This is a genomic window from Paranoxybacillus vitaminiphilus, from assembly GCF_003259935.1.
Lineage (GTDB): Bacteria > Bacillota > Bacilli > Bacillales > Anoxybacillaceae > Paranoxybacillus > Paranoxybacillus vitaminiphilus.
This window is the reverse complement of sequence record NZ_QLMH01000011.1, coordinates 1-57,671: the sequence shown is the minus strand read 5'-3', so window position 1 is coordinate 57,671 and position 57,671 is coordinate 1. Positions and strand designations below refer to the sequence as shown.

Below are 57,671 nucleotides of genomic sequence, written 5' to 3'. Positions count from 1 at the left end.
TGTCATGATTACGACGATTGTCATTTTAATCTGCCTTGTGCAAATGATTCAGTTTGCAGGTGACCGTATCGCTCGTCTTGTTGATAAGCGATAAGGTCCTTTAAAAATATAAATATCATAGGGGGATTTTTTATGAAGAAATTATCCATCTTTCTCGTTTTACTGTTATCCTTTGGGCTTCTCGCAGCCTGCGGAAGCAAAGAAACCACTTCTAATTCTACTAATTCTACAGAGAAAAAAGAACTTACGATCGGGGCCACTTCCGGTCCTTACAGCGACATGGTGAATAAAGCGATTAAACCGATTCTCGAAAAGAAAGGCTATCAAGTAAAAGTCGTAGAATTCAGCGACTACATTCAACCAAACTTGGCTCTTGCTAACGGTGATTTGGATGCCAATCTATTCCAGCACAAAATTTATATGGAGAACTTTGCGAAAGAAAATAACCTTGACCTTTCAGAAGTGATCGCCGTTCCAACTGCACCAATGGGCATTTACTCAAAAAAATTTAAATCGCTGGACGAAGTGAAAGAAGGCAGTCAGATTGCGATTCCTAACGATCCGACAAACGCAGCAAGAGCGTTCTTAATCTTACAAGATGCAGGCTTCATTAAGCTCGACCCAGCAGCAAACCCGCTAACGGTCTCTGAGAAAGATATAAAAGAAAATGTCAAGAACCTTCAGTTTAAGCCAATTGAAGCCGGTCAGTTACCTCGTGCGGTAGAAAGCGTTGATTTGGCTGCTGTGCCTGGAAATTTTGCATTAGCAGCAAAAATGAACTTGCTTGACGCACTTGTATTAGAAAAGATGCCTGATCAATACCGTAACCGTGTTGTCGTAAATACAAAAGATTTAAACAAGCAATTTGTGAAAGATATTAAAGAAGCCGTTGAATCCGAAGAGTTTGAAAAAGTAATTGATGAACAATTTAAAGGTTTCGGCAAACCAGAGTGGATGTTAAAACGAAAACAGTAAATCCGTATAACAAGAGGGTGTTCCAAAAACCCAGGGTCAGACCCCAACACAATATATAGGACATCAAACTAGGCGTGAGGTCAGACCCTTATAAGACACCCTCTTTCTCCTATTCTAGTCTTTCGAAAAGGGGGAATAAAAAGATGGACATCATCGAAGTTCGTGGCGCTCCTAATTATTATGTATGTGAAAGCGGAGTGTTAATGCATCTCGAAGCTTTGCTGCAAAGACATGGTTTTAAAAATGTTTTTGTCATTTGCGGAGAACGGTCATGGAAAGCCGCTGAGCCGTACTTCCCTAAAAACGGCGAATTCACTTATTCCTTTTTCCGATATAACGGAGAGTGTTCATTGTCTGAAATTGAACGGTTATCGTCCCTTTGTGTGCATTTTGATGTCATCATTGGAATTGGCGGCGGAAAAGTGCTAGATTTAGCTAAAGCCGTTGCCAATCAAACGCATCTTGATGTAGTATTAATTCCTACTCTTGCTTCTACTTGCGCAGCTTGGACACCTCTTAGCGTGATTTATGATGAAAACGGAACATTTATTCGCTATGATATTTTTCCAAAATCAACGTTAATCGTTTTAGTTGATACAAAAATATTGCTACATTCACCAGCCGCTTATCTTCGAGCCGGAATTGCGGATACACTTGCCAAATGGTATGAAGCCGATTGTATCATTCGCCAAGTAAACAACCCTCCTCTTTCCGTAAAAATCGCTCATCAAACGGCCTATCTTTGCAAAACGGAGCTGCTCGAACATAGCCGAGCGGCCATAAACGACTTAGTAGAAAAACGCGATACCTTATCATTCCGCAAAGTAATTGAAACGATTATTATGGCAGGCGGCATGGTTGGAGGGTTTGGTGATCAATATGGACGAATAGCAGCGGCCCATTCCGTTCATAACGGATTAACGAAGGTACCCGAAACACATCATTTATTGCATGGAGAAAAAGTGGCATATGGAATTCTCGTGCAGCTAGCCCTTGAAAAAAATTGGGATGAAATTCATCATTTGCTTCCATTTTATCGCGATTTAAAGCTTCCTTATACGTTAAAACAACTCGGTCTTGATGCAACAGAAAAAGAAAAACTAACTTATATTGCCGAAGAAATCGTCCAACCGCATGAATCTATTCATCTTATGAATATCCCTGTTGATAGCGAGAAAATCGTCCAAGCATTTTATCAACTTGAGAAGTTAGCAGTTTAAATTCGCTCTTTGTTTTTCATAGTGACATCATACAAAACATTTCATTTACCATTTGCTAAACAACTGCCCTGTTACGTCCTTTTTCCTCAGGTGATTTTTATTGTTAACAGTATACATTCCGCATTCTTTCGGATCATGTTGATACCGAAATTGAAGTTCATGTCTAAACTGTCAAAATAAAAGAGGTTGACCCAAAAGTGTCTCACCTCACGCGAAGTCTATAATCTATAATCTATAATCTATAATATATAGTGTTTCTACTCTATATGTACTATAGACTTTGCTTTAGTTAGGGTCAACCTTTTAACATTAAAATTCTTTAAAGCATTTATGGTTGTTTTAACATATGAAATACTTGCTCGACATCTTTATCGCCGCGTCCGGAAAGATTGACGATAATGATTTGTTCCTTGCTTAATGCCGGCGCCAGCTTCATGGCATATGCCACCGCGTGAGTGCTCTCAAGCGCCGGAATGATTCCTTCTGTTCTCGATAACACTTGAAACGCTTCAAGCACTTCTTCGTTTGTCACCGTATAATACTCGGCACGTCCGGAAACTTTTAAATAGCTGTGCTCAGGCCCGATTCCCGGGTAGTCAAGACCAGCGGCAATCGAATAAGTCGGCTGCGGATTTCCTTCTTCATCCAGCAGCACTAAACATTTAAACCCATGAAGCACGGCTGGAACACCTTTTGTCAGCGTCGCCGCTTTTTCCGGCTCGACGCCGATCAGACGTACGCCTGGCTCGTCAATATAATGAGCAAACGCGCCAATCGCGTTGCTTCCGCCGCCGACGCAAGCAATCACGGCATCCGGAAGACGCCCTTCTTTTTCCAAAATTTGCATCTTGCTCTCTTCACTGATTATAGACTGAAAATGCTTGACGATGCTTGGATATGGATGGGGTCCAACCGCTGAGCCAAGCAAGTAGAATGTGTCCTTATAGTTTTGGACAAGGTCATTTAATGCTTCATCGACCGCATCCTTTAATCTTCCCTGCCCTTTTGACACAGGGACGACTTTGGCTCCCAACAATTCCATACGAAACACGTTTAAAGCCTGGCGTCTTGTATCTTCCTCCCCCATATAAATCGTGCAATCCATGCCAAACATTGCACAAGCTGTCGCTGTGGCGACACCGTGCTGTCCCGCACCTGTTTCAGCGATTACGCGCTTCGCACCCATTCGTTTCGCAAGCAAAATTTGTCCGATGACATTATTAATCTTATGTGAACCGGTATGGTTTAAATCTTCGCGTTTCAGATAGATTTTTGCTCCGCCTAACCGCTCGGTAAGCCGAGCCGCAAAAGTAAGCGGATTTGCGCGGCCGACATACTCCTTTAAGTAAAATTTAAATTCTTCGTTAAACTCGTGATCATCTTTATACTGCAAAAACTGCTCTTCTAAATAATCAAGCACTTCCTGTAACTCCGGCGGCACAAAACTTCCGCCAAATTCTCCGAAATACCCTCTTCTCTCCTGAACTAAACTCATTGCTCATCTCTCCTCTGCTTTCCAAACTTTTATAATTAGAATATTCCCTTTGCCCATGAAAGTCAATAAATTTTCTGTATTTTCTTACAACAAATTCTATTTGCGCTTTCTCCAAGCAAACAGAACGAACGTGAAAAGAAAAGCGAGAATTCCAATCCATACAGTGACACTGGAATGTCTTAGCCAAACGTTACGAATGTTTCGTTTCATAGAATGCCAAATTGGTTCTGGAATCGGTTCTTTGCGATTCTCTACGTACTTGATATGTTTCACTGTATTTCCTGATAATGCAGGCTCCCAGCCGTACGCCCCTTTTTTCAGCCAAATTTCAATGACATCGCCAACGGCAATATCCATTCGTTTTGCCCCTGAATATACCTGCCAAGAAGGAATATATGTGTAGAAGACATCAACTGTAGCGAGTGGCTCATAAGTTGGAGCTTTGAAAATCTGTTTAACATCGAGGTTCATTTTTCTTAATTCCCGAAATATTCATAAAAGTAATGTGGAAATTTAGTATAAAAATTAAAAACCCCCACGCCAAACCGCAGGGGATAAATGCTACTCCTTCAATATATTTTTCGCAAATCGATGCAGCATCAAAAACATTTGAGCGCGTGTCACCGGTTCATTCCGGCGGTCTTGCGTCACAACCCCGTGTTGCTTCAAAAATTCAAACGCTGCATCTACTTCTTGATCATACTGTGTTTTCGTTGGTTTTGTCACCTTCGTTTTCTCCTTTTCCTTCTTCAAACCGAATGCTTTCACCATTCCTTCAACATGACCATGCGCGATTTGTAGAAGAAATTGCTCTGATTTCAATTTGGCAGCATCATTGACGTTGTCGATAAACAAGTTTTCTGTTAGAAGAGCCGGCATCCTGGTTTCGCGAAGCACGGCATAGTTCGCGCGTTTTTTGCCACGATCCGTGATGTTGCCAACCGCCTTTACGATCTCCGCATGAATCACGTTTTGATATGTGATTGTTGTTGCGCTGACATTGCCATTGAAAATATAGCTTTCAAATCCTGTCCCGCCGCCGGCGTTGATGTGAACAGAAAGGAAAAAATCAGCTTTCAATTTATTCGCAATCACCGCACGTTCCTCTAATTCAAGAAAACGGTCATCTACACGTGTATAGTGTACTTCTATACCCTCATATTCGCCAAGAATACGCCCGATATGTTTGACGATAGCTAATGTAATGTCTTTCTCTTGCAAACCATTTGCAACAGCTCCTGGATCTTTTCCTCCATGTCCGGCATCTAAAACAATACGTACCATTATTGATCCTCTCCTCCTTTTTCAAGAGCATATTGAATTGACACAACTGAACCGATTACTTAACTCCCCCGCTAAGCAGCACAGATGAGTCGAATGTTGTCGCTTCAAATGTAGCGTATGCAATGCCTAGAGCAAGCGCAACGGCAGAAATGTAGCGATTTGATAAATTGGTTGCTTGTCTAATACAGCAAGTGCGCCCATACGAGTAAATTCGGATCAAAGAATATCGTCCATTTGAATCTCTCCTTTATTTCAGATAGTTTATGACCTGTACAGCTACGCCGAGCATCCCAAAAAACAAACAACCAATACATTGTCATCATTGTTCCTGCAGCAACACCGCCAATTTATACCGGCTCGGGAAATTGTCCCGCTACTGCTGTATCGACAGCTCCTAATAACGGAGTGTCCATCGTTGAAATCATCGTATGCCTATTATGTTTTTTATTCTCCGTTGATCAGCTTTCAGGATAGGAGATATTGGATTCTACTCTAAAAATCTGCTTCGAATATCCGGAGTTGGAATCATGCAGCTCTCCCTTTTCCCAAACCACTTATATCTATTTTCCGCAATAAAATGATAACAACGATCACGAAGCGGACGCGGAACTAGAATGAAAACATAAAACAACTTCCAAAATCCTTTTAAATGCTTGCACACTCTTAACGCCGCACTGGATTTCGTGTAGCACCTTTCTCCATCAATGAATATAAAGCTGTTGATATTCCCAGGAATTTTATACTTTATTAGCATCTTCTGCCCGACTTCGCTTTGTAAGGATGCAAAACGAAAACGAGATTGCGGGTCTCGTTTGATAATAAACCGAACGCTTGCGTTACAGAAGTTGCATATCCCATCAAACAAAATGGTTTTCTCCATATAAAAACACCTCTTACTTCTAACAGACATGAGTTCAAACAATTAGGATGATTTTCTCATCGCATTTTTTACAAAATTCGATAAGATTATCTTATATAATTATTTTAATGTTAACGTAGATAAAAGAGGAGATGACAACAATGAATTTCACATTTTTTAGAAAAAAAAGAGAAAATTCAAATGCTGACATCGCTGAAGTTCTGAGCAGTCCGGCTTCTCCGGTTCATCTTCAAGATGCAGTAATGGATAAGCAGCTAGAAATGATTGAATTAACAAAACGAGATTTAGCGCTGTTAACAGAATTAAAGCCATTTATTGAGGAAAAAATCGATTTTATCGTGACACGCTTTTACGATACGCTACAAACAGAGCAGTCCCTTGTTGAAATTATTAATCGGCACAGCTCTATTGACCGGTTGAAACAGACACTCAGAATTCATGTCATCGAAATGTTTAGCGGGAAAATCGATGAGGAATTTATTTCAAAACGGACGCGCATTGCTGTTACTCATTTACGCATCGGCTTATTGCCAAAATGGTATATGTGCGCGTTTCAACAGCTGCTTTTATCCATTTTGGAAGTGATTTCACCGCACATTCGCGATCCGTATATGTTATTGGAAGCAGTGAAATCGGTTACGAAAATATTAAGCTTCGAGCAGCAGCTTGTCTTAGAACAATATGAGAAGGCAAACGAAGAAGCCCGTCTTCAAATAGAGCAGTTGAAAAATGAATTAAAAAAGCAGCTAAAAGCAATGGTGCAAGAGCTTTCTAGCGTATCAAGCGAAGTGAGCTCCTCCGTTTCTGAGCTGACTAATCAGGCAAAAGAAATTTTAAATTTTGCTGAAGAAGCATCAGCGATTGCGGATTTGAGCAAACAGCAATCTATTGAAGGACAGCAGAAATTGCAAAATCAACTGTCAACAATCAACCGTATTGAAGCGATGATGACGAAAATCCAGACAGAAATGCAAAGTTTACAGCAGTCCGCTAATAAAATTGAAAACATCAATAGCCTTGTCACTGCCATTGCCGATCAGACGAACATGTTATCGTTAAATGCTTCCATTGAAGCGGCACGAGCGGGGGAACACGGAAAAGGATTTGCTGTCGTAGCCAATGAGGTCCGCAATTTAGCATCACAAACAAAACAATCCGTCTCCGGTGTGACGGACATATTAAATGAAATCAACAAAAAAATGGACATCATTTCCGAATCACTGCAATCGATGGTAACGTTAGTTGCAGAAGGCACAGATGACATGGAAAAAATCAATCAATTTTTTGATACATTTGCGGCATCTCTCAAACAAATTCGCGAGCAAAACCGTCGCATTGGCCATGAAATGAGACAATATGTTCACGTTGTAACAGAAATTAACGAAGCCGTCTCTAATGTCGCTACTTCAGCCGAACAATTGGAGAAAATGACTTACCAATTATAAAAAAACGCCTGTCACTTTCCAAAAGAAAACCTTGATGAAACGGAGAGAGTGGCAGGCATAAGTTTTAAAACTATATTTTATGAGTATTCATTAAAGATACGTAGTGTACATTGAACTACTCCCACTTAACATCCTTACAAAAACCTTCTCGGCTGAAAAAGATAAAGTTTCTGATAAAAAAGCACCTGTCACCTCGAACAGTGACAAGTCCCTGTTTTTATAATTAAAACTGTCACATTTTTATTCTTCAAGTCCGAGAAGCTGCATAATTTCTTGTCTTAGTTCACCAAAGCGTTGGCTATGCCGACTGCGGGGTCTCGGAAGATCTAGATCGATTGTTTGAACTACTTTTCCCGGACGAGCGCTCATGACAAAAATCTGATCGGCTAAATATAAAGCTTCATCAATATCATGAGTAATTAATAACATCGTTTTACCAGATCCTTCCCAAAGTTTCAGCAGCTCATTTTGCATCGTCAGACGAGTCATAGCATCAAGTGCTCCGTACGGTTCATCAAGAAGCAATACGTCCGGATCCATAACAAGTGCTCTGGCAATTGAAACGCGCTGGCGCATCCCACCTGATAACTGACTCGGATAATAATTGTAAAAACCGTCAAGTCCCACTGTTTTTAAAACCTCTTGCGCCCGTTTTCGTCGCTCTTCTTTTGAAACACCGGCCAACTCTAACCCCATTTCGACATTTTCTCCTACGGTTAACCATGGATACAGGGCATGTTCCTGGAAAATCATCATCCGTTCAGGAGAAGGCTGTTTTATCACTTTTCCATCTGCTTGAACCGTTCCTTCATCTGGCGTTTCTAATCCAGCCACCATCCGTAAAAGTGTGCTTTTGCCGCACCCTGAAGGGCCAACGATGGCGGCAAACTTTCCTTTTTCAATCGTTAGATTAATATTTTCCAATACTTTTAGAGAGCCGAACGATTTATGAACCCTTTGTATCTCTAATGTCTGCATGCTCACTTCGCCCCCTCAATATAGCGCCACTTTAACACTCGTCGTTTTAACCATTCAAGCACGACATGATCAAAGAAAGCGGCGATCATACCAATAATGACGATATACAATAATACATCTGTCATTTGCGCAACCTCTCCGGCAAACTTGATTGAAAATCCGAGACCGCTCGATGCTCCGCCAACCATCTCACTGGCAATAAGAGAGCGCCACGCGTTTCCAAACGCTACTTGAGCTCCCGTGATAAAGGAAGGCAGCGTTTCAGGCAGGTATACTTTTCGTAAAAGCTGCCCTTTCGTAGCGCCTAACACTTTCGCGACTTCGAGGTGTGTGCGGTTAATCCCTTCGGTTGCATTCATGACCGATAAAGCCATCGGGAAAAAGCTGGCGATAATAATGACCGTAATAATCGGAACATTGCCGAAACCAAACAAAATAATTAAAAACGGAATCCAAGTAATCGGTGGAATCGATTGCAAGATGGCAATCAAGCTTCTTAAATAAACGGCAAATCCTCGTGACAGGCCTGCTAACAGCCCTAATAGCCCACCGAGTAAGCAGGCACTTGGATAACCGATAATAAGACGAAACAAACTCTCTTTTAAAGATGTAAGAAACTCAGGTTCTGTTATTCCGGCAGCTAATCGTTCCAACACAGTTGGAACCCCGGGCAGCAAATAAGGTGGTAAGAAAAAAGCGGCGACTTGCCATATTAGCAGCAAGGTACCAACAGCCGCCGCATAAGGCCAAACTTTTTTCCATGTTTGCGATTTCATCTTCGGCACCGCCATCCCCATCCCTGCTATTCTTTAATTTGTTCCTGCCAGCTTAAATCAAGCGCTTTTTTTACATCAATTTCTTTCTTTAAAATTCCCTGTTCAACCATCATTTTGGCGATTTCCTGCATTTTTTCCACCTGTTCAGGAGTAATCTCCCAATTGAAAGTTTGTGATTTAATCGATTCTTCGATCACTTTCGTTGCTGCGATTTTTTTGCCGTCAGAAGTTTCAAGTTCGGCTTCCTTAATGAAGTATTTCGTAATTAACTTAGCTGCTTCCGCCGGTTTTTCTTCTAGCATTTCAATGGCTTCTTTTTGGGCATCAAGCAAAGCATAAACAGCTTCTTTGTTTTCTTTTATCATTTTCCCTGATGTAATGACAACCATACAAGGAAAAGGCCATTCTTTACCAATTTCATAAATTTGTTCAACAGGGGTTGTTAAACGGGCTATCGAATCATAAGGTTCGAATACAAAAGCTGCATCTACTTTTCCAGCCGCAAGAGATTGGATTGCGACAGATGGAGAAACATACTGCATTTGCACATCGTTCTTCGTGATGCCAGCCTTTTTCCAGACCACTCCGTTCAGCACGATGTCAGCCGTGCTGCCTTGTTGTTGAGAAGCAACAGACTTCCCTTTCAAATCAGCCAATGATTGAATTCCGCTATCTTTGCGTACTAACATGCTGTGATAGCCCATTTGAGCTCCACCAACAATTTTAATGTCTGCTCCTTTATCTAACCAAGTTAACGCATTCGTAAATCCAAGCACACCGGCATCCAATTGTCCGCCAACAATTGCCTTAATAAGATCCGTACCGCTGTTGAACATTTGCATCGTTACATCTAAACCATGCTTCTTATAAAATCCGCCTTCGTTCGCCAACATCGCTTGTGCATCGTCCATTACATTTAAATAACCGACACGTACTTTACGAAGCTGCTCATTGCTATCATTTTGCTGTTGTGATTCGCTTGAATGCTGAGCAGCATTTTCATTGTTTCCGCATGCAGCTGTGCTGAAAAGCAACCCAAAAGCCGCAACTGCTACTATTAATCTTTTTTTCCATTTACTACTTCTAAAAAATTTCATTTTGTTCATTCCCCCCTATTTTTTATCCTTATATTTCCTACCTATTTAATAGGTTTATTGTATTTAAGAAACTTGTTTTTTGTCAAGAAGCTGTTTGTAATATTAAGAGCTTCTTCATAAAACGTTACTTTAAATTTTAGCTGTATCCCTCAAAATTTAAACAATTATTTTTTACATGACTTTTATACAAAAAATATCCGAGATCAAATCGAGTTATTCTTTCCGTGGCGGGGAAATAAAGAGGAATCCAGATTAGAATGATGTACTAAGGCTGAAAACAGAATTCTCCAATAAACAAGCGCAAAATTATATTTTGCGATAAAAAGCATAAAGATGAGACCCGAGCATCGTTACGGCGGGACCTCCTTTGCGCTGTTATTTTATGATATGTATACATCTTTCAAAAAGCTTGATGCACAGCTAATGTTTATGTTGTATTTTTATATGTGTCCAAATTTTAGTTACGTCCTCCATCATAAATAAAAACAACTCTTCTTTACAAACATGCTATAAAAAAGAAAGTGCGCTTTTGTAAGCGACCTTTGCAGATGAAAATTTTTACTTCATCTTCTCTAATTCTTTTTAATATATGAGAGCACGCACTTCTCGAAGCAATTTGCATATATTTATGTCTTTTTCTCAAGATTGGTTGACGTATACCGTTCCGCCACGAACGGCATATCACCTTACAAATAAGAGATAACGACATGAATCCAGCAAGCGAGGCAACTTGCTCATCAAAAAAACGATTAACACCCATCAATTCCACACGCCATGCCTTCCGTAAAAGTGTCAGGTGTTTGCTTTTTTAATTCATCCACAATGATTTGTTCCAATGTTTCTTTTGAACGAACGCCTGTGAGAACAGTCTCTCCTATAACAAAGGTAGGTACCGCGGTGATATTGGCTTCATGGTACGCATGATGAAGCGCTCTTTCATGCACCTCTTTGTATTTACGGGTTTCGAGCGCCTCACGGAATTCCTTTGTATCTAATCCGATTTCACCGGCTAATTAAGCTGGGGATGTTCATTATCCAAAAATGATCGGCAACAGTCATTTGACGAGAAGGATTACGGCAACCGACAAACTCCGTTTTTTAATCAGTCGTTATATAGCACAGTGCTGTTTCCTATAAAATTACATCAGATCACATGTCACATGGCATAAAATATATAAAGACACCTCTTCTTGTAGTTAAATAGAAAACGTTTTCATTCTACAAGAAGGGTGTCTTTTTATATGTTTATGCAAAAATCGCTTCCATTTGTTCTCGCTTACTTCACTCGAAAGTTGAACATCTACCGCTTTCACATTTTCTTTGATTTGTTCTTGTTTGCTTGAACTTTTGACACTTACCTATGCTACAAAACAAATTGAAAGCGATTACTATTTTGGTGAGTTGTCAGAAAAGAGTTATTTACAAAGAACGAAAATGATAACTTGCATTATATTTTAAGAAAATTCCGAAGCAAATGGTTCTGTTTTTTCTGACAGCTGAGACCGTTTGTCATTTTTGCTTTTAAAATTAAAATGATTGTGTTCGATGATCAAAGAAACGATTACTCCGCCAACAAGGGCCCAAAACGGTGAACTGATATTAAAAAAACTAACACCGGACATCCCAATCACTAAAGCGAAAAACGCGCCAATTTGAAATTTAGTATCTGAAAAAGCCGTTTGAAGGGAATTAACTAAAACACTGATCATCGCAAGACCTGCGACGGTACTGACAAGTGCTGATGGAAGCGCAGTAACAAACGGTACAACAATACCAGCAAGCAATCCAAACGAACTAAACAAGATACCGTTTACCACAACAGCGGCATAGCGTCCATCCTTATTTTCCCCCGCTTCATCTGATGCACAGATTGCTGTCATCGGTCCGGCAATATTTGCGTTATGTCCACCAAAGAAAGAGGTCACCATTCCGCCGATGCCGCTTAATATAGTCATAACGTTGACCGGCGGCTTATAACTTTGAGCCATTAGTACTCCGGTTGCTTGTGCATTTTCAGCGCCAATGACTAGCAGAGCGAGAGGAAGCGAAACAGATATAATCGCATCAAGGTTGAATGAAGGTATAAGAATCTGTGGAATAACGAAACTACTTTCTGTATTTTGAAATTGGAATTGATTTGTAACAGCCACTAGTATGACAGAAACAAAGAAAGAGGTTAAAATCGGTGGAAGGATTTTAATAAACCGCACCGAAAGTAAGTAAATGAGCACCGCTGCACCCGCAATAAATGGGAGCTGTTCAATGGATGTAATAATCCCGGTTCCGAACCTGATCATGGCACCGACAATCATGCCCATTACAATTGGAACAGGTATCCAGTCCATAATTTTTCCTATTGTGCGGGTAATTCCCAGTATTAAAACAATGACACCAGCCACAAAATAGGCACCTGCAATTTCATTGAGCGAAAATTGCGGCAATGCACTAGCAACAAGTACAGCACCTGGAATGGAGTAAGCTCCTGCAATTGGCTGACGGTATTTTAAAGCCAAATAAATCCCTATCAATCCTCCGAAGAAATAAACTGCGAAAAGCCACGAGATCGTTTGCTCATGGGTTAACCCACCATCTGCTGCTCCGCCGATAATGATAAGAGCAGGACCGGTACATCCAAAAATGGCAGCAATTGTACCTGCACTTATCGTACTGATGTTTAAATGTTTTGGAAAATCCTTTAGTCCATTGGTGATTTTATTCATGCACATATTTTCCCCTTGTTATTAATAGAATTTTCTGATAATTATAATATTTTATATGCTCCCGCGACAGTCGTCGGGGGAGCATTGCTGTAAACAATATGATTATTTTATTTTCCTGTGAAGTTTGGTTTTCTTTTTTCCACGAATGCTGCTACACCTTCTTTGAAGTCCTCTGTTGTACGGAGTAAACCATATGCTTTTCCTTCAATTTCAAGACCTGCGCTAAGAGGTGTTTCATAGGCGGCATTCAGTACTTGTTTACATACTTTTAGCGCAAGTGGTGAAAACTTCATAAGTTCATCTGCAAGCGCATTGACTTCATTTTCAAGTTCTGCTTTCGGAACCACTTTTGTGATAAGCCCCCATTGATATGCTTCATCAGCTGGTATTCTTCTTGCTCTCATAATCATGTCTTTCGCGCGGGTTAATCCGGCTATTTTTGCTACCCTCTGTGTTCCGCCGCTTCCTGGAATCATGCCGAGATTCATCTCTGGCAGCGCCAGGAGTGTATCATCGGCGGCGATACGGAAATCACAAGCCATCGCAATTTCAAGACCAACACCAAATGTATAACCTTGCAATTGGGCGATCACCGGCTTTGGAGAGCGTTCCGGCGCCGCAACATTTACAGCAAGATGTGACAGTTCTTCTTGGTGTACTTCCATAAATTCTGGAATATTTCCTCCCGCGCTGAATGCCTGATTACCTTCTCCTTTAATAATGATGACTCGAACGTCATCGTCTTTGTTTAACTCGTCAAAAATTTCCGAAAATTGAGATCGTGCGAGCATACTGATATAGTTCATTTTTTCTGGACGGTCAAAAACAATAGTAGCCGTCTTTTTCTCCTGATTTTTTTCCACGCGAATGTGATCATATTGTTTTACTGCTTCCATCATTGGTTCCCCTTTCTTCATCTTAGAGTTATTTATTTTAATTAATTAATAAACTGCTTCCTCATTTTCGTTTATATGATAAAGTTCAAATTCTCCATTTCTTATATTGCGGCGGAGAATTTTTCCAACCGGGCTTTTTGGTACTTCTTTAATAAATACGTATTTTCTCGGACGTTTAAAGTTGGAAAGCGTTGTATTGTTCTTACAATAATCGTCTAGCTCCTGGATGGTGAGTGACGGATCTTTCGGCACAACATAAGCGGCTACAATTTGCCCCCAGCGTTCATCTTCTTCGCCGATGACAGCCACTTCATCTACTTTCGGATGTTTTGACAAAACATCTTCCACTTCAACAGGATGAATATTTTCTCCGCCGGAAATGATCATATCGTCTACTCGCCCAACAACATATAAATCTCCATCCTCATCTAACATGCCGAGGTCTCCTGTAAAATACCAGCCATCCCTAATCGCTTTTTTTGTAGCATCTGGCCGATTCCAATAACCTTTGAAACTTTCAGGAGATTCAATACTAACAATGATTTCACCGATTTCCCCGTTTTCAACAATATCTTCCGGTGTTGACTGACCATTAGGATCGGCTTTAACGATGCGGATGTTTTGATGTATTCCTGGTTTGCCTGCACATCCTGGTTTTTCTGCAACATTAGGATTGATCGTAAATGTGTAAATTTCTGTGCTCCCATAATGGTTAACAAAAACTTCCGGTTTCAGCATCTTCACACACTTCTCTGTTAAAGCGGTTGTCATTGGCGCACCGGCATAGCCGATTTTCTTCAACTTGGACAAATCATAGTTATAAAATTCTTCATGATTTAAAATGTCATGATATAATGTAGGCACTAAATAAAGCGATGTGATTTCTTCGCGTTCCAATAATTCAAGCGCTTCTTTAGCGTCGAAATCAGGCAAAATAACGTATTTGCCGTTTAAAAACATGATGGATAAAAGCGAACGCATCCCCATCGTATGATAGAGCGGCATCGTGCCCAATGTACTTTCTCCGTCCTGATATTGGTTTTGAATAATATGGGCAAGAGCTGCACTGTATTCGTTTTTCTGGGTACGCGGAACCCCCTTCGGTTTCCCGGTTGTGCCAGATGTATAAAGCATGATAGCCACATCATTGTCATCGATCACCGGTTTTTCAAAACTTCCAGGGCTCCGGTCGACGAGCTCATTATAATAAATATCAGCCCCTTCCACTTCTCCAACACCAATCAGAATCGGCTTTTGCTGAAAGTTCGCTTTCAAAACGGATTCCTGGCTGGCATTTTCGTATACAACAGCCGTCGCCTCCGCATCGTTTACACAGTACTCGACCTCTTTCACGGCCAAGCGGAAATTGATCGGCGTGTACACGGCTCCAATTTTTTGAAGCGCCCAATAAATGACGATGTTTTCAAGGCGATTTTTCAAAAGGATCATTACGCGGTCATGCTGCTTAATACCGATTCTTTGAAGCGAAGCTGCTACTTTCGTTACTTCCTTATGAAACTGTCTGTACGTATACCTTTTGTCGCCTTCTACAACAGCGACTCGATTTGGAAAACGTTCGACAGCGAAATCGAACATCGTAACAACATTCATTCAATCATCTCCTTTCAGCTTCATAATGGTGATTATTTTCATCGACTGTTTTTTGAATCGCTTTTATAATCCCTTCATAGCCTGTGCAGCGGCATAAATGTCCCGATAGCATTTCTTTAATTTCCTGAAGTGTTGGCTGCGGATTTTTTTGCAGATAGTCGGTTGTTGACATTAAGATACCCGGTGTACAGAAACCGCACTGAAGACCGTGACATTCAATGAAATTTCTTTGCAGCGGCGTCAATTCACCATCTTTCGCCAACCCTTCTACCGTTGTTATTTCCTGCCCATCTACCTGTACCGCAAAGATAAGACAGCTCCTGACAGCCGAACCATTTAAGTGGATCGTGCAGGCACCGCACACACCATGCTCACAGCCTACATGTGTGCCAGTGAGACCGCACGTTTCTCGCAAAAAATCGCTGAGCAACATTCTGGATTCGACTTGTTCCTGATACTTTTTTCCGTTTATTGTAACTTCAATTTTATGAACGCTCATTGTTTTCACCCCTTGCTCGTTCATAGGCTGTTTTTACTGTACGCACTGCCAATTGTTTCGCAAGGTGTCTTCTGTAATCAGCGGTTGCGTGCAGATCTGATTCAGGATTTACGGCTTCATCAACCATATCGGCAATTTTATTTAGAAGCGGGGCAGACAAATGCTCCCCTTCCATCACGCTTGCGTCTGTAATCAACAACGGAACCGCATCAACGCCTCCCAAAACCAAACGAACTTTTGAAATACGGTCCTGATCATCAATTGACAATTGACAGGCAGCGGCAACGAGAGCAAAGTCACCGTGGCGTCGTGAAATTTCATGAAATGAATATCCCGTTCTTCCTTCAGGCACTGGAACGTGGATTTCCGTCAGCAACTCATTCGGCATAATATCAGTTGTTAAATAAGTGACAAAAAACTCCTCCACGTTTACTTCCCGTACTTCTTCTTTAGAAGCAATATGAAGTGTTCCACCGAGCGCCATTAATGATAGTGGAATTTCAGCCGATGGATCAGCATGAACAAGACTTCCGCCAAATGTTCCGCGATTTCTCGTCTGAACGTGACCTATATAAGGAACGGCTTCACTCAAAAGCCCCAGATGTTTACGAACTGCATCGGACATTTCAATTTCAGTTTGTCTCGTTAACGCGCCGATTTTCATTTTGCTACCATCAAGCTCAATGAATTGTAAATCTTTCAACTGGTTAATATCAATTAAGTATTCCGGTGTTGACAGTCTCATATTCATAATCGGTACAAGACTTTGACCTCCGGCAATTATTTTGCCGTCAAATCCTATTTCTTCTAAAAGCGCCAGTGCTTCATCTACTGTTTTCGGGCAATAATAGTCAAATTTTGCCGGTTTCATGAACCTCCCTCCTTTCTGTCTCAATTTACTTAGACGGATTGTTCACTTTTAGCTAGTTCTTTATTAAATTTTTTAAAGAAATCCTGGATGATCAGCTTAGCAACGCCGTTTAACATTCTTTGACCGACCATCGCCACTTTACCGCCGACTTCAGCGTCGTACGTATAATTGAGCTCCGTTGTATTTTCATCAATTGGAACGAGATCCACCGCCCCAGTGGCTTCAACACTGCCGGGACCTCCTTCCCCTTTTACAATGAGCTTGTAATGGTTCGGTTTTTGAATATCGGCAATTTCAATGGTTGATTCATATTTTCCTTTAACAGCCGCAATGCCGATGGACAATACCGCTTCATATTTATTCTCTTCAACAGGCTCCAGCTTCGTACAACCCATAATACAGTTCTTTAACGCCTGTGGATTAAGCAACACATCCCATGCTTTTTCAATTCCTGCATTCAATATTACTTTTCCGCTTCCGTTCATGATGATACCCCCTGTTTTGTTGACTGATTAATCATACTCCATACTTTATTAGGTGTTATAGGTAGCGAATCAATGATCACTCCGTAAGGCTTCAATGCATCGTTTACTGCGTTAGCAATGACAACAGGTGCGCTCATTGTGTTTCCTTCTCCAAGACCTTTCGCACCAAGCGGTGTAAGCGGTGAAGGTGTTTCAATATGTTTGATCGTCACTCTTGGTATTTCTGTTGCTGTAGGACATAAGTAATCCATAAATGATCCGGTTAAAAGCTGACCCTTGTCGTCGTATACGAGCTCTTCATACATGGCACCGCCAAGCCCATGAACAAGACCACCTAAAATTTGTCCATCGACAATAAGCGGATTTAGCAATTTACCAGCATCATGGACAGTGTAATAATCAAGAATATGGATTTCACCTGTTTCTGGATCAATTTCCACTGTGACCAAATCAGCTACAAAACCATACGTAATTGACGAATTAATAAGGTCATTATCATCCGGTGGCTCTGCCTGAGCTGTGTAATAGGCTGTTTCATAAATACCCGGCTCCATTCCTTCCGGTAAAGAAAGCGGATTCCAATGTGCCGATCCAGCCACCCGCTTAATGGATATGGATTTGGACGGATCTGTTTTTGAAATAATTTGACCGTTTTCAATCGTTAAACTATCTTCGTCAATCTGTAATAAGTGAGCGGCAATTTTAATGAGCTTGCGCTTTACTTTTTGCGCTGCATAGTAAACAGCACTCGATCCCATTGATGCAAAGCGGCTTGAATAACTTCCTGATGCGATGGACCATGCACTTGTAGCCGTATCGAGTTCAGCTACAACGTTAATTTTGTCATGCGGAATACCCAGTATCTCTGAAACAATTTGGCTTGCGACAGTTTCATGTCCTTGACCGGTAGGAGTTGTACTGATACGGACATTTACATTTCCCATCGGATCGATCGAAATCGTCGCCGCTTCTGTACAACCTGATTTTGGCAATCCTGCCTTTCTTTCTTCTGGAGTCAGGGCAATTGTAATGTAGCCCATATTGGAACCAGATGGTTCAACGATGACTGCTAATCCAACGCCAAGCAGTTTTCCTTTCTTTCGCGCTTCTATTTGTTTTTTGCGAAACTCTTCATATTTACCAGTTTTCAACAATAGATCAAACGCTTTTTCATAATCGCCGCTATCATACACTCCACCAGATGCAGTTTTGTAAGGAAACTGCTCTTTTTTAATTAAATTCCGTCTAATTACATCGGCTGGATCCATTTCTAGTTCATCAGCAATCATTTGCATGATCCGTTCAAGAGGAAAATACGTTTCCTGTCCGCCGTATCCCCGAATGAGACCCGTTGGCAATTTATTCGTCATTACTGCATAGGCATCGAGCATTAAGTTTGGAATGTCGTAGGCACCTGTTGTATTTGCATGGTTCCGATACAAACAAGCAGGTTCTGGCGCCCGGATATACGCACCGACATTGTCCATGATTTTCATTTTTAAACCGAGCACTTTTCCGTCATTTCTCACTGCTGCTTCAATGTACGTCACACGATCTGTGCAACTTGAGCTGGCTGCCAAATGTTCCTGACGGTCTTCGATCCATTTCACCGGACATCCCACGAGACGACTGACTACAGAGCAAAGTACGATGTAAGGGAATATACCTGCTTTAATTCCATAGCTACCGCCGATATCTTTCGGAATGATGATCCGCAACCGGTTACTTGGTACTTTTAACGCACCGGCCATAATCGAATGGAGAACAAACGGACCGTGGAAATTCGCATGAATCGTGTAACTATCCGTACTTTCCTCATATTGCGCAATAATACCGTATGTTTCAACTGGTGTCGCCGAATATTTCGGAAAATGAAAGCGGTGTTTTACGATTCTGTCTGCTTGCTGAAATGCCTTATCGACATCTCCGTAGTGAAATGTTCGGTGATTGGCGATGTTCGAACCGACATTTTCATGCAAAATAGGTGCTCCTTCTTCGAGTGCACGCTCAATGTCTACAATCGGTTCGAGCGTTTCATATTTCACTTTGATTTTTTCTAAAGCATCTTCCGCAATATAACGGTTTTTTGCCACCACAACCGCTACCGGCTCCCCAACATAACGGACTTTATCAATAGCAATTGGATAGTATTTAACAGGCGCACTTACGCCAACACTGAAAGGGTTTAACAATGGCTGAACATCCTTGCCTGTCACTACCCCTTTTACTCCCGGAATTTTCAATGCTTCAGAATAATCAATGGAGATGATTTTTGCATGCGGATAAGGACTTCTTAAAATAGCTGCATGAGCTGTATTAGGCGGTGTTCCGATATCATCGATGTATTTTCCCTGACCTGTCAGCAGTCTTTTATCTTCCACACGTGTTACTCTTTTACCAATCACTTTACTCATTTAACTTACCTCCTTCCGAAGAAGCTGTTCATAGTCTTCCGGTGTATCAATATCACCTGGGAATGGTTTATCGATGCTAGCAAAACAGATTTTATGAGAGAACATTTTTAAAACAGATCTTGCACCTTCATCGCCTGTTACGTTGAAAAGATGCGGAAACATCGAGCGGTCAAATAGAACTGGATGCCCTCTTTTCGAGCGATATCTTGCTTGGACAATAGGTGAACTCCCATTCGATTCGTAGCATCGAATGACTGCATCTATATCATCCGATGTGACAAGCGGCTGGTCACCAAGTAATACAACGGCAGCGTCAGCCGTTAAAGGCAAAGTCGTCAATCCTGCTTTTAACGATATTGACATTCCTTGTCCTGCCTTTTCATTCAAAACTAGTTTGCTCACGCACGACCTGGAAACTTCATTTTTAAGCTCGGCAATCTCGGGATTGACTACGACAACCACACCGCTTAAACATGACTCCATACTTTCATCAATCACATGGCGGATAATCGGTTTACCTTTGTATGGAAGAAGCAGCTTCGGTTTTCCCATGCGCTTTGAAAAACCTGATGCTAAAATAATTCCCCATATGCTTTTTCTCGACTGTATAATAGATGTCACCTCCTTCATACAGAATGCGCCATGCACGCCAATTGCGACAACTTCTTTCCCGTTCCCCCTCTATATACCATCATGATTTCGGCCAAAATACTGAATGCGATTTCTTCTGGCGTTTTGGCTCCAATATCCAGGCCAATCGGACTGTGGATGCGATGGATCTTTTCATTGGACAAAAGTGTATTGCTCATCGCAATTAATCTATCGGTTCTTCTCCATGGCCCTAGTAGTCCAATATAGGCAGCCTCTGAATCCAAAATCGATTCTAAAATCTCCTTATCATGCAGGAAATTATGAGTCATAATGACCACATATGAGTTTTTATGAATGGAAACGTTTGGTACGCTTCCAGCAGGATATACATGAATGAAATCTGCTTCTGGAAAATTCTCTTCATTACAATAAGATGGACGATGATCGAGTACAGTAACGAGCCACTTCAAATTTTTCGCCATCTTGACGAGTGGAATCGCGTCCGGACCTGCACCGAAAACGATAAGATGTGGGGGCGGGCTTGTTGATTCATAGTACACATACAAATCTTGTTCGCCGCCTAGATAAACGATTTCATTTTTCAAATTCTTTTTTCTCTTCAAATAATCGACAGCAATCTCATGAACAGAGATAGGCAGGTCGTTATTGTCAAAAGCACCATCAATAACCCACATTTTTCCTTGCAGCGATTCATCTTTCGCTTTCACAATAGTGGCAGCGTGCAACGGTTTTTGGAGGGACTCCGAAAAGTACTGTTCAATAACCGCTGCCTTTTCAGGGTGTTTGGCAGGAAAATATGGCTGTAAAAAAATATTCATTTTTCCATTGCAACCAACCCCAAGTCCCCAAGCGATATCATCATCTCCGTAAAAATCGTAATGAATGACTGTCGGCTTTTCACTCTCAAGAACCTTCATGGCGTGTTCAATAATGTCTGATTCAACACATCCGCCGCTTAAAAGTCCAGTTAGCTTTCCATCTTCTGAAATGAAACATTTCGCCCCTGCTTTTTGATAAGTGGAGCCTTCTGTTGAAATGATCGTCCCAAGCACACCTGAAAGCCCTTTCTTTTTACAACGTTCTAATTCTTTTTTTATCGTGATCATGACCTCCCCCCTGTTCCTGAAAATAGAATTGCTCACGATATTCACTCGGCGTTTTTCCGACAATTTTTTTGAAAGCGGTCGCAAAGTAGCCAGGATTAGAAAATCCCGTATTATGAGCTATAATTTCAATTGGCAAACTGGAGAATCGAAGTAAACTTTTCGCTTTTTGCACTCTAACAAATGACAAATATTCCACAAACGTCATACCAACTTCTTCTTTAAACAATCGGCTGAAATAGGATGGACTTAAGTACACCTGATCTGCTACTTCCTTTAGTGTCAGAGAATATCCATAGTTCATCTGAATAAACTGAATAGCACTTTCAATCGGGTTTTTTAAATCTGAAGAAAATTTATTATTCCCATTGATAGTTTGATTGATCTCTCGATTAAGTCCCACAGGTAAAAGCCGCTCAAGCGTTTCATACAATTCATTTTTAGAAAGCGGTTTCAATAAATACGCTGAAAAACCTGAATTGATCGCTTCCTGTACAAATTTGAACATTTTCAACTGCGTCACTACAATAACCGGCAAATCCGGATACAATTGTAACGCTGACCTTCCGAATTTAATTCCGTCCATATCCGGCAATGAGATATCCAAAATTAGTATACTCGGCCGATTTTGCTTCAAAAGGATCATGCCTCTTTGAGCTGTATTGGCCTCGTAAATGGTAAGAAAACGATATTTGCTTCCCTCGATGAACGCTCTAATTTCCTTTCTTGCATACTTGTCATTATCAACAATTAATATTTCAGCCAATTGTTACCCTCCTTGCTTATATGATAGATAATAACATCCTTTCATTGTTTTAAAATTTTGCTTTTTTATTTTTAATTTTTTATTTTTATAATTTTCATAATATTGATAAAAAACCGGCATTTGAGTGCAAACAACAAATGCCGGTCAGTCATTCTACTATAATATTATGACATTTTGTTTTTATTTTTCAGCATACGATACATATAAGTTCAAGTTGAAAAACCGACATAAATAAAGCGTTTAGGTTCAGACAAAAAAAGTGGTTAAGACTTTTATATATGCCGGAAAATCAATCTATATTTATACATTCTGTCCGTTCCATAGTCCAATATGATTCTTTACGAAATGATAAGTTGTCGTACAGGGGCTGAAAAAACATTTCTTAATTTTATTTAAATACGTATTCGGTTCTATGTGTCTTTTCGAATGGATAAATCGACACCGATGACTCCGACAACCTGATTGTTATGGCAGATTGGGGCTGAAATAGTAATACAAGGGTTTTTTGTCAAGGCGGATGTATAAATGTCTGATACATAAATTCGTCCCTTGACCGCTTCGATAAACCAAGGACGCGCTTTAGCATTGACAAGTCCAGCGGGAGGGTTAGAATAAATAAACGTTCCATCCAATTTGTTTGACCAAACAGCCTCAATTTCTGTATTAGATTGTAAAAATTCATTTAAGCATTTTTTATGCTGCTCTCCATTCATTTCATAGAACGGATTGGATTGAAGAAGAGTAGAAATTTTCTTTTTCATGCTTTCAATGACCGTTTCGTCGATTTGGACAACAGTAAGCGACTCATCTTTTTTTATGATACTTTGAAGTTCATTGGAGGTTTTTTCCAAAGCATCATTTATGGACATCATTTGTTCGATACTTTGATGTTGTTCATCCATATCCAATGTGACCCTGTATGCATGTTCTTTATTTTTGAGCGCCATGCCCGAAATTCGGTCAAGCAACGAAGCAATTTCTTGAACGCTGTCAGATTGCGCCCCGGCCGCTTGTACAGAATCAGATACCATTGCCGTTATATTGCTTAGCTTTTCTTTAAAAGAATCAAGGATACGAAGCACATTCAGCATCTCCTCTGATCCATTTTCTATTTGTTCTGTTTCTGCCTTTACCATGTTTGTAGTCAAAGCAATTTCATCTTGAACAAACGAAAGAATTTCACGCGTTTGCTCAACAGCTTTAGATGTCTGACTAGCCAAGTGACCAACTTCATTTGCTACAACCGAAAAACCTCTTCCATGCTTCCCGGCCCTTGCTGATTCAATGTTTGCATTTAACGCGAGAATGCTCGTTTTTTGTGAGATGGACCCGATAGTTGAAAGAATTTGATTAATTTCTTGTGAACGGTTCACTAAGTTATCCATTTGTTTTAGTAAAATATGGTGGCTTCTCCGTAATTGATCCATTTCGTCTTGCAGCTTTTTTAATGAGTTCCATGAATGAATCAACTCTTCATAGAATGATTGACTGCTGGAATAGATTTCTTGTGAAGCAGCTGAGATTTTCAGAGCGGATGATTCGATCATTCGCATCTTTTCTGATACCCGCAAAGTATAATCCACTGTCTTTTCGATCTGTCCCATTAACTCCATCGTACTCTTTTTACTCGATGTGGATGTTTGATTAAGTGAGAGCGCGGCAAGCTTCATTTGTTCAATAACCCCTTTTAGTTGATCCGCTGCTACTTGAACTTGGCCGGCAAAATGTTGCTTGTCACTTTGAGCTGCTCTATTTTGCTTCTCGTTCTCATTTATTTTTGAACGTCGTTTTAATAAAAACATAAAAATCTCACCTTTCATGTTATATTTTATAACATGATTATAACATTCGATGAAAATAAATTAAATATTTATTAGAATTTTCTCACTTTTTCTTTATATTTATTCATTAAGATGGTAAATATCTTAACAAAAACAGATCGACTACTAAACAACTAAGGAATGAAAAACACAGCCAATATTGACATATAGTTATAAAGCTCTTGAGATTCAAGGAATAAGAGTACACACAGGCGTTTTGCGAAATCTTTTCTAGAACGCTTCACAAAATGAAGGGGAATTGATAAAACTGAAGTAGAATGGCAGATTTCCCGGAAATTTTATTCATTATATTTACAAAAACGCCTGCGAGACAAGGGGACAAGTATCTGAATGCATTTTATAACACATAATACTTAGTTATTTGGTAAAATAGGAAATATAATCAAATTAAGACAGATAGGAGATTTCGCAGTGAAGGAAAGAATATTTTTAATTTTAGCAAATTTATTTTGGGCGGGAAACTATGTATTTGGAAAGTACGTCGTTACCGAGATGAGCCCATTATGGATTACTTTTACCAGATGGTTTTTATCCTTAACTTTTCTCATTCCGATTTCTTATTTTATTGAACGGCCTAATTACCGCGAAGTGTTGAAAAGTTCTTGGCTGCCATTAAGCTGTATGGGGCTTCTTGGTGTGATCGGGTATAATCTCCTGCTTTATGGAGCATTAGAATACACATCACCGATCAATGCTTCATTGGTCAATGCTCTGAATCCAGCTATGATGGTTGTTTTTTCTTTCATGATATTGAAAGAGCGAATGACTTGGATGAATGTCGTAGGATTTGCACTTTCCCTTATTGGAGTGCTTTTCATATTAACAAAGGGGCATTTGGAATGGATTTTTCAAACAACATATAACCGCGGGGATTTAATGATGCTCGCGGCGAATTTATGCTGGGTCTTTTACTCGATTATCGGAAAAAGGTTAGCTGTTCCGCCTATTACAGCAACAGCTTGTTCCGTTTTTCTCAGTGTCATTTTTTTATTTCCATTTCTTTTTCTGCAACCGTTTGATATAACCCAATTAAGCGTCAGAGGAATTACGGGAATCATTTATATGTGGCTGTTCCCATCGGTCTGTTCCTTCGTTTTTTGGAATATGGCTGTAAAAAAAGTCGGGCCTAGCCATGCGGGTGTGTATTTAAATTTAATTACAGTATTTACTGCGATCATTACATTAATTTTAGGAGAAAAAATTCTCGCATCACAAATCATTGGCGGTGCCCTAGTGCTCAGCGGAGTTTATTTTGCTACAAAAATATCTAAACCGAAAGAGAAGGTCATGCAAAGTACGCAGGTGTAGAATAAAAATCATTAAGAAGGTGAAAAAATGTTAGCGCAATGGTTACAGACGTCCAAGTATACGGTTGTGCTTACAGGGGCTGGCATGTCGACAGAAAGCGGATTGCCTGATTTCCGTTCGGCACAAACAGGATTATGGAATCAAAAAAACCCGCAACAGCTAGCAAGTACATACGCACTTAAGCACAATCGAGATGAGTTTATTGCATTTTATCAATACCGTATTCGCACACTTCAACAATGTGAGCCGCATACAGGACATATCCTTTTAGCCGAGTGGGAAAAACGGGGAATGGTCCAAAACATTGTTACCCAAAATGTGGACGGATTTCACCAGCAAGCCGGCAGCAAAAATGTGATCGAACTTCACGGCTCATTGCGAACCGTTCATTGCCAACGATGTCATAAGGCGTACGCCAGCGATATGTATATAAATGAAGAATTTTACTGCACTTGTGGCGGTTTTCTGCGCCCGTCCGTCGTCTTATTTGGCGAGGCTCTGCCATCAGATGCGATTGAGAAAGCATGGTTGGCTGCGCAAAAAGCAGAATTATTGATCGTATTAGGTTCTTCTTTACAAGTATCGCCAGCCAACCAATTGCCTCTCATCGCCAAACGAAACGGCGCCAAGCTGGTTATTGTGAATATGGAACCGACGGAATTGGATGAATGGGCGGACTTGGTAATACATCACCGAAAAATCGGTGAGATTCTCAAAGAAATAGACAGTGAGTTAAAAGCGGGTGAATAGCAACATGAACGTTTCGGCCATTTTGCGGAAAGCGCTTGACGAAATAGGCGACCGAACAGCAGTCATCCAATGCAAAAACGTGTCTGGCGGCGACATTAATTCCTCCTATTATGTACAAAGCGAATGTCGTTCGTATTTTGCGAAAATAAACAAAAATGTTCCGCCCCGCTTCTTTCAAAGTGAAGCAGTTGGTCTTGAATTGCTTAGGAAAACAAATACTGTTAAAGTTCCAAACGTATATTATGTCATGGAAGCAGAAAACGGAGCCTATAGCTTGCTTTTGCTTGAATGGATCGAAGGGGAAAAAACGAAACAAACAGCCGTTTTGCTTGGCCAAGCAGTGGCTCAACTTCATCAATGTTACGGTCCGCATTTTGGTTTAGCCGAAGATAATTATATCGGTTGGCTGCCGCAAAAAAATGGATTATATGAAAACTGGATGGATTATTTTATCGAATGCCGGCTTCTTCCGCAAATTCAATTAGCAGAACAAAAAGGAAGAATGCCAACGTACAGAAGAAATAAAATCGAAAAATTGTTAGCTTCCCTTGAACGGTGGCTTCCCGAAAAATGTCGCCCTTCTTTACTGCATGGTGACCTTTGGGGAGGAAATTGGATTGCCGGAGCAAAAGGAATGCCTTATCTTATAGACCCTTCTGTGTTTTATGGGCATCACGAATTCGAAATAGCGTTTACAGAATTATTTGGCGGATTTCCAGCTCAATTTTATGAAGCGTACAATGAGATCCAACCGCTTTCATTAGAATATAAGGAAAGAAAAGAGCTGTATCAGCTGTTTTATTTGCTTGTTCATCTCAATCTATTTGGAGAAACTTATGGTTATTCCGTCGATCGAATTTTGCAAAAGTATGTTGGATAGCTTGCCTTTTTCATCTTTGTTGAAAGTTAATTCACACTATCTAATTAATTAAATTAATTAAAAATTGGGTTGTCTGCCGTTCTTCCACATTGGTTTATGTGTGTCTCCAAAAATCTTCTTGGTGATTATGAAAAAAATGAGGCTGTCTCCTAAGGGTCTGACCTTACGCGCGTTTCACAATATATCGTTCATTCATCTAACACGATGTCCTAGATCTGACCCTGGGCTTTTGGGACACCCTCATTTTTGTTTTGGTCATTTTTACCGCGATCGTAGATGCTTCAAATAATTTTTCTGCACTGTCTCTCTTAAACTGTATATAAAACGCATAATAATAAAGAAGGAGAGAATCCCCCCCTTCCGACGAACCGCAATAATACTAATCACTCGGTACAGTTACTTATAGAGCGGCTTATGAAAATAACTGTGGAATTTGGGTAATTAATGTGTAAATGCCCATATAAGCCATAACAATAACGACAATTCCTCCAAAAATCGTCATCCAAAGCGGATGTTTATAATCTCCAACGATATTGCGTTTGTATGCGGCAACCAGCATGACGCCAAGAGAGATTGGCAAAATCAATCCATTTAATGCTCCAACGAGAATCAACGTTTTTACCGGTTTTCCAATTGATATGAAAATAATAGTAGAAATAATAATAAAGACAACAATAATCCAACGATGATACGTTTCTATGCTTTTATGAAACGTACGAATAAAAGAAACGGATGTATAAGCTGCCCCAATGACCGATGTGATCGCCGCAGCCCACATCACAATCCCAAATAACTTATATCCAACTTCCCCTGCCGCTAATTGAAACACGGAAGCTGGAGGATTGGAAGAGTCGAGTGTAAGCCCTTTAGCAACAACACCTAACGCTGCTAAAAATAGCACAATTCTCATAATGGAAGCTACCCCGATAGCAGAAATAGCACTGCGCGTCACTTCCGGTAAAGCATCCTTCCCTTTGATACCTGCATCTAATAAACGGTGTCCACCTGAAAACGTAATATAGCCTCCAACAGTTCCGCCGACGAGTGTAACAATGGCAAGCATATCAATCGTATCAGGAACAAACGATTTTACTACCGCTTCACCTACCGGCGGCTTTGCTGTAAATACAACATACAATGTCAAGCCTATCATAATAATTCCCATCAACTGGGCAAAGCGATCCATTACTTTAGCTGCTTCACGGACGAGGAAAATTGCAACAGCAATCACCGCGCTAATGAGTGCCCCTGTTTCTGCTGAAACTCCGAACAGCACATTCATCCCGAGTCCTGCGCCAGCAATATTCCCGACATTAAACGCCAAACCGCCGAGAACAATAAGTGCGGCAACGAAATACCCTAATCCTGGTAACACTAAATTCGCTATATCTTGCGCTCGTTTTTCAGAAACAGCCATAATCCGCCAAATGTTCATCTGTGCTCCAATATCAAGCAAGATGGAAACAAGAATGACAAAGCCAAAGCTTGCGGCCAACTGTTGTGTAAATACAGTCGTTTGTGTAAGAAATCCCGGTCCGATTGCTGAAGTAGCCATTAAAAATATGGCACCTAACAATATACTCATGCGGGAAGATTGTTTTACAGATGGTATGACTCCGTTTTTCTTCGTTTCTTTTTCCATGCTCATCTCCTATTTCCCCTTTATCATTGACGAATAGATTGAACAACAATTCCAGATTCTGTTAGATCCTCGCGAATTTTTTTGGCAAATGTTAACGCATGCGGTCCATCTCCATGAATACAAATCGTATCTGCTTGAATATTCACATCGACTCCTTGCTGTGACCGCACTTTTCCTTCTTTCACCATTCGAATCACTTGCCGTATCGCTTCTTGTTCGTTATTAATCAAAGCGTTAGGCTCACGACGTGGTGTTAACGAACCGTCTTGTTGATATGTACGATCGGCAAACACTTCATTGGCTGTCTTTAAGCCAACCCTCTCTCCGGCTTTAATTAATTCGCTTCCTGCTAATCCAAACAACACTAACGTTGGATCAATGTCATAAACTGCTTTTGCAATCGCTTCTGAAAGTGCTTGGTCTTTTGCAGCCATATTGTACAAGGCGCCATGCGGTTTCACATGCTGCATCTTTCCACCTGCTGCCTTGACAAACGCATATAAAGCTCCTACTTGATAAACAATCAGATCATACGCTTCTTCCGGAGTAATCGCCATGTTTCTTCTTCCGAATCCGATTAAATCAGGTAAACCCGGATGTGCACCGATACTTACCCCTTTTTCTAACGCCATGTGGACTGTTCTGCGCATCGTTGATGGATCACCTGCATGAAAACCGCAAGCAATGTTCGCTGATGTCACGTAATTTAAAATATCTTCATCGTTCCCAATTCGATATACTCCAAAGCTTTCTCCCATATCGCAATTCAGATCGACGCGATACATCCTCATCCCCCCATTTTCGATATAATCGCTTTTTTGCATTGCTTAAGCTCAAATTCGCGTTGAAGATATAATCGTTGTGCTTCTTCAAATGAAATGTCGTGAAATACAATTAGTTCTCCCGGCTTCGTTTGTGCTAAAACGGGCAAATCGACAGCAATTACTTGCGCGATTTTCGGATACCCCCCTGTCGTTTGACGATCCGCCATTAATACAATCGGTTTTCCCTCAGCTGGCACTTGAACCGTTCCAAAAGTGACTGCTTCCGAAACCATTTCTGTTGACTGTTTTCTCTCAAGTGAAGGTCCGTCAAGACGATAGCCCATTCGATTCGATTGAGGGGTTACTTTATATAATTGAGTCAAAAACTGTTCCTGGCTTTGCCTCGTAAAATCAGCAAATTGTGCACCGCGAATGACACGGATTGTTTTTGGCGCTCCATAAAAATAGGAACGAAGCTCAAATGAAATTCCCCAGCTCATAACTATAAAAGGAAGAGCTGTTCTCCTCTTATCAAACAGCAACGAATCCTGATTTCGCCCCGGCTCCCGAAGCAAAAGCACATCGCCTTTTTCTAAAGCTCGTCCTTGAAAACCTCCGATACGTGCAAGTAAATACGTTGATTGGCTGTTCATCACCTTTGGAAGCTGAAAACCTCCGGCCACAGCCAAATAAGCTCGGCATCCTGCGCGACAATGTCCGATCGTAAGTACACTGCCTTGTTTAACCAAAATAGGACGCCATAACGGTACTTCATGTCCATCGATGCTTGCTTCAAATTCCCCGCCGCATATCGCAATCAGTGCATCTTCCTCAAAAACAAGCGTTGGACCAATCAACGTCATCTCCAGCGTACCTTCTGATTCTTCATTTCCGACAAGAATGTTTGCGATGCGATGCGCAAATTGGTCCATTGCCCCGCTCACAATCACGCCGTCCTTTTGAAAACCAAACCGGCCTAAATCTTGAATCGTCGTTAATAATCCGCTACGAATAACGCGAATCCCCATTGTTTTCCTCCTGAATCTGCTTATATTCTTCCTTTGTTATCGCTTGAAAGCGAACACGGTCTCCAGTTTGTAATAAACTCGGCTGCGGATGATGCGGACGGAATAATTGGAGCGGTGTTCTCCCGATTAATTGCCATCCTCCCGGGCTTTCAATCGGATATACTCCCGTTTGCATGCCGGCAATCCCAACAGATCCAGCAGGAATATGTAATCGCGGCGAATCTTTTCGCGGTGTGGCAATTTTTTCTGACATGCCGCCTAAATAAGCAAATCCCGGCGCAAACCCAATCATGTACACAAGATAATGGCCGTTCGTATGAATATCGATCACTTCTTCAGGTGTTAATTGATTTCTTCTCGCTACTTCTTCTAAATCCGGTCCAAACTCTCCTCCATAACAAACAGGAATCACGACTTCCTTTCCTTGAGGAGCATCGGCATACTCTAATGACGAAAGGATATTTTTCAGTACCGCACAAATTCTCTCAAAAGGCAGAACCTCTATATGCCATTTCCGGTTTGTATTCTTCGCGAACCGTACTGGATCATAATATACGGTAACCGTTGTATAGGCAGGAACGACCTCAATAATTCCTTCTACATGGTGCTCTATGAAATAGGTAGAAACTTGGCGGACTCGTTCATGAATGTCAGGAGTAATTTGTTCGCCAAATTTGATTACTAACGCATTCTCACTAAGCGGTATCAGCTCATAACTCAACATCTTTTCCTCCGATAAAACCAAGTGCTTTTGAAATTTGTTCTGCTGCATGCTTTAATTTGGGAACTAATTGTTCAATATAAGAAGGCTGAAAACGACTTTCCGGTCCGACAACACTTAATCCTGCTACAACCTTTCCTTCATGATTAAAAATAGGAACTGCAACAGCAGAAGAATGGTCGGCTAACTCCGAATGACTTACTGTATATCCTTTTCTCTTTGCTTCATTCACCACAGTCTTTAGTTTCTCACGATCGACAATTGTTTTTGAGGCAATTGGGATCAATTCGACACGGTCAAGATATTGCTTTTGTTCTTCGCTTGGCATAAAGGAAAGCAAGACGCGCGGACATGCCCCGGCATAAAGCGGGGCTCTTCTTCCCACCCTTGTATACACCCGAACCGGTTCTGATGTTTCTACTTTTTCTACATAAATGGCTTCATCGCCGTCCTTGACAACCAAATTAACGGCTTCATTCGTTTCTTCTCGTAATTGCTCCATAATCGGTAACGCTACTTTTCGAACATCCAATCGTTCCGCAACTAAGCAGCCAAACTGCAACAAGGACAGTCCAAGTTCATAAGCTTCCCCATCTTTTTTTAGAAATCCGCTTGCCACTAATGACTGAACCATTCGATAGACCGATGTTTTTGGCAGTTTCGTCAACTGTACCATTTGTTGCAGCGTTAATTGTTCGTATGCCGTAAACAACTGCAGTAGTTCCAGCGCTTTCACTACCGTTTTATTCATAAAAATCTCCTTTTGTTCTGAATATCGGAATTAATATTCTGAAAAATGGATATTTTTTTGATACTCATTATATTTATCAATCAAGAAAAAATCAACAAAATTTTATTTTTATTCAGAAATAATTCTATACGGTTTAACATATATTTATTGTTTGGCATAATGAATCGCTGTAGAGTGAATAGATTCCGGTAAACCAATAAAGCTTTTGATTCCCTGCGTTATATAAGAAAGAAAAGACCGATCGATTTGTAACAATCTCCAGTCATCCTCTTCTTTCAATCGCGAAACAAATAAATCGGAAAGATCCGGACTTCTTCTCGTCTTCACACGATATTTGTTATCAGCCAGAATGAAAATAGGTGTAAGATTAGCCCTTCCATAGACGGAAAAATCCCAAAAAAGCGGCAAAAGGACGATTTCAACGGGAATAGGAAAAAATTTCGGCCATGGATATTGTCCTGTTAAAGAAAGCATAAATTTAGCAAACATATGCACGTTTTCTATTCCACCCATTTCTAAAATCCGCTGTTTTGCAGCTTGCATGTTTTTTTCGTTTTTCTTGCGATATCCCGAATAGAGAAGCGCATAATAGGCTTCAACGGTTGCCGTTAAATTCCCTTCCCCTTCGTCATCAAAAAGCTTCCATGCTCCGTTACTTTGCTGCTTACTTTCGATTCTTTCCACTAACGCTTTGATGAAGTCTTCATCATTTATTTCCAACGTACGTAATAAGATGATCATATAAGCATCTGTTGAAATGCCTGTTTCAAAAGGATAACGCCATGAACCATCCGGAGATTGTTCATTTTTCAATTGATTCACGATTCGGTTGATCTCAAACCTCACACTCGCCATTCCTTTCATTTTGGAAAAATGAGCACTTATCTATACTTATTCCCGCACCTTGAAAACGATTCATCGAGGGAGTGGTAGACATTTTTGGTCTAATAAAGAAAAAGAAAAAGCCGGTTATCCCTCCATTTCTTCAGGAAATAAAAGAGGAGTTAAAGAAAAAAAGCAAAGGTTTAAAGATGGGAGCGATGAAAGAAACCGATTTAACCAAAGCGGAAAAAAAGCTAGTCCAACAAATACTCACTCAAACTAAAATAAAAAATGAAAACAACGTAACAAGAACGCAAGCATACTTTGATTTTTATCAGCGGCATCCGGAAATCCATTGGGCGCTTTTGGGACATATGGTATCAAGAAACGGCGGCTGGAATATGACCGATTTAAAGGGGGAGCTGTTAACAAATTTGTTAGCGGAAAAGGAGCAGCAGTCCTTCTTTTCCTTTTTGGAACGCGGAAATCGGCTTATTTTTCAAGATGTATATCCGCAATTTTTACTTTATGAAGAAAGCAAGAAAAGAAAAAGACCGCTTTTTTACCTTCTTCCTATTTTTCATGTATCAACATTTATGGAAACGATCTGGAGCCACTTTTGGCAATATCGTAACCCCTATATACTGGCCATTGCTCTCGTGATGAATGAACAAAGCTATTTGCAAAAACAAGTCATTGAAAATCACCTTTTTCAAAAGAAAGTATTGAATACGATTGAATTTAAACTTCAAGATTTTCTCTCGTTAAATCATATTCTTTTTCCATTCTATAACTCCGAACATGCAGAGCAAAATATAGGGCTCATTGGGCAAACGTTACATAAATTCGATTCGCTTCATGAACGGATCTTATTAGGAAAACGATTATATTCTTTACTTTTTCACAAGAAAGATATGTTGAATAAAGTTGTTCGTTGGGCTATGTCTCAGCCGCATACGGGAACTCGTAAAGATTACTGGCCCCACCTGTTTAATGACGTTTACGAATCAGCGCCAGGGCAGCCTTACAAACGCCGCATAAAGGATTGTCAAATACAACAAGGAAGCCCCCGGATATATAGTCCAAGATTAGCGTACGCATGGAAAAACGTTACACATACAGAAGCAGACATAGAGGATTGGTTCGATGACTGGACCATTATCGATTATTTAAACAAACAAGAGGAAGATGTGAATGGAGAGATTACCGATGAATACTGCCAAACACTCGAAAAAATGGAACTTGCAATTATCGCAAAGAAAGCCATTTTCCGCCCGCAGTAAACATTTTTCCGCTTATATTTCTACCATTCTGTTTGCCTCATGGCTCGGAACCTATTTAGATCTTTATTTTGTCGGAAAACAATGGTATAGCTTTCCGGTCCGGCCATATTCAAATATTTTTACCATTAACATTGCATTTACACTGCTTGGCCTGCCAATCTTAACAACTTTTTTTCTTTATTTTATCGAAAAGATGAAAACTTGGAAAAAAGGAGTTTTTATCGTCACGATTAGTCTAATCATGATGCTTAGTGAAAAACAATCAGAAGCAATCGGATGGTTTGTTCACAATGATCAATGGAAACATAGCTATTCCTTTTTTGGATATGTACTTTTTATGACAATCATTTGGAAGTTCTACCGATGGATGAGTTCCATGTAAATCATTGGACATTATTCATGAGGCAGGGGATTGGTTATAGTCCAACTATCTGTTAGGCGCAGTTTAAACAAAGGGCAATGCTGCTTCATCTGTATAACTTACTTTTTGATGCAAATGGTATATATTTCATATAAATACAAAAATTTATATAGTTAAGCTTAGCTCTCTGGAGTCGAGAAAAATGTGAAGAGATGTATGGAAGTGTTTATATAAAAATAAAGGAACCCAGCTCAAAACGATACGCATTTCAAGCTGATTCCTTTATTTATTTGAAAATTTGAGTTAAATTTTATTATAAAACCCCAAACTGTTCTTCACGTAAATTTGTAATAAACATATGACCTGGTGCATGGGTAATCATCAATTCCGGCTTCACTTGCATGGCTACCGCTTGGGGTGTCACTCCACATGCCCAAAACACCGGGACTTCCCCATCGTTGATAGGAACAGGGGCACCAAAATCCGGCTTCTGAAGATCGCGGATGCCAATTGATTCAGGATTCCCAATATGAATAGGTGCTCCGTGAACAGCTGGAAAACGGCTCGTTACCTGAACGGCGCGCACAACATCTTTTTCCGGAATCGGACGCATGCTAACAACCATAGGACCTTCGAAACGTCCGGCTTTAACACAAGGAATATTCGTTTTATACATCGGCACATTGCTTCCACATTCGATATGACGAACCGGAATTCCGTTATCCAGCAAAGCCTTTTCAAAAGTAAAGCTGCATCCAAGCAAGAAAGCAACCATATCATCTTCCCAATAAGAAACAATATGATCGACTTCTTCAACTAATTCGCCGTTTCGATAGATTCTGTATTTCGGGAGATCGGTCCGTAAATCCGCATCAGGAGCAACGAGCTGCGGAATCGGAGAACCTGGCTCTGTCACATCGATAACCGGACAAGGCTTAGGATTACGCTGGCAAAATAATAAAAATTCAAAAGCCAGCTCCTTTCTCAAAATGACTAAATTGGCTTGAGTGAAGCCATTGGCAAGCCCTGATGTAGGCTTCCGCCATTCATTTCTGCGAATATATTCACGAACTTTTGATGGATGCGCAGTTGATAATTCTTTCATTTCCTGCTTTTCCTCCTTCATTTGATTAAAAAATCCTCAAAGGTTTAAAATATTTATCTAAAAATTATGTATATTTTTTATTTTACTATATTTACTTGCCTTTTGTCCCCTAACGTCGCAAAATTAGATTAAAACTCAACATTGTTCATAAGTAACACACGAAGAGCCTCATGGTGTCTTTATTTCAGTTTTTAATATAAAAAATAAAGAAGAGTTGGCGATTGATTAGAATCTGTTCGGCCAACTCTTCTTCGCATGAATCCCTTTTTTACTTACTTTCTTTCAACCATTCAACTTGCTTCTGAATAGCAGCGACAAGAGGATGCTCCTTTTCTAATTGCGAGTATTGGAAGAGGGCTCCCTCCATTCCAACTTTTTTGATCGTTTCTTGCAGCTCGATGGCTTCAGGGTCCTCTTTATAATCAAACAATAACAGCGCGGCAATTCCTTTCGTCAAACCGATCGGAACTTCTTTGAATAATTCGTAATATTGCTTGGCCGGTTTCATTAAACGGTCATTCGCTCCGAGCTTGCGAATCGGGGAACGGGCTACTCTTACGATTTCATCTGAAATAGAAGGATTTGTAAATCGATGAATAATTTTTTCTATATATGCCTGATGTTCATTTTCATCCCAGCCGTACTTCTTCACGAGCACAGCACCTGATTCGCTTAGTGCCTTTTGTACATCAGAATAAATTTCCTCATCATCCATCGCTTCTTTAATTGTTTGAAGTTTTTTGTTATATCCTAAATAGGCAGCAATCGCATGTCCGGTATTCACTGTAAGAAGTTTTCTCTCAATATAAGGCATTAAATCATGAACAAGCTGCATGCCTTTCACTTTTGGAATGTCCCCAACCGCATTCTTTTGTTCCACAACCCATTCAAAAAACGGCTCGACTGTTACCGTCAGCGGATCGCTGTTTTTTTGATTCGGAACGATGCGGTCTACGGCGCAATCGAGAAAACCGTAATTTTTTTCGAATAAACTTTTTTCTTCTTCGGAAATTTTTTCGAAAACTTTTTCCTTCAGGAAGGTGCTTCCGCCGATCATATTTTCACATGCAATGATATGTAACGGTTTTGGATTGACTGATAATCTCTTGCGAAGCCCCTCAGCCAAGGTAGACGAGATGACTGGTAAAATATTCGGTCCGACCGCTGTTGTCACTAAATCTGCTTCTATTAAATAATGAATCACTTTGTCATATTCCTTTTGACTATTCACAGCGGAAACATTGCGAATGACTTCCTCTTTTCCAGATTCATCAGCAATCAGAACCCGATACTCCTTTTTCTCATTTAACAAGCGAACGATTTCATCATTTACATCGACAAAAACAACCTCATAACCCGATTTGGACAGCAAACTGCCGATAAAGCCCCTGCCAATATTTCCTGCACCAAAATGGACGGCTAACATATTAATTCACCTCGTTCAAAAGGTCGATGATCTCCTCTTCACTTGCTGCTTCTATGATTTTTTGAATATTTTCTTCTTCTGAACAAACAATAGCAATCTTTGAAAGAATCTCGAGATGTTCGTTGTTTTTTCCAGCAATTCCAATTAGTATTTTTGCAATATTTCCATCGCCAAAATCGACCCCATCAGGTATTTGGACGACGGAAATGCCTGCGTGTTTCACTAGGCTTCTCGCCTCCTCCGTACCATGAGGAATGGCAACAAAGTTCCCCATATACGTTGATGTTAGTGCTTCCCGCTCGAACATTTTATCGACATAAGAAGGTTCAACATAACCTTGGTCAACTAAAATGTTCCCTGCTAAACGAATCGCTTCTGTTTTATCTGCAACAGATGCACGTAAAATAATATTCTCTTTCTTTAATACTGGCATTGACAATTTTGTTCACTCCTTATGATTTTCAATATACTCGTAAAAAAATTTCTCTAAATGGTGGCTTAAAAAAGAATAAATTTTTTCGTCGTCTTCTGACGCGAATAAGGCTATACTTTCTTCATCTTTAATAATTAAAGAACTAATATGACTTAAAACAGAAAGCATCTCTTGAGCAGCAGACTCTGGTGCCAACAGCAATAAGATCTTGTTCACCTTCATTTGCTTTTCATGCATGCCGGTTACTGTCTGCCATTTCGTTAACGTATAAATGGTAAAGGAAGGAAGAATAATAGCCGGACTCCGAGTATGGTACAAAGCAAAAGGAGTTTCCGGTATTCCTAATCCCCCTATTTTTTCTCTGTTTAACAATTGGGTAAGAACTTGTTCCTTATCGCTAATAACCCCTCTTTGATACAGCCGGTGACACGCTTCAGACAGCGCTTCCTCAACAGAATCTCCATCTAATTTTTGTAAAACAAAACCATTCAAAATATTGACAATTGTTTCGCTCACTTTTTGAACAGATTTGAGCTTTTCTGCAACTTTCACAGCACCTTCCATCAGTGGATGGTCCGGTTCTTTTGGAGCTTTCACTTTTTGATTTTCAAGAAATTTTTTTATTGTTGTAATTTCCCTTTCTTGAAGGATCGGGCTCACGACAAAATAATGTCCTGTAAAGTTGTGAAGCGGCACTGTAGAAACAATAAGATCATATTGTTCCATATCCGCTTCTTTCAACTCAAAAACTGATGTATGTTGAATATGCACAATGTCAGGAATTTCTTTTTTCAATCTTGTTGCTAATATTTTTGCCGTACCTAAACCGCTTGAACAGATAACTAAAGCGTGCAACCCCTTTCTTTCTCTTAATAGAGCGGAAGCAAAGTGAAGAACTAAATAACCGATTTCTTCCCTTGGAACAGTCAGATCAGGAAATACTTCTTCTACTCCTTTTTCTAACGTAGAAAAAAGCTCAGGATAGTCTTGAACAATTTTGGATAAAAGGGGATTGGCAATCCCCATGTTATGTTGTATACGATAAATCGCCGGCTTTAAATGAACGACTAAATCCTGAAATAAAGGATAATCATCTGTTAAATCTACGTTCAGTTCATGGCTGACAAAGCGAATCAACTCTTGTGCTTTGATTCCTACTTCAAAGCTAGCTTCCTCTAACATATAATCTTGACGATCTCGAAGCTTCGCTCCCATCAAATGCATCGTAATATAGCCAATTTCTTCATTCGGTATCGTTATATCGAATACATTTTCCAGCGATCTTGCAATTTTTTCGGCTGTTTTGTATTCCTTCGTTACGCGAATGGTTTCTAAATATTGTGGATCAAAATTAATCGATTCTCCTTGAATAATCCGCTCAACAGCCAAAGCAAGATGGACAACTAAGGCAACATAGGAACTATCCGCAATCGTAAAAGGAAGCTCGTCTTTAATATTCTCGATTTGCCTTTCAATGATTAATAAGTTTTTCTTATCAATGAGTCCGAGGAGCTTCTCAGTCACGATGTTGAGAGTTTCTGCCGATCGTTTTTGAATGGATTCTTTCATTAACGAAAGAAATTCATATTCACCGAAATGATTGAATAATAACTCGCTCATCATCCTCCGTTTCGCCGATTCAGATCCGGCAATTTCGACCCCATATCCTCTTTTTCGAATAAGAGAAAGCCCGTATCGTTCAATGTTTTCACTTATTTTATCTAAATCATGGCTAATGGTTGCTACGGTGACATTTAAATCATTGGCAAGAGATAAAAGCTTTACAGGCTCTACTGCCTCCAATAAAGTAATGAGGACAATCGTTTGCCGCTCCTCCGGTGTATATTCGGTATGGGATAAATGAAAAAGATGTAGTTGCAGTTCTTTTTTATTGTGATCATCTCCAACTATTTGGATGCCGACTCCCGATTTTTTTACGAGTTGCAAATGATAATCTTGCAAAATGCGTTCTACACCTTTTAAATCGCGGTGAACCGTACGATTACTTACGTTAAGCTGCTCGGCAAGCTCCCTTACCGGAATCCCTTTATCATGAGACAATAAAATATCGAGTATTTTTCTCTCTCGTGCAGATATATACATAATTTCTTCACCCGTCCCGTTCGAGCAACCATGTTGACATGATTTAGAAATCATCTTTCCAAGCAAATTTTAGAGTGTTTATTCCTTTCATACAACAAATAGATATTTCTTTTTTATCCTTTTCATTGTTGCCATTTTTAAAAATGGCATCTACCACTTTAGTTATTTTCTTTCAACGTTTTAATTAACTCGTCATATTTCGGGCTATTTAGGAAGTTTTCAACTGAAACGTGAAATGCGTTTGGCAGTTTCTCCTTTGCGCGCTCTGTTAAATTTTGATGCGTAATTACAATATCCGCATCTTCCGGAAGCTGATTGATAGCTGTATTCGTTACTTCAATATCCAATCCTGCTTTCTGTACCTTATTTCGTAAAATCGAAGCTCCCATGGCGCTTGAACCCATTCCTGCATCACAAGCAAACACAATTTTGCTTACTTTGGATGGAATGGCTGCTTCTTTTTGCAGCACAGCCGCAACCTCACTCTTTTTCCCTTTTAATTGCTGCATTTTTTCTGTCGCCTTGTTCAAGTCTTCCTCTTCTTCATTATTTTTCGCAGATTTTAAGAAAATAGAAGCGACGAGGAATGAGATCGCTGCTGCAACAACTACCCCAGCCAATACTCCAAGGTGGTTCCCCTTTGGAGTCATTGCTAACAACGCGAAAATACTTCCCGGAGATGGAACGGCTACAAGTCCTGCATTAAATAATGTAAACGTTAAAACGCCGCTCACTCCGCCAGCCATCGCTGCTAAAATTAATATCGGTTTCATTAAAATATACGGGAAGTAAATTTCGTGAATGCCTCCAAGAAAATGAATGATCACGGCACCTGGAGCAGACTGTTTTGCCGTTCCTTTACCAAACAGCCAGTAAGCAAGCAAAATACCAAGGCCAGGACCCGGGTTTGTTTCAAGCAGGAATAAAATCGATTTACCTGTTTCAGCAGCCTGCTCGATTCCAAGTGGGCTTAAAATTCCATGGTTGATCGCGTTATTTAAAAATAAAACCTTCGCAGGTTCAATAAAAATATTGGCTAACGGTAATAGTTTGAGATTGACTATTGCCTCCACACCAGCGGCTAACGTTTTGTTTAGTCCTAAAACGACTGGTCCAATTCCTTTAAAGGCAATTAACGTTAAAATCCCGCCGATAATTCCCGCTGAAAAGTTGTTGACTAGCATTTCAAATCCTTGTTTGACTTTTCCTTGGATGAGTTGGTCAAATTTCTTGATCATGTAGCCGCCAAGCGGTCCCATTATCATCGCGCCAAGAAACATCGGAATGTCAGAACCGACAATGACCCCCATTGTCGCAGTCGCACCGACGACGCCGCCGCGAACATCATAAATCATCTTACCGCCTGTATAACCAATTAATAATGGTAATAAATACGTAATCATCGGGCCGACAAGTTTGGCAAATGCTTCATTCGGCATCCATCCTGTCGGAATAAACAATGCTGTAATAAATCCCCAGGCAATAAACGCGCCAATATTAGGCATAATCATTCCACTTAAGTAACTGCCAAACCGTTGAATTCTTACACGAAAACTTGATTGATTGTCCTTTGCCTGAACCATTTTTTCAAATCCCCCTTTTTTCAATTATTACAATTTCATCTTAAAACGCTTACAAAAAGGGGTTCAACGAAAAGTAAATATCATTTTGTCTAAAACATTATTGTCATTTTTTAAAAAAGATTGAGGAATAAACATGGTAAGTGGTGAGTATTGCAACAAGCAAGCGAATATGAACCGCTCTGTTTAGAGGGAGGAACATGTTAAATTTTATTAGTTAGGAACATACATCTTGGATGGAATGGTGTATGAATAGATCTTGTTATATTATTGTAGCCAACTTTAGGTTCCGTTTTGAATGACAAAATATATAATGAAATTTTCACCCTTATCTGAAAAAAAAGAACATATTTAATTTGGCTCTTACATTCTTTTCTTGATAGGTAAAAAATATAAAAAACCTGTCAATCCATATAACAAAAAATTAAAAAACAGAAGCACAAATAGCTTCTGTCGTGACTTGAGAAGTGACAAGATTTTTTTCGCCAACCATGCTTCCGGCAAGTTGAATAATGAGCATAGAGAGACTATGATTCGATAACAAACTCACGAATAAATGAGAAAACTGGTTTAACTCTGATTCCTTCCGACTAACCGAAATAGCTTTGACAGCTTTCCTTGCCGCTTGTGCACAGGTGATCGAGCTAATTTTCAGCTCTTTTTATCAGTGCCCTCCAAGATACGCTTTCTTTACTTGTTCACTAGCGGTTAACTCTTCCGCTGAACCAGACAAGACAACCCGGCCAGATTCAATGACATAGGCACGATGAGCCACAGAAAGTGCCATCTTCGCATTTTGTTCGACCAGCAATATAGTCGTTCCAAATGAATTAATCTCTTCAATGATCCGGAAAATCGTTTTAACAAGCAAAGGGGCTAGTCCCATCGATGGCTCGTCTAACAAAAGAAGACGCGGGCGTGCCATTAAGGCGCGGCCCATGGCCAGCATTTGCTGCTCTCCCCCTGACAACGTTCCAGCAAGCTGCTTTCTACGCTCATGAAGTCGAGGAAACAGATGGTACACCTTCTCAAAATCCTGACGAATTCCATCTTTATCCTTTCTTAAAAAAGCACCTAATTCTAAGTTTTCTTCTACCGTCATATTAGCGAAAATACGACGCCCTTCCGGAACATGGGAAATTCCTTGTTTTACAATCATCTGCGCTGCTTTGCCTGCAATGGATTGTCCTTCATACAAAATGTCTCCATGTTTCGGTTTTAACAATCCGGAAATCGTCTTTAGCAGCGTACTCTTGCCAGCGCCGTTTGCTCCAATTAATGTGACAATTTCTCCTTTTTGTACCTCAAGGGAAACCCCTTTTAATGCTTGAATATTCCCGTAAAATACATCGATACTTTCTACTTTTAGCATTATGAAATCTCCTCTCCGAGATATGCTTCAATCACTTTAGGATTATTCCTGATCTCTTCAGGTGTACCATGCGCAATGAGCTGTCCGTGATCAAGCACGTAAATACGTTCGCATACTCCCATCACAAGAGGCATATCATGCTCAATAAGTAAAATCGTTAAATGGAACCTTTCTCTTATAAAAGCGATCAAATTCATCAATTCCTGTGTTTCCTGCGGATTCATTCCTGCTGCAGGCTCATCAAGCAGCAGCAATTTTGGATGCGCCGCAAGAGCTCTGGCAATCTCCAGCCGGCGTTGTTGTCCGTATGGTAAATTTTTTGCTTTTTCATACATAAAACTTTCCAGCTTGAAAATCTTTAAAAATTCGATTGCCTTTTCTTCGATTTCTTTCTCGCCGGAAAAATGAGAAGGCAGGCGAAAAATCGAGCTAAAAATGGAATGACGGGCAAGAGAATGGTATGCAACCTTGACATTATCAAGTACAGAAAGTTCACCGAACAAGCGGATGTTTTGAAATGTCCGGCTAATCCCTTTTCTTGTAATTTGGTAAGGTGCCAAGCCGTTTAACTTGTCATTCCCAAGCACAATGCTTCCTTCTGTCGGTTCATATACACCTGTCAGCAGGTTAAAGAAAGTCGTTTTACCTGCACCGTTCGGTCCAATGAGCCCAACCAATTCTCCCGCATTTAATTCGATATTTACGCCAGACAATGCTTTCAAACCGCCAAAATGAATTCCAACATTATCGGCCTTAAGCAACGGTGTGTTTGTTGTCATTCTGCTTTCCTCCTACCGCTCTACGTAACCTGAAGAATGAAGTCAATTCTTGAGTACCTAGCAACCCTTTTGGGCGATACAACATGACCAATATAAGCACGATACTATATATAATCATTCGAGTCTCCGGATAATCCTGAAGGAACGTAGAAACAACGGTCAGCAAAATCGCCGCTATCACCGCGCCAGACATGCTGCCTAATCCGCCAAGTACAACAAAAATCAAAATATCAAATGATTTCAAAAAGCCAAAATTCGTCGGCTGAATAATATAAAAGTTATGGGCATAAAGACCTCCGGCAATACCGGCAAAAAAAGAACCAATCACAAACGCGGTTACTTTATAGTACGTTGTATTAATTCCCATTGAATCTGCGGCGATTTCATCCTCACGAATCGAAATGCAGGCACGGCCGTGAGTGGAGTTTGTAAAGTTGGCAATGACAATAATGGTCATAAGCAGACAGAAAAATACCCACGGCCAAGTTGTAAGGTGGGTTACTGTCATACCGCTGGCACCACCAACATATTCCACGTTTAACAGGATGATTCGTACGATTTCCCCAAAACCAAGCGTAGCGATCGCCAAATAATCCCCTTTTAGACGGAGGGTAGGAATACCGATTAAAAGCCCCGCTACAGCAGCAGCAACACCGCCGACCAATAAAGCAAGTGCAAACGGCATTTGCAGCTTCATTGTCATAATGGCAGACGCGTAGGCTCCCACGGCAAGAAATCCGGCATGCCCTATTGAAAATTGTCCTGTAATCCCGATAATGAGATGAAGGCTTACTGCTAGAATGATATTAATAGCCATAAAAAACAAAGTATTAATATAAAACGAATTTAGCATTCCTCCTGATATTAACAGCTGAACCACGGCAAAAAACACAAGCGCTAACACTATTGAGAGCCAAAACCCATTGATTCGCTTAAAGGCTGTCATGCTCTTCTACCCTCCTTATACTTTTTCTTTTACGTTTTTACCGAATAGGCCTGATGGTCGGAAAATAAGAATAAGTATAAGAACGATAAAAGCGACTCCATCACGCCAGAGAGAATATCCAAGACCGCTTACAAGTGATTCAATCACACCAAGGACAAGACCGCCGACCATAGCCCCCGGAATAATGCCGATACCGCCTAACACTGCGGCTATGAAGGCTTTTAGCCCTGGAATAATGCCCATAAGCGGTTCAATTTTAATATAGTAAACACCAAAGATGACACCCGCAGCACCTGCTAAGGCAGATCCGATTGCAAAAGTTGCCGAGATTGTATTATCCACATTAATCCCCATTAATCGGGCGGCTTCTGCATCATAAGAAACGGCACGCATCGCTTTCCCTATTTTCGTTTTATGAACGATTAACTGAAGCAAAATCATCAATACAATCGAAGTACAAAGAATCAATAATGCCTGACTGCTGATGGTCACGCCAAATATTTCAATGCTTTTCGCAGGGAGTAATGTACTAGGATATGCTTCCGGCTGAGCACCCCGTACATATATCGTTCCGTATTCAATCAAAAGCGAAACCCCGATTGCGGTAATAAGAGCGGCAATTCTTGTGGCGTTTCGCAAAGGTTTATAAGCAATCCGCTCAATGAATACACCCAATAAAGCGCATGCAATCATGGCTAATAAAAGCGCTGGGAAAAATCCTAGGTCTAAACTTGTAACCGCATAAAATCCCACAAACGCACCTACCATAAACACATCGCCATGGGCAAAATTAATAAGCCTAACAATTCCGTACACCATCGTATATCCGAGAGCAATTAGCGCATATATGCTGCCAAGAGATATTCCGTTAACGAGCTGCTGAATAAGTTCCATATTTGCACTCTCCTTGGGATATTTCATTATGAAGGATCAAAGCTAGTAAACTACCCTCCGCTTACCTTCGTTTAAAGCGGGGTTACATGCGGCTTGTATGCTATAGCCGAACGATAAGCAACATACAAGAACCCCTTTGCACTTACCCTCGTTCCGAAAACGATCGTTCTACCATCGTTACAGCACGTACGTTCGCTTTCACAATCCAAAATTCATCTCCCACTTAAAGCAACACTTTGCATGTCTTTGAAGTAGGAGAATTTTTCCAGGAGTTGGTTAAAAATCCGAAAGGGGGACATGCCCCCTATTCGACGCATACCATATGATGGTATTATGGATTCACTTTTGTTTTAAACTGTTGCACACCATCTTTATATTCAAGAATCGTTGCAGATTTAATTGGGTCATGATTCTCATCAAGAGTCAATGTTCCTGATACAAGAGAAAGGTCTTTCGTTTTTGCAAGGGCGTCTTTAATTTTCACCGGATCTGCATCTCCTGCGCGTTTAATGGCATCAGCAAGAAAATATGCCGTATCATATCCAAGCGCGTTAAACGCATCTGGAGACTTGTTGTTGTATTTTGCCTTGAAAGCTTTTACGAAATCCTGAATTTTGGAATCCGGATCATTAGAAGAATAGTGATTTGTAATAAATGTATTGTTTAGCGCTTCTTTTCCGGCAATTTCAACAAGCGTCGGAGAATCCCAGCCGTCACCGCCCATAATCGGAACTTTAATGCCAAGTTCACGTGCTTGTTTCACAATAAGACCTACTTCTTCATAATAACCAGGCAAGAAGATAAATTCCGGATTAGCCGATTTAATCCGTGTAAGAGTCGCACGGAAATCAGTGTCTTTAGCAACATATGCTTCTTCCGCTACAATCTTTCCGCCGTTTTCTTCAAACGCTTTCTTAAAAGAAGAAGCAAGTCCTTTTGAATAATCACTAGAACTGTCAATGAGCACAGCTGCATTTTTGACTTTCAAGTCATTAGTTGCAAATTTAGCTGCTACCGTACCTTGGAAAGGATCGATGAAGCATGTACGGAATACAAACTCGTTTACTTTACCGTCTTTATTTGTAATAGTAGGATTCGTGCCGGTCGGTGTAATTAACGGAATTTTGTTATCCTGTGTAACTTGGACTTGAGCAAGCGTATTTGTACTTGTTGCTGCTCCAATAATCGCTACAACTTTATCCTGGCTAATCAGTTTAATTGCCCCGTTAGTAGCTTCTGCTGCCTCAGATTTATTATCTACTTTTACAAGTTCAAGTTTTTTTCCATTAATACCTTCTTTATTAATTTCCTCGATCGCAAGTTCGAGACCTTCAGCAATGGATTGTCCATATGAAGCTACTCCACCAGACAATTCAAGGTTAGCACCGATTTTTATCGTATCGCCATCCCCGCCATTATTGCCTGATGAACTAGTTCCAGTATTTTTAGATCCACATCCTGCCAGCATACCGGCAGTGAGCATAAGTGACAAGAAAACGCCAGCTAATTTTTTCTTCTTCATAATTTACCCCCATAATAAAAATTTTTTGAAAAATCGTTGAATAACTACAATTATCTCATACACTTTTACACTTATACACACCCTTTCTATAAATTTTTACAAATAACAAAATAATAAAATTATTTTCAATCAATATAATATTACAAAAATTTTTTCTTTTCGTCTAGGTGTTTCCTTTCTTCTTTAATCTTGTATTTCCAATTAGTTAGTTGCGTCTGCAGTTCCATCTCCCACTCTCCTCTTCTGCCGTTTACATTATTACATCTGAATATTCAGACATATAGAAACAAAAGTTATTATTTATCTTTGGAATTCGGCACAACAATGAAACCTGCAACAATCATATCCAATTGGCGTCTCGAGTTGGCGGACAATTCCTGTTGTCACCGTTTCATAAAGAGAATTTATTTTCACTGTAATATTAAGCACAAAAGTTTTGACAGCGTGGTGGCTATGGTATAATAAAAAAAATTTTTGATGTGAAAGGAGACGAAACAAACTTTGAGCGCAAAGAATGAACTATTCTCCATAGAAGAAATCGAGCATTTTGTACACAATCATCATTTAGCATTTTTATACATATCGAAAACAAATTGCAGTGTTTGTCATGCTTTGCTGCCAAAAGTAGAAGAAGTCATGGCTGAATTTCCAAAGATTCAAATGGCCTTTGTCAGCGTCGATGATGTCCCGAACATAGCAGGTCACCTCTCCATATTTACTGCACCTGTTTTGATTTTATATGTCGATGGAAAAGAAGTTTTACGGGAAGCAAGGTTTGTACACATTGAGCAGTTTAAGGAGAAAGTGGAGAAAATTTATTTTTTAGCGGAGTAACTGATAGGAACTATTTTTGGAAAAGTGATAAAAAAATAAAATTATCTCCCAAGCTAGGGGGGATTTCTTTATGAAATTCCCCTGTTGTACCCGTTTTATTTTAAGAGTGGCTGTAAGGAGATTCAAAAGTTCAGTTAGCGCCCAATAACACAAAAAGAGCTGATGCTTGCTCACACCAGCCCTTTTTGCGTAAAATGATTTTATTATTCCGCCTTTGTTTTGGCTTCCATGATCAAACTGTTTTCACTTTCGTTTCCAAATGCATCCAGTGCTGTAACTTCGATTACATATGTTGTTCTAGGTTTTAAACCTTGAACCGGCAGTGTTAACAGATTTGGTACGGGATCATGATAAAATTCTGAGAAAGCCTTATATTCTTTCGCCGTTTCACCCGTTTCTTTTTCCTTCGCGTTCACTTTATAAGAATGCAGCAGTAAATTGTCAACCGCTTGCGTAAACGTTATTTCCAAGCTGCTTGCTGTTATCTTTTCCTCTGCTGCTGAAATACTGGCATCCTTCGGAAAAGAAGGTTTGATTGGATCTCTTGTTTCTGTATAATCAAATTGATTAACCTTTACTGGTAATTGGATCTCCCACGGTTCGCCTGTCCAATCATTTTTGTGGAAATCACGGCGCTTGATAACAACTTTGTTTTTATAAACTTCGACAATGAGGCCCTGGCTGATGTTTTGGTGGCCTGGAGGCAGTTCTCCTTGGAGATAGCCAGCTCCTGTCCATATATAACTTACAGAGGAAGTTCCAACTGACGTAAAATCTTTTTGATGGATTGTTCTCGGATCATCTAACGGGTAATGTGTATGGCCGGAAAAATGAATCACTTGTGGATATTCTTTTAACGTATTGTAAAGAAGTTCTCTGTTCATTTCAGTACTCCACTCACTGCCAAACACGGTATGTTTGATTGGGTGATGTTGAAAAACAAATATCGGTTTTTTCGGGTCATCCTTCTCAGCTTGTTCTAACTGCTTACCAAGCCATTGAATTTGTTCTTTGGAATAATATCCTTCTGTTAATCTGCTCTCTGTACCGAGGATGATGAAATGGTAACCTTTGATGACCTTATGATTATAAATGGATTCCATTCCGGTTTCAGTTAGAAACCTTTTTTGAGCGCCTGCTTCAGATAGTCCATTCCGGTAATCATGATTTCCGATGGTTATTAAGGAAACAGCTTTGGGGTGTTTTTTCACATTATAAAGAGAAAAGAAACGGTCATATTCTTCCTGTAACCCGTTGTCCGTTAAATCGCCAACCACCACAACAGCATCTTGTTTTGGTGCTTGCTCATTTAACTGCTCCAGCGCAACCTGAAACTTCTGCATATCGATTGTCCCGCTTTTTTTGATATGTACATCACTAATAACAGGAAACACAAGTTCAGGTTCCCTTTCTTGTCCACTTTTGCTGTTCTTTTCCTCAGCTTGTACATTCCACGACAAATCACCTGCAACAAAACGAATGACAATGAGAGCTAACCAGAATCGTTTCAGTTTTTCCAGTAATCTCCTTCCCATAATATAATCCTCCCGTTTGCTAGATTCTCCATAATCGTAACGATTGTATTTGATTTTTAAAATTTGTCATTTTCCTTCCAAACAAGGAAATAGACCAGTGTCACTTATCAAATCTCCTTAATCTCAGTACCTTCTCTTGCTAAAATCCTGTTCATTTATTTTACGTAATTTTCGAATATCTAATCGAATGAATATTTCTTTTCGTAAATCGGTTGACAAGCTTCTATGTCCATTTCAAAACCTTCCACACTATTTGCATGGAGGGAATTGAGATGAAACGGATTCACAAGACGATTTTACGTTTTCGTCACATCCATTGCCCCTACTCTTTAGAGTAAGAAACACGTTTTACATTCTTCTGTTCGGAAATTTTTAAACATATGCTATTCTAATGATATAAAAAGAAAAACAGAAAAGGTGTTTTGCATGAAATCATACATCGTCGTTGGCGGCGGAATTTTAGGAGCGTCTACCGCTTATCACTTGGCAAAAGAGGGAGCAAAAGTAACATTAGTAGATAGAGGTGACAAAGGCCAAGCAACGGATGCTGCAGCTGGGATTGTTTGTCCCTGGGTTTCCCAGCGCCGCAATAAAATTTGGTATCGCTTAGCGAAAGGCGGAGCGAGATTTTATCCTGCTTTAATAGAAGAACTTAAATCTTATGGAGAGACCGAAACGGGATATGAGCGTATAGGAGCCATCTGTCTCCATACAGATAAAGAGAAGCTTCAAAAGATCGAGGAAAGAGTATTACAACGTCGTGAAGATGCACCAGAAATGGGCGAAATTACGCGGCTGTCTCCGGAGGAAACAAAAGCACTATTTCCGCCATTGGCAGAGGAATATCGCTCCATTCACGTCAGCGGCGCCGCCCGCGTAAACGGAAGAGCCCTTCGCGACTCGTTGATTAAGGCAGCACAAAAGCTTGGGGCTACTTATATCAGAGGAAACGCAAAACTCATCCATGAAGGTTCTCGAGTAATAGGTGTCGAAGCAGAAGGAAAACAATATGTCGGAGATGCCGTCATTGCAACGGCTGGTGCGTGGTCAAAAGAGCTGCTTCTACCGTTAGGTGTTGAATTTTTAGTGGTGCCGCAAAGAGCACAAATCGTTCACCTTGAAAGACCAGAAGAAGATACAGACAACTGGCCCGTTGTCATGCCGCCAAACAATCAATATCTCCTTGCCTTTAAAGATGGCCGTATCGTTGTCGGAGCAACACATGAAGATGATGTTGGCATCGACTACAGAGTAACGGCTGGTGGACTGTACGAAGTTTTAGACAAAGCGTTAACCGTAGCCCCAGGGTTGGCCCATTGTACCCATCTCGAAACAAGAGTCGGCTTTCGTCCATACACTCCTGGGTTTCTTCCGGTCTTTGGAGCTCTTCCAGGTTTTAAAGGCATCTATGTCGCCAACGGATTAGGCGCATCCGGACTGACAGCAGGCCCTTACTTAGGTTCTGAACTGGCGAAGCTTGTGCTCGGAAAACCAACAGAATTAGACCCTCATGACTATGATGTCGCTGGAGCCATTAAGAAAATGGAATAAACGAACAGCATTTCATACGGAATTGTACCCGGATGAGCCTCTCTTACTTACATGGGGAGACTTGTCAGAAAACGAAAAAGCTGACCGTGTGGTGTACTCCAATACCATTTTGTACATTGAAGGCTTTTTGCCATGCCGAAACAATTCATCAGTTATATATAACTTCAATCATGATTTTATTTCATACCAATTTACATGAACTTCGAATGTTATTCATAAAGATAAAAATGGGGATTTCTATTTTATTAAAACGCTTTTGGGAACACTGAAAAAAAGAATGAGCGACAACAAAGGCCAACACCGCGCACCGAAAATGTAACAACTTATCCAACAATCAAAATCCGAGGACAACATTGCCTCGGATTTTTTTCAGCAACATTCAGGCGATGACAAATACGCACTCCGAGGAAAAAACGAAAAACAGAAATTTCAAATTCATTCTTATAAGAGTAAAAGGTTGTATGCTGCCATAAAGAAAGAGAGGTGACTGTCATTACAGTGCAACTCTCCTTCGCTTCAATACGATCAACCTTGGACAAGATTCGGGTGGCACAGGCACTTATCCCCTATCCTCTATCACTACGCGTTAAACTTCCCGTTGTTCTTCCCGGAAATACAGGTAGGATTTAACAAATAAATATACAACGCTGCTTAACATAATGGCTAAAAGCAAGATAAAACTCCGTATCCCTTCAATACATACCGTCAGCACCAATGCTAAGCTAAGCCCATGAACACAAACACTTTTCCGCCTATACGATGCGTCTTATTCCAAACCGTTTCATTCGCTAACGTTCAAAGTGTTCGAATCCCAACGAAGTAGTTATGTTTGAATTTTGGCATGTAGTTTCCTAATACAATCAATAAAACACCAATACCGATTGGCACAAATCGATCCACATCTACAGGAAACCCTAAGTTATAGGCTAATGTAATGATATGAAATGCGATAAACGCGTTGATTAAAAGATTATAACTCCCTTTAAATTTTTCATAGTTTGCTTTTTTCGGATCTATTTTTGGTAAAAGAGCCATTAACAACACGATCCAAGTCATGATGAAAGGAAGACTAAACGCCCCAAACCATTTGCTGCTGTATCTGTCCGCTTCACCAACCGTGTTCCAATGAACGGCCGCTTCATCCGGTAAATAGGGGATGGCAATCAAACTTAACAAATAACTAAAAAGAAGAATAGTCTCGCTTTTTTGCTTTATTTGGATGGATTGACCAAAATTTTAATTTGATTTTTGTTCTTCGTTAACGCCTCAAAACCTTCTGATACGATTTCATCTAAGCTGATATATTTGGTGACTAAATCCAATGCTTTGATTTGGCCGTTCGCAATTAGTTGAATGACTTGCGGGAAAATGTTACGATACGCAATAATGCTTGTCATTTTCCTTTCTGTCAAAATAAGATTGTTCAACGGAATAGTTGCCGCCTTTTCCCAAATGCTGATATTTACCACATTTCCTTCCATTTTTGTAGATTGAATCGCTGCGTTTAACGCTGCATCAATTCCAGCAACTTCAAATGTTACATCTACCCCTAACCCATCTGTATGAGATTTGATTTCGTTCACAACGTCTTTTTCTAACGGATTGATGACAACATCCGCTCCCACTTTTTTGGCAAACTCCTGACGTTCAGGTGAAATTTCCGCTGCGATAATTTTACTTGCCCCCGCCGCTCTTGCTGCCTGAATCACAAGCAAGCCGATAGGTCCTGTTCCAAATACCGCAACCGTATCTCCAAGTTTTAAATCGCTTTGACGAACGGCATGAACAGCAACCGCTGTAGGCTCTACCAGCGCTGCTTGCTCCCAAGACATTTGTTCAGGAATTTTATGCACCATGCTGGAAGGAACAACGCTGTATTCCGCAAATCCTCCATAACCGCCAGACAAACCAACAAACCCTAATTTTTCACAAACATTGTAATGCCCTTTTTTACAAGACGCACACTCACCGCAGCTGTAAATCGGTTCTACGCACACGCGGTCCCCTACTTTTACGTTTGTCACCCCTTCACCGACTTCTACTACTTCCCCTGCATATTCATGTCCCATCACAATCGGTGCTTTATCTTTTGAAAGCGGATGCGGTTCACTTACAGGAACAAAAATCGGGCCTGCCAAATATTCGTGCAAATCGGAACCGCAAATCCCACAGTACGCAACTTTAATTTTCACTTGTCCCTTTGCCGCTTTCGGTTCCGGAATCTCCTCTACTCGAATATCTCTTGCGTTATACCATCTTGCTGCTCTCATATCAAACACTCCTTCTATTTTTTAGTGTCATCGACATGTTTCTACAATTTTTTGTAAAATTCCTGCATCATTTTTACACGAAATTTGAACATTTTGTAAACGTTTTATGCTCTATATAAAAAATTGAGCCAGCTACATACCATTTAATTTCCAAAATGCTTTATTCATCATCATAGCTGCTACTTCTACTGCTTCTGACTTCGTAGCTTGCTATGCGTATAAAAAGAACCTGAACGGTGTCAACTCTGGCTTTTTACAAACCGAAAGTTTAGGTAAAAACTAAACTGCAAACATGAAAGAAAACTTTTTGTTCATCATTCATACACTTCTCTCAGAATAATGAAAAACTTCACTTTTTCAAACGTTACTGAACAACAAACAAAAATATCGAAATTTGTTGTCAAAAAGTTTACAAAGTGCTTAAAAAGGAATGGAATCATTTGCTAATGGCGTGTAAAATAAAAGCGGAAGGCAAACAGATGGGATATAGCATATTCATTGCTAGGCTTCTTCCCTTAGGAGGCTTAATGAGCATACCTCTTCGAAGTATAACAGCATCTGCCCCTAAATCACCTTCTAACAAAAAAGACAGGAGTGGGACAATGAAAACAGCTATTGTATTCGGAGCAACAGGCGGAATGGGAAACGCCCTTGTGGAAGCTCTTGTGAAACGAGGAATTTCCGTAATTGCTTTCGCGCGTTCAGAGCACGTCCTATTAGAAAAACAAAAAAACTGGGGAGCTTTAGCCATCCCAATGGTCGGCGATGCAATGAAACAGGAAGATGTCAAAGAAGCCGTCAGGAAAGCTGACCTTATCTTCCATTCTATAAACATACCTTATCAGCATTGGGAGCCTAACCTTAAAATCATTCTCTCGAATATTCTAGAATCATGCCGGATTGAAAATAAACCCTTCATCTATGTGGACAATATCTACTCCTATGGAATACAGGAACACAAAACCACTGAATCTGCACGAAAGAATCCACACACAAAAAAAGGAAAACTGCGCTTCAAACTATTGGAACAAATCGAGCAGTCTGGAGTCCAGTACTTAGTTGCACACTTTCCCGACTTTTACGGTCCAAACGCTGGAAATACGCTGCTCCACTTTACTTTTCAACAGATGCTAAAAAAGAACACGGTTTTCTATGTGGGAGATACATCCATTCAAAGAGAATTTATCTACATAAAAGATGGAGCCGAAGCATTAGTAGAGCTGTCGCTAAGAGAAGACTCCTTTGGACAGACATGGAACATTCCTGGAGCCGGCACAATTTCTGGACAGGAAATTGCCAAGATCGCTGGAGAATATTTAAAAAAAGAAATCCGCATAAAGCCGATCTATAAATGGATGATCCAGCTGGTTGGCTTGTTTGACCCTTTTATGAGAGAATATGCAGAAATGATGTATTTAAACGAAAAGCCCGTCATATTAGACGGCAGCAAGTATGAAAGATTAATAGGCCCCATTCCGCGAACACCCTATAAGATAGGAATCAAAGAAACATTAAAACAAATGAAATCGTAAAAAAAGCTGTACCCCCAAATAATATGAAGAGTCTAGGCATTGGATTCACAAATAAGCAGGCAATCGCATATATTACCAAATAACAGGACGCTAGGAGGAACTTTATTATGCCCTCTATGATCAACATTTATTTGATTAAAATTAACAATATATCTAACAATGGCTCGGTTAATATTGGAGAAACGCTTAATAATGCCCCTACAGCCAACAGCAAATTACAAGGACAGAATTCCTCATATGGAGATCTCTCTCCTACAACTGCGGGAATGGAAAATGTATTTATCGATCCTGATGTCAATGATCTGGGTGATATCGCCAATCCTGCTAATGTAAATGCAATCCAGGATTAAACAGGAACGGTTAAAAAAGGTATAAAACAGATTCATGCCCCTAAATCATACAGTGTTGAATTTTTATCTTAGAGGAAAGTTTCATAAAGGAAAATGCTTATAAAAAAGGAAGGAGGAGTAAGTATGCCTTTTGTTATCAACATTTTTAACATGAAAACAAATGGAGTTACACAAAATGGAAATATCGATATAGGCGGTACCGTTCATAACAGCCATACGGCTAACTCGAAAAATATAGGTACTAATATCTCGTTAGGGGATTTTTCACCTACTAGCTCATGGATGGCCAGCGGATATTTTGATACCGATGTAAGCGATCAAGATCAAATTCTGAACCCATCATTACCTGTAGCCAATCAATTTTAACCACAAAGGAGGTTAATGAATGTTTCCTTTCCAATCACTCTTTCCTTTTAAAGATGGAATTCAAAAATGGCTGCAACAATCACATTCCACGGAAATTGAAAAATATGTCCAAGATTCTATTTCCAAATCGATTACGAATTCCATGCAAATGTATGGACATCATGCAGAAATCTTAAAAAAACTGTTCAGAAACGGCGAACCCACAAGCTCTCACACGTCTGATCACTCCATCGTTGCTCCCACACTCGATGTAAATATATTCGAATCCCATGACGATATCTATTTAAAAATACCGGTTAAAGATTCCTCCCAATTATCCCAACTGAAAATTTTTCATACATCGAATCAAGCGATCATTGAAGGCATTCCTTCCCCTGAAGATCGCCATGTCATTTCCCTGCCATCCATCGTGAAAAAGAAAGGAGCTTCTACGAACTATAAAGACGGCATTTTGCAAATAAAAATTCCGAAGCGAATCGATTTTCAGTACACAGAAATAGACGTCCCTAATATTGATTGAGGACGTCTTGTCTTTTGTCAAAATTACGCCACTCAGCCAACAAGCTCTGGACTATATTTACAGCTGAAGCATTTTTAAAGGAATGAATCTTCAATCGAAAAATATGAATATTTACATAGGCACCAGCCAATATACCTTCCTCTTTTTCACAAAATATATGGAAGTTCCCGTTTTTTATGAGACAAATGAAGGAGGAGTGCGCCTTGGATTTTGAAAAATTAAAGCAATGGATGGAAATTGCACAGAAATACCATTCAGGTTATTTTTGGAATAATGTATTTGATCAAGATTCCTCCACAAAGTTTATGCAGGAAATGGACGAAGAGAGGGAAACAGAAAAACAGGAATGCAAAACTGTCCCCCATTTTCCGCGAACGGATATTTATTTAACAGATTCGCAAGTAATCATTTTGATTGAATTACCCGGATTCCGCAAAGATGATATTCAACTATTCGTATCCGGTAATCAGTTAGTCGTAAAAGGAAACGGTAAATCACCAATAATTCCTGTTTTCACTATCCAAAATGAACGGATATATGGAGAATTTCAAAGAACCATTGAACTTCCAGAACCGACAGAAGGTAAAAATATTACAGCAAGATTTGATAACGGACTGCTCATTTTATCTTATATGAGAAAATATAGTCATGCAGAACGCATCGTAATTGAATAATATCTCGCTTTTTTCGCTCTGCTTACCAAAAAAATCATTCCGAAGCAAGAAGGCATACTCCATCTACACTTTGCTCTTCAAATTCTTGTTTTTTGTTTATTGCATGCTTCCCTACTTGGAGTGCGTTAGCCATGGAAATATTGCTGTGTGTACTTATCAGTTCATCTTGATTACTATGCTTACTCCTTCTTCATTTATGTGGCAAAAATAAAAAAAGTGTGGGGAATGATATGCCTATAAAAAAGATCTTTAACAAAAATGCTCATCATGAAGGATTTAGATATAATCAAGCAAAAAATCGAATTTCTAGAAAAACAATTAAAAAAGCTTAACACGTTTGAAGTTCAGATTAAGCGGTTAGCCAACCTCGAAAAGCAGCTTGGCCCCCTCTCCGTTTTAAAAGAACACTTAAATAAGGAAAAAAATCATCCTATTCCTGAGCGAACCTACAGTCGCAAACAGCCTTCATTCGAGGAGTGGGAAAAACGAATACTTGCAAAAATAGAACAGCACATTGTCAGCAAGCTGGAGCCATATTATAGACACCTAACAGATGTAGAAAAACGTCTCTCCCATTTAGAAACGAGCCTTTCTGACCTGGAAAAACAAATGAAGACACACAGCTCCCAGCTTAACGAATTGCGAGAAGAAACCGGACATATGAAGCAACGACAAAACATGAACGAAAAATCAACAAGCCAGCCGGTTATCTTTCAAGAAATCAATATTGACAAAATACTTCTTGATAAATATGAACTGAACAACAATATTGCTCAACTAGGTATTAAAGACTTAAGCGGCAGCTTAAACATCGGAACGACTTATGAAAAAGGCATCATTCCTCCTGAGCTGGCCGAGGAATGGAAAGAAAAAATGGAAAAACTAAAGCAAACACACGATTCGTCCTATCAAGAAGAAGACTATGCAAAGATGACTAGTGAAAATAAGCCGCCATGTGGAAAAACTCTTTCCGAGGGAGCATCCAATGGTCAAAATGGCGGGGAATTTGACGCTTAAAAGTCTTTTGGGGGAATTTTGAGAAAAATAGAGAGGTTAACCTAAACAACTCAATACTCCCCTGCCAAATGAATCCCTTTCGAGCTTTTATTCATTTGATAAAGAAAACAAACAAAAAAGACAGAAACGCCACAGATTCTGTCTTCACTCATCACTTTTTTATCAAACTCTTTTTTCCAGCACGATTTTTCGATAGATCCCTTGCATCATCACATCCGTATCCTCCACTAAATGACATTCATGTTTCACGCTCTCATACATTTTTTCAAATGAAACGCCTATATCCGTTCCCAATAACTTGATGAAAGGACGAATGATTTTTTTTTACAATCGAAAGCTCTTTATGTCTAGGTACAAATTTGTCAAATATAAGAATGCGTCCACCTTTTTTCGTTACCCGCACCATTTCTAACAACGCTTTCTCAGGATTTGGTACAACGCTGACGATCAAACTGGCAACAATCATATCAAACGAATGATCTGGAAAAGTTGAACTACCACTAGGCTAAAGCCATAGTGGATTCCTAAGTACAGAGTTCTATCGAACTCTAATTGATTAGGCTATCCCCGTAGTTCCTACGGTT

57 protein-coding genes and 1 pseudogene (1 of these 58 running past the window's edge) are annotated in these 57,671 nt (G+C 40.1%); 17 read left to right on the top strand and 41 right to left on the bottom strand.

Features of this window, described 5'->3' with window-relative positions:
• From B0I26_RS12570 to B0I26_RS12560, 3 genes are all read left to right on the top strand, one after another.
• On the top strand, positions 1-94 hold the end of the coding sequence (locus B0I26_RS12570) for a methionine ABC transporter permease (protein ID WP_111645777.1). Its footprint begins 572 nt before the window's first position; the window shows 94 of its 666 coding nt (coding positions 573-666); the start codon falls outside the window, past its left edge; the stop codon is at positions 92-94.
• 38 nt (positions 95-132) lie between these two features.
• Positions 133-975, top strand: coding sequence for a MetQ/NlpA family ABC transporter substrate-binding protein (locus tag B0I26_RS12565; RefSeq protein WP_111645776.1), 843 nt, complete (start codon positions 133-135; stop codon positions 973-975).
• A 143-nt stretch (positions 976-1,118) separates the two neighbouring features.
• The gene (locus B0I26_RS12560; RefSeq protein ID WP_111645775.1) at positions 1,119-2,195 is read left to right on the top strand and encodes an iron-containing alcohol dehydrogenase family protein; all 1,077 of its coding nucleotides are present in this window, start codon (positions 1,119-1,121) and stop codon (positions 2,193-2,195) included.
• A gap of 328 nt (positions 2,196-2,523) precedes the next feature.
• Here B0I26_RS12560 and trpB read toward each other — a convergent pair whose 3' ends face one another.
• The 5 genes from trpB to B0I26_RS12530 all read right to left on the bottom strand — a co-directional run bounded on the left by trpB (position 2,524) and on the right by B0I26_RS12530 (position 5,854).
• Positions 2,524-3,690, bottom strand: coding sequence for a tryptophan synthase subunit beta (gene trpB / locus B0I26_RS12550; RefSeq protein ID WP_111645774.1), 1,167 nt, complete (start codon positions 3,688-3,690; stop codon positions 2,524-2,526).
• Between the two features lie 96 nt (positions 3,691-3,786).
• Complete coding sequence (locus B0I26_RS12545) at positions 3,787-4,161, bottom strand: hypothetical protein (protein WP_111645773.1); 375 nt, start codon at positions 4,159-4,161, stop codon at positions 3,787-3,789.
• Between the two features lie 90 nt (positions 4,162-4,251).
• The gene (locus tag B0I26_RS12540; protein ID WP_111645772.1) at positions 4,252-4,974 is read right to left on the bottom strand and encodes an N-acetylmuramoyl-L-alanine amidase family protein; all 723 of its coding nucleotides are present in this window, start codon (positions 4,972-4,974) and stop codon (positions 4,252-4,254) included.
• A 55-nt stretch (positions 4,975-5,029) separates the two neighbouring features.
• Entirely contained in the window at positions 5,030-5,194 is a 165-nt protein-coding gene (locus tag B0I26_RS12535) for a hypothetical protein (protein ID WP_245934787.1), read from the bottom strand.
• A 267-nt stretch (positions 5,195-5,461) separates the two neighbouring features.
• Positions 5,462-5,854, bottom strand: a complete 393-nt coding sequence (locus B0I26_RS12530; protein ID WP_111645771.1) for a thiol-disulfide oxidoreductase DCC family protein — start codon at positions 5,852-5,854, stop codon at positions 5,462-5,464.
• A gap of 140 nt (positions 5,855-5,994) precedes the next feature.
• Here B0I26_RS12530 and B0I26_RS12525 point away from each other — a divergent pair, with 140 nt between their 5' ends.
• Positions 5,995-7,299: a globin-coupled sensor protein gene (locus B0I26_RS12525; protein WP_111645770.1), complete on the top strand. Its 1,305-nt coding sequence runs from the start codon at positions 5,995-5,997 to the stop codon at positions 7,297-7,299.
• A 240-nt stretch (positions 7,300-7,539) separates the two neighbouring features.
• On the opposite strand, the gene B0I26_RS12520 is transcribed toward B0I26_RS12525, so the two are convergent.
• The 15 genes from B0I26_RS12520 to B0I26_RS12450 all read right to left on the bottom strand — a co-directional run bounded on the left by B0I26_RS12520 (position 7,540) and on the right by B0I26_RS12450 (position 23,929).
• Positions 7,540-8,277 (bottom strand): ABC transporter ATP-binding protein, encoded by a 738-nt coding sequence (locus B0I26_RS12520; RefSeq protein WP_111645769.1) that lies wholly within the window; start codon positions 8,275-8,277, stop codon positions 7,540-7,542.
• 2 nt (positions 8,278-8,279) lie between these two features.
• Positions 8,280-9,068 (bottom strand): ABC transporter permease, encoded by a 789-nt coding sequence (locus B0I26_RS12515; protein WP_245934786.1) that lies wholly within the window; start codon positions 9,066-9,068, stop codon positions 8,280-8,282.
• Between the two features lie 11 nt (positions 9,069-9,079).
• Positions 9,080-10,150, bottom strand: coding sequence for an ABC transporter substrate-binding protein (locus B0I26_RS12510; protein ID WP_111645768.1), 1,071 nt, complete (start codon positions 10,148-10,150; stop codon positions 9,080-9,082).
• 749 nt (positions 10,151-10,899) lie between these two features.
• Entirely contained in the window at positions 10,900-11,151 is a 252-nt protein-coding gene (locus B0I26_RS12505; protein WP_281268706.1) for a thioredoxin domain-containing protein, read from the bottom strand.
• 453 nt (positions 11,152-11,604) lie between these two features.
• A complete protein-coding gene (locus B0I26_RS12500; protein ID WP_245934784.1) occupies positions 11,605-12,870 on the bottom strand; it encodes a benzoate/H(+) symporter BenE family transporter in 1,266 nt (421 codons plus the stop codon).
• A 107-nt stretch (positions 12,871-12,977) separates the two neighbouring features.
• Positions 12,978-13,766, bottom strand: coding sequence for an enoyl-CoA hydratase/isomerase family protein (locus B0I26_RS12495; protein ID WP_111645766.1), 789 nt, complete (start codon positions 13,764-13,766; stop codon positions 12,978-12,980).
• A gap of 45 nt (positions 13,767-13,811) precedes the next feature.
• Positions 13,812-15,377, bottom strand: coding sequence for a class I adenylate-forming enzyme family protein (locus B0I26_RS12490; RefSeq protein WP_111645765.1), 1,566 nt, complete (start codon positions 15,375-15,377; stop codon positions 13,812-13,814).
• Positions 15,378-15,381: 4 nt separating this feature from the next.
• Positions 15,382-15,876: a (2Fe-2S)-binding protein gene (locus B0I26_RS12485; RefSeq protein ID WP_111645764.1), complete on the bottom strand. Its 495-nt coding sequence runs from the start codon at positions 15,874-15,876 to the stop codon at positions 15,382-15,384.
• Positions 15,863-16,747, bottom strand: a complete 885-nt coding sequence (locus B0I26_RS12480) for an FAD binding domain-containing protein (RefSeq protein WP_111645763.1) — start codon at positions 16,745-16,747, stop codon at positions 15,863-15,865. Before B0I26_RS12480 ends, B0I26_RS12485 begins: the two co-directional genes overlap by 14 nt.
• 29 nt (positions 16,748-16,776) lie before the next feature.
• Positions 16,777-17,232: an SRPBCC family protein gene (locus B0I26_RS12475; RefSeq protein ID WP_111645762.1), complete on the bottom strand. Its 456-nt coding sequence runs from the start codon at positions 17,230-17,232 to the stop codon at positions 16,777-16,779.
• Positions 17,229-19,646, bottom strand: coding sequence for a xanthine dehydrogenase family protein molybdopterin-binding subunit (locus tag B0I26_RS12470; RefSeq protein WP_111645761.1), 2,418 nt, complete (start codon positions 19,644-19,646; stop codon positions 17,229-17,231). The genes B0I26_RS12475 and B0I26_RS12470 overlap by 4 nt, the downstream gene beginning before the upstream one ends.
• Positions 19,647-20,198: a nucleotidyltransferase family protein gene (locus B0I26_RS12465; RefSeq protein WP_245934783.1), complete on the bottom strand. Its 552-nt coding sequence runs from the start codon at positions 20,196-20,198 to the stop codon at positions 19,647-19,649.
• Positions 20,199-20,272: 74 nt separating this feature from the next.
• Positions 20,273-21,364: an XdhC family protein gene (locus B0I26_RS12460; protein ID WP_111645759.1), complete on the bottom strand. Its 1,092-nt coding sequence runs from the start codon at positions 21,362-21,364 to the stop codon at positions 20,273-20,275.
• Positions 21,330-22,127 (bottom strand): response regulator transcription factor, encoded by a 798-nt coding sequence (locus B0I26_RS12455; RefSeq protein ID WP_111645758.1) that lies wholly within the window; start codon positions 22,125-22,127, stop codon positions 21,330-21,332. The genes B0I26_RS12460 and B0I26_RS12455 overlap by 35 nt, the downstream gene beginning before the upstream one ends.
• 410 nt (positions 22,128-22,537) lie before the next feature.
• A complete protein-coding gene (locus B0I26_RS12450) occupies positions 22,538-23,929 on the bottom strand; it encodes a methyl-accepting chemotaxis protein (RefSeq protein WP_111645757.1) in 1,392 nt (463 codons plus the stop codon).
• Between the two features lie 450 nt (positions 23,930-24,379).
• Here B0I26_RS12450 and B0I26_RS12445 point away from each other — a divergent pair, with 450 nt between their 5' ends.
• Genes B0I26_RS12445 through B0I26_RS12435 form a run of 3 tightly spaced genes read left to right on the top strand, consistent with a single transcriptional unit; the run spans position 24,380 to position 26,906 of the window.
• Positions 24,380-25,276 carry a DMT family transporter gene (locus tag B0I26_RS12445; protein WP_111645756.1) on the top strand — a complete coding sequence of 299 codons (897 nt, stop codon included), beginning with the start codon at positions 24,380-24,382 and terminating at the stop codon, positions 25,274-25,276.
• A 27-nt stretch (positions 25,277-25,303) separates the two neighbouring features.
• Positions 25,304-26,026 (top strand): NAD-dependent protein deacylase, encoded by a 723-nt coding sequence (locus tag B0I26_RS12440; protein WP_111645755.1) that lies wholly within the window; start codon positions 25,304-25,306, stop codon positions 26,024-26,026.
• Between the two features lie 4 nt (positions 26,027-26,030).
• Positions 26,031-26,906: a fructosamine kinase family protein gene (locus B0I26_RS12435; protein ID WP_111645754.1), complete on the top strand. Its 876-nt coding sequence runs from the start codon at positions 26,031-26,033 to the stop codon at positions 26,904-26,906.
• Between the two features lie 412 nt (positions 26,907-27,318).
• On the opposite strand, the gene B0I26_RS12430 is transcribed toward B0I26_RS12435, so the two are convergent.
• The 6 genes from B0I26_RS12430 to B0I26_RS12405 form a co-directional block, all read right to left on the bottom strand.
• Positions 27,319-28,548, bottom strand: coding sequence for an NRAMP family divalent metal transporter (locus B0I26_RS12430; protein WP_111645817.1), 1,230 nt, complete (start codon positions 28,546-28,548; stop codon positions 27,319-27,321).
• Between the two features lie 23 nt (positions 28,549-28,571).
• A complete protein-coding gene (pxpA, locus tag B0I26_RS12425) occupies positions 28,572-29,333 on the bottom strand; it encodes a 5-oxoprolinase subunit PxpA (protein WP_111645753.1) in 762 nt (253 codons plus the stop codon).
• 2 nt (positions 29,334-29,335) lie between these two features.
• On the bottom strand, positions 29,336-30,340 hold the full coding sequence (locus B0I26_RS12420) for a 5-oxoprolinase subunit C family protein (protein ID WP_111645752.1): 1,005 nt from the start codon (positions 30,338-30,340) through the stop codon (positions 29,336-29,338).
• Positions 30,318-31,064 carry a 5-oxoprolinase subunit PxpB gene (pxpB, locus tag B0I26_RS12415; protein ID WP_111645751.1) on the bottom strand — a complete coding sequence of 249 codons (747 nt, stop codon included), beginning with the start codon at positions 31,062-31,064 and terminating at the stop codon, positions 30,318-30,320. The genes B0I26_RS12420 and pxpB overlap by 23 nt, the downstream gene beginning before the upstream one ends.
• On the bottom strand, positions 31,051-31,812 hold the full coding sequence (locus B0I26_RS12410; RefSeq protein WP_111645750.1) for an IclR family transcriptional regulator: 762 nt from the start codon (positions 31,810-31,812) through the stop codon (positions 31,051-31,053). Before B0I26_RS12410 ends, pxpB begins: the two co-directional genes overlap by 14 nt.
• 144 nt (positions 31,813-31,956) lie before the next feature.
• Entirely contained in the window at positions 31,957-32,658 is a 702-nt protein-coding gene (locus B0I26_RS12405; protein ID WP_245934782.1) for a hypothetical protein, read from the bottom strand.
• An 89-nt stretch (positions 32,659-32,747) separates the two neighbouring features.
• Between B0I26_RS12405 and B0I26_RS12400 the strand changes: the two genes are divergently transcribed.
• Together B0I26_RS12400 and B0I26_RS12395 are read left to right on the top strand one after the other, a co-directional pair.
• Complete coding sequence (locus tag B0I26_RS12400; RefSeq protein WP_409991434.1) at positions 32,748-33,917, top strand: DUF2515 domain-containing protein; 1,170 nt, start codon at positions 32,748-32,750, stop codon at positions 33,915-33,917.
• Positions 33,844-34,299: a CBO0543 family protein gene (locus tag B0I26_RS12395; protein ID WP_111645749.1), complete on the top strand. Its 456-nt coding sequence runs from the start codon at positions 33,844-33,846 to the stop codon at positions 34,297-34,299. The genes B0I26_RS12400 and B0I26_RS12395 overlap by 74 nt, the downstream gene beginning before the upstream one ends.
• A 292-nt stretch (positions 34,300-34,591) precedes the next feature.
• Here B0I26_RS12395 and B0I26_RS12390 read toward each other — a convergent pair whose 3' ends face one another.
• The 10 genes from B0I26_RS12390 to B0I26_RS12345 form a co-directional block, all read right to left on the bottom strand.
• Complete coding sequence (locus tag B0I26_RS12390) at positions 34,592-35,383, bottom strand: putative hydro-lyase (protein WP_094245042.1); 792 nt, start codon at positions 35,381-35,383, stop codon at positions 34,592-34,594.
• Between the two features lie 268 nt (positions 35,384-35,651).
• Positions 35,652-36,809 carry a mannitol-1-phosphate 5-dehydrogenase gene (locus B0I26_RS12385; RefSeq protein ID WP_111645748.1) on the bottom strand — a complete coding sequence of 386 codons (1,158 nt, stop codon included), beginning with the start codon at positions 36,807-36,809 and terminating at the stop codon, positions 35,652-35,654.
• Between the two features lies 1 nt (position 36,810).
• A complete protein-coding gene (locus B0I26_RS12380) occupies positions 36,811-37,242 on the bottom strand; it encodes a PTS sugar transporter subunit IIA (RefSeq protein WP_181502896.1) in 432 nt (143 codons plus the stop codon).
• Between the two features lie 12 nt (positions 37,243-37,254).
• Entirely contained in the window at positions 37,255-39,345 is a 2,091-nt protein-coding gene (locus tag B0I26_RS12375) for a BglG family transcription antiterminator (RefSeq protein WP_111645746.1), read from the bottom strand.
• Positions 39,346-39,503: 158 nt separating this feature from the next.
• A complete protein-coding gene (locus B0I26_RS12370) occupies positions 39,504-40,928 on the bottom strand; it encodes a PTS mannitol transporter subunit IICB (RefSeq protein ID WP_111645745.1) in 1,425 nt (474 codons plus the stop codon).
• A 661-nt stretch (positions 40,929-41,589) separates the two neighbouring features.
• Complete coding sequence (locus B0I26_RS12365; RefSeq protein WP_111645744.1) at positions 41,590-42,297, bottom strand: ABC transporter ATP-binding protein; 708 nt, start codon at positions 42,295-42,297, stop codon at positions 41,590-41,592.
• Positions 42,297-43,076, bottom strand: coding sequence for an ABC transporter ATP-binding protein (locus B0I26_RS12360; RefSeq protein WP_111645743.1), 780 nt, complete (start codon positions 43,074-43,076; stop codon positions 42,297-42,299). The genes B0I26_RS12365 and B0I26_RS12360 overlap by 1 nt, the downstream gene beginning before the upstream one ends.
• Positions 43,051-44,022, bottom strand: a complete 972-nt coding sequence (locus B0I26_RS12355) for a branched-chain amino acid ABC transporter permease (RefSeq protein ID WP_111645742.1) — start codon at positions 44,020-44,022, stop codon at positions 43,051-43,053. Before B0I26_RS12355 ends, B0I26_RS12360 begins: the two co-directional genes overlap by 26 nt.
• A 15-nt stretch (positions 44,023-44,037) precedes the next feature.
• The gene (locus tag B0I26_RS12350; RefSeq protein WP_111645741.1) at positions 44,038-44,916 is read right to left on the bottom strand and encodes a branched-chain amino acid ABC transporter permease; all 879 of its coding nucleotides are present in this window, start codon (positions 44,914-44,916) and stop codon (positions 44,038-44,040) included.
• A gap of 331 nt (positions 44,917-45,247) precedes the next feature.
• The gene (locus B0I26_RS12345) at positions 45,248-46,438 is read right to left on the bottom strand and encodes an ABC transporter substrate-binding protein (RefSeq protein ID WP_111645740.1); all 1,191 of its coding nucleotides are present in this window, start codon (positions 46,436-46,438) and stop codon (positions 45,248-45,250) included.
• Between the two features lie 501 nt (positions 46,439-46,939).
• Between B0I26_RS12345 and B0I26_RS12340 the strand changes: the two genes are divergently transcribed.
• Positions 46,940-47,272, top strand: a complete 333-nt coding sequence (locus B0I26_RS12340) for a thioredoxin family protein (RefSeq protein ID WP_111645739.1) — start codon at positions 46,940-46,942, stop codon at positions 47,270-47,272.
• A 203-nt stretch (positions 47,273-47,475) separates the two neighbouring features.
• On the opposite strand, the gene B0I26_RS12335 is transcribed toward B0I26_RS12340, so the two are convergent.
• Complete coding sequence (locus B0I26_RS12335; RefSeq protein ID WP_111645738.1) at positions 47,476-48,807, bottom strand: metallophosphoesterase; 1,332 nt, start codon at positions 48,805-48,807, stop codon at positions 47,476-47,478.
• 426 nt (positions 48,808-49,233) lie between these two features.
• Between B0I26_RS12335 and B0I26_RS12330 the strand changes: the two genes are divergently transcribed.
• Positions 49,234-50,358 (top strand): NAD(P)/FAD-dependent oxidoreductase, encoded by a 1,125-nt coding sequence (locus B0I26_RS12330; protein WP_111645737.1) that lies wholly within the window; start codon positions 49,234-49,236, stop codon positions 50,356-50,358.
• A gap of 717 nt (positions 50,359-51,075) precedes the next feature.
• On the opposite strand, the pseudogene B0I26_RS18930 reads toward B0I26_RS12330, so the two are convergent.
• The 3 genes and pseudogenes from B0I26_RS18930 to B0I26_RS12320 all read right to left on the bottom strand — a co-directional run.
• Positions 51,076-51,120 (bottom strand): annotated as a pseudogene (locus tag B0I26_RS18930) (hypothetical protein); the annotation flags it as partial.
• A 33-nt stretch (positions 51,121-51,153) separates the two neighbouring features.
• Entirely contained in the window at positions 51,154-51,534 is a 381-nt protein-coding gene (locus B0I26_RS18925) for an SdpI family protein (RefSeq protein WP_342767126.1), read from the bottom strand.
• A 35-nt stretch (positions 51,535-51,569) separates the two neighbouring features.
• A complete protein-coding gene (locus B0I26_RS12320) occupies positions 51,570-52,628 on the bottom strand; it encodes a 2,3-butanediol dehydrogenase (protein ID WP_111645736.1) in 1,059 nt (352 codons plus the stop codon).
• 416 nt (positions 52,629-53,044) lie between these two features.
• On the opposite strand from B0I26_RS12320, the gene B0I26_RS12315 reads away from it, so the two are divergent.
• The 6 genes from B0I26_RS12315 (at position 53,045) to B0I26_RS12290 (ending at position 57,087) form a co-directional block, all read left to right on the top strand.
• Positions 53,045-54,160 (top strand): SDR family NAD(P)-dependent oxidoreductase, encoded by a 1,116-nt coding sequence (locus B0I26_RS12315; RefSeq protein WP_245934780.1) that lies wholly within the window; start codon positions 53,045-53,047, stop codon positions 54,158-54,160.
• Between the two features lie 107 nt (positions 54,161-54,267).
• Positions 54,268-54,510, top strand: coding sequence for a spore germination protein (locus tag B0I26_RS12310; protein WP_111645735.1), 243 nt, complete (start codon positions 54,268-54,270; stop codon positions 54,508-54,510).
• Between the two features lie 123 nt (positions 54,511-54,633).
• Positions 54,634-54,876, top strand: coding sequence for a spore germination protein (locus tag B0I26_RS12305; RefSeq protein ID WP_111645734.1), 243 nt, complete (start codon positions 54,634-54,636; stop codon positions 54,874-54,876).
• A 19-nt stretch (positions 54,877-54,895) separates the two neighbouring features.
• The gene (locus B0I26_RS12300) at positions 54,896-55,396 is read left to right on the top strand and encodes an Hsp20/alpha crystallin family protein (protein WP_111645733.1); all 501 of its coding nucleotides are present in this window, start codon (positions 54,896-54,898) and stop codon (positions 55,394-55,396) included.
• Between the two features lie 203 nt (positions 55,397-55,599).
• Positions 55,600-56,070 (top strand): Hsp20/alpha crystallin family protein, encoded by a 471-nt coding sequence (locus B0I26_RS12295; RefSeq protein WP_181502892.1) that lies wholly within the window; start codon positions 55,600-55,602, stop codon positions 56,068-56,070.
• Between the two features lie 267 nt (positions 56,071-56,337).
• Positions 56,338-57,087, top strand: a complete 750-nt coding sequence (locus tag B0I26_RS12290; RefSeq protein WP_146612808.1) for a hypothetical protein — start codon at positions 56,338-56,340, stop codon at positions 57,085-57,087.
• Between the two features lie 265 nt (positions 57,088-57,352).
• On the opposite strand, the gene B0I26_RS18640 is transcribed toward B0I26_RS12290, so the two are convergent.
• The gene (locus B0I26_RS18640; RefSeq protein ID WP_245934779.1) at positions 57,353-57,553 is read right to left on the bottom strand and encodes a class I SAM-dependent methyltransferase; all 201 of its coding nucleotides are present in this window, start codon (positions 57,551-57,553) and stop codon (positions 57,353-57,355) included.
• Between the last annotated feature and the right edge of the window lie 118 nt (positions 57,554-57,671).

Bases quoted from the DNA above. Each gene is read 5' to 3' on its own strand.
- B0I26_RS12330 (WP_111645737.1), top strand. From the start codon at position 49,234: ATGAAATCATACATCGTCGTTGGCGGCGGAATTTTAGGAGCGTCTACC.
- B0I26_RS12335 (WP_111645738.1), bottom strand. From the start codon at position 48,807: ATGGGAAGGAGATTACTGGAAAAACTGAAACGATTCTGGTTAGCTCTC.
- B0I26_RS12435 (WP_111645754.1), top strand. From the start codon at position 26,031: ATGAACGTTTCGGCCATTTTGCGGAAAGCGCTTGACGAAATAGGCGAC.
- B0I26_RS12485 (WP_111645764.1), bottom strand. From the start codon at position 15,876: ATGAGCGTTCATAAAATTGAAGTTACAATAAACGGAAAAAAGTATCAG.
- B0I26_RS12290 (WP_146612808.1), top strand. From the start codon at position 56,338: ATGAAGGATTTAGATATAATCAAGCAAAAAATCGAATTTCTAGAAAAA.
- B0I26_RS12395 (WP_111645749.1), top strand. From the start codon at position 33,844: ATGAATACTGCCAAACACTCGAAAAAATGGAACTTGCAATTATCGCAA.
- B0I26_RS18640 (WP_245934779.1), bottom strand. From the start codon at position 57,553: ATGATTGTTGCCAGTTTGATCGTCAGCGTTGTACCAAATCCTGAGAAA.
- B0I26_RS12365 (WP_111645744.1), bottom strand. From the start codon at position 42,297: ATGCTAAAAGTAGAAAGTATCGATGTATTTTACGGGAATATTCAAGCA.
- B0I26_RS12350 (WP_111645741.1), bottom strand. From the start codon at position 44,916: ATGGAACTTATTCAGCAGCTCGTTAACGGAATATCTCTTGGCAGCATA.
- B0I26_RS12310 (WP_111645735.1), top strand. From the start codon at position 54,268: ATGCCCTCTATGATCAACATTTATTTGATTAAAATTAACAATATATCT.
- B0I26_RS12470 (WP_111645761.1), bottom strand. From the start codon at position 19,646: ATGAGTAAAGTGATTGGTAAAAGAGTAACACGTGTGGAAGATAAAAGA.
- B0I26_RS12440 (WP_111645755.1), top strand. From the start codon at position 25,304: ATGTTAGCGCAATGGTTACAGACGTCCAAGTATACGGTTGTGCTTACA.
- B0I26_RS12345 (WP_111645740.1), bottom strand. From the start codon at position 46,438: ATGAAGAAGAAAAAATTAGCTGGCGTTTTCTTGTCACTTATGCTCACT.
- B0I26_RS12430 (WP_111645817.1), bottom strand. From the start codon at position 28,548: ATGGAAAAAGAAACGAAGAAAAACGGAGTCATACCATCTGTAAAACAA.
- B0I26_RS12465 (WP_245934783.1), bottom strand. From the start codon at position 20,198: ATGGGAAAACCGAAGCTGCTTCTTCCATACAAAGGTAAACCGATTATC.
- B0I26_RS12480 (WP_111645763.1), bottom strand. From the start codon at position 16,747: ATGAAACCGGCAAAATTTGACTATTATTGCCCGAAAACAGTAGATGAA.
- trpB (WP_111645774.1), bottom strand. From the start codon at position 3,690: ATGAGTTTAGTTCAGGAGAGAAGAGGGTATTTCGGAGAATTTGGCGGA.
- B0I26_RS12500 (WP_245934784.1), bottom strand. From the start codon at position 12,870: ATGAATAAAATCACCAATGGACTAAAGGATTTTCCAAAACATTTAAAC.
- B0I26_RS12375 (WP_111645746.1), bottom strand. From the start codon at position 39,345: ATGTATATATCTGCACGAGAGAGAAAAATACTCGATATTTTATTGTCT.
- pxpB (WP_111645751.1), bottom strand. From the start codon at position 31,064: ATGTTGAGTTATGAGCTGATACCGCTTAGTGAGAATGCGTTAGTAATC.
- B0I26_RS12565 (WP_111645776.1), top strand. From the start codon at position 133: ATGAAGAAATTATCCATCTTTCTCGTTTTACTGTTATCCTTTGGGCTT.
- B0I26_RS12490 (WP_111645765.1), bottom strand. From the start codon at position 15,377: ATGAATGTTGTTACGATGTTCGATTTCGCTGTCGAACGTTTTCCAAAT.
- B0I26_RS12380 (WP_181502896.1), bottom strand. From the start codon at position 37,242: ATGCCAGTATTAAAGAAAGAGAATATTATTTTACGTGCATCTGTTGCA.
- B0I26_RS12420 (WP_111645752.1), bottom strand. From the start codon at position 30,340: ATGGGGATTCGCGTTATTCGTAGCGGATTATTAACGACGATTCAAGAT.
- B0I26_RS12525 (WP_111645770.1), top strand. From the start codon at position 5,995: ATGAATTTCACATTTTTTAGAAAAAAAAGAGAAAATTCAAATGCTGAC.
- B0I26_RS12370 (WP_111645745.1), bottom strand. From the start codon at position 40,928: ATGGTTCAGGCAAAGGACAATCAATCAAGTTTTCGTGTAAGAATTCAA.
- B0I26_RS12560 (WP_111645775.1), top strand. From the start codon at position 1,119: ATGGACATCATCGAAGTTCGTGGCGCTCCTAATTATTATGTATGTGAA.
- B0I26_RS12360 (WP_111645743.1), bottom strand. From the start codon at position 43,076: ATGACAACAAACACACCGTTGCTTAAGGCCGATAATGTTGGAATTCAT.
- B0I26_RS12355 (WP_111645742.1), bottom strand. From the start codon at position 44,022: ATGACAGCCTTTAAGCGAATCAATGGGTTTTGGCTCTCAATAGTGTTA.
- B0I26_RS12320 (WP_111645736.1), bottom strand. From the start codon at position 52,628: ATGAGAGCAGCAAGATGGTATAACGCAAGAGATATTCGAGTAGAGGAG.
- B0I26_RS12460 (WP_111645759.1), bottom strand. From the start codon at position 21,364: ATGATCACGATAAAAAAAGAATTAGAACGTTGTAAAAAGAAAGGGCTT.
- B0I26_RS12510 (WP_111645768.1), bottom strand. From the start codon at position 10,150: ATGAAATTTTTTAGAAGTAGTAAATGGAAAAAAAGATTAATAGTAGCA.
- pxpA (WP_111645753.1), bottom strand. From the start codon at position 29,333: ATGTATCGCGTCGATCTGAATTGCGATATGGGAGAAAGCTTTGGAGTA.
- B0I26_RS12520 (WP_111645769.1), bottom strand. From the start codon at position 8,277: ATGCAGACATTAGAGATACAAAGGGTTCATAAATCGTTCGGCTCTCTA.
- B0I26_RS12300 (WP_111645733.1), top strand. From the start codon at position 54,896: ATGTTTCCTTTCCAATCACTCTTTCCTTTTAAAGATGGAATTCAAAAA.
- B0I26_RS12450 (WP_111645757.1), bottom strand. From the start codon at position 23,929: ATGTTTTTATTAAAACGACGTTCAAAAATAAATGAGAACGAGAAGCAA.
- B0I26_RS12475 (WP_111645762.1), bottom strand. From the start codon at position 17,232: ATGAACGGAAGCGGAAAAGTAATATTGAATGCAGGAATTGAAAAAGCA.
- B0I26_RS12390 (WP_094245042.1), bottom strand. From the start codon at position 35,383: ATGAAAGAATTATCAACTGCGCATCCATCAAAAGTTCGTGAATATATT.
- B0I26_RS12410 (WP_111645750.1), bottom strand. From the start codon at position 31,812: ATGAATAAAACGGTAGTGAAAGCGCTGGAACTACTGCAGTTGTTTACG.
- B0I26_RS12495 (WP_111645766.1), bottom strand. From the start codon at position 13,766: ATGGAAGCAGTAAAACAATATGATCACATTCGCGTGGAAAAAAATCAG.
- B0I26_RS12305 (WP_111645734.1), top strand. From the start codon at position 54,634: ATGCCTTTTGTTATCAACATTTTTAACATGAAAACAAATGGAGTTACA.
- B0I26_RS12530 (WP_111645771.1), bottom strand. From the start codon at position 5,854: ATGGAGAAAACCATTTTGTTTGATGGGATATGCAACTTCTGTAACGCA.
- B0I26_RS12515 (WP_245934786.1), bottom strand. From the start codon at position 9,068: ATGGCGGTGCCGAAGATGAAATCGCAAACATGGAAAAAAGTTTGGCCT.
- B0I26_RS12385 (WP_111645748.1), bottom strand. From the start codon at position 36,809: ATGTTAGCCGTCCATTTTGGTGCAGGAAATATTGGCAGGGGCTTTATC.
- B0I26_RS12540 (WP_111645772.1), bottom strand. From the start codon at position 4,974: ATGGTACGTATTGTTTTAGATGCCGGACATGGAGGAAAAGATCCAGGA.
- B0I26_RS12545 (WP_111645773.1), bottom strand. From the start codon at position 4,161: ATGAACCTCGATGTTAAACAGATTTTCAAAGCTCCAACTTATGAGCCA.